Origin of the sequence: Leeuwenhoekiella nanhaiensis (genome assembly GCF_002744755.1) — a bacterium.
Taxonomy (GTDB): domain Bacteria; phylum Bacteroidota; class Bacteroidia; order Flavobacteriales; family Flavobacteriaceae; genus Leeuwenhoekiella; species Leeuwenhoekiella nanhaiensis.
In genome coordinates this window covers 173,015-230,685 of sequence record NZ_KZ319288.1, presented here as the reverse complement: position 1 = coordinate 230,685, position 57,671 = coordinate 173,015, and the positions used below count along the sequence as shown (strand labels likewise).

The following is a 57,671-nucleotide window of genomic DNA, read 5'->3' as shown; positions in this document are numbered from 1 at the left end:
CGGCAATGATATTACCCAGGGTGCTTTGAGCTGCAACACCTAAAATAACGGTTGCCAGTCCGGCAGAAGCAATCAGGGATATACCCAGCTTTTCAAGACTTCTAAACTGCGAGAGAATCACGGCAAAACCTACGATGATCACAATAAAGGTAATGACTCTGCGCGCTACCGAAATGTACGTCATCATCATACGCGCTTCGCTGTTTTCTTCAGGATCTGCATCGCCAATTTTGGTTTCGGCTACATAAACCATAAACGAGTCAATAAAACGCATAATAAACCAGGTAATGGTCCCTATCACTGCAATAAGCAATATGGCATACAACGTACTGGCAAATGAGCCGCCAAACGAAATCAGCTTATTAAGTGTTACGTAAAAAAACAAAACCCCAATTGCCCAGGCAGCCGGTGTGGCCAGTCGTTTGGCAATAGTCTTGACCCAAATTTGCTTTGATTTTCGAAACAAACGTCTTAAGATGTAAAGACTCAATCTACCCAACAAATACGACAGAAAAATGAGTAAAAGCGTACCTGCAAATTTCCATACCGGCATATTCAACCAGCGTATGCGAGCCCAGTCTGGCATCATACGGTCCAATTGCCGCGGACCGTATTGCTCATAAAGCGCATCTATATTTTCAACCGTGTTTGCAGATATGAGCCAGAAGGCACCAAATTCTTTGTATTTAACCCGTTGCAGGCGCAAAACAATATCCCGACCATCGAGACCCACTTCACCAAAAACCACACTGCGCAAAGGCTTTCCGGAGATTGATTTGTTAGTTGCCGTGCTGATGTCAATTTGCCCGTCAGGACGATCTGAAAGACTTCCCCAGTCAATACTTACACGTTGATTTAATATAAAATAGAGTTTTTCGGCAAGGGTAGCGGCCTGTTCCGGGGTCAGGCTGTCTGGTAACAGGTTTAAATTTAAAGCGTAAGCAGCATTTTCGTAGTTTCCGCTTCGAGCGCTAACCACAAAATGTTCGAGCGTTGCCTGTGGAGATTGAAAATTGAATTTATTGGGTGGCAGTCCTATTGCTTCGTTTAGACGGTTTACCACATAATAAGCTTCGTTATATTCCCGCAGCGCATTTACTCCATAATCCCCATCTTCAGGCACGGTTGCATCTCCTGAGGGTAGAAGTCTGCCATTGGTTGTTGCTGTACTGTCCTGTTCCTGGGCGCAAATTGAATTAAAAGCAATAAATAGTAAAAAAAGAATAAAAAATTGGTTGTTTTTCATAATCTGAAAGATACCAAGGATCAATGTGTTGAAGTATTAGCATTTCGTTAAAAGAAGGAGATTTCAGTACTTTAAAAAGATATATTTTAAAGAAGTCAGGTTCTTCAAAAAGCTCTGGTGTATTTTAAAGACGTACCTCAAATACTTAAAAATTAAATGTATTATTAACGTTTAATTAATGATTTTGTGTTGAATTAATTTCAAATTAGTAGGCGCTAAACCTTAGTGATTATTCTTTTAGTTTATTGATATTTATTAGGTTTACCTCTTACAAAGTATGCTCGTCATTTTTCCAATTTTCAGAGAACAGAACCCTGCATCCGTTTTCATTTGTGTTTATTAGTTAAGGCGACACATATTTTTTAAGAAAGCGAAAAAAGCAAAACAGAAGCCCGGTAGGGCAATGGTTAGTTTATGAAGAATTTTTTATTTGTTTCAGCCGAAAATGACGCTCTGGCAAACTGCAAAGCCGGCGGAATGGCTGATGTGGTGCGCGATGTGCCCAGGCAATTAGCAGCAACAGGTGATCAGGTACACGTTGTGGTACCGGCCTATAACCGACTTCACAAAACAGGACGATTCATCACCGAATTAAAAATATGCATTCAGGGAAAGGATACTGTTGCTGAGATTTATGAGGTAGCACCTAAAAAGCAGATTGATGGTATCACGCATTATGTAATACATCACCCCCAAATTGTAGAAGGGAATATTGCCCATATCTACAACGATGATCCCGAAGAGCCCTTTTTTACAGATGCTGTCAAATATTTTATCTTCAATACCGCTGTAGCCCAGGCTGTAAAACAAAATATTTTTGATCACGTAGATATCGCACATTTGCACGATTGGCATACGGCACTACTGGTTTTTCACAGGGAATACAATCCGGCGTATGAGGTTTTAAAACAGACACATTTTGTATACAGCATTCACAATCTGAGTCTTCAGGGTATACGGCCGCTTCGCGATAATTACGCTTCTGTAGAAGGATTTTTTCCTGAGATTCATTTTGATTATCACCAGATCAGCGATACCCGTTACCCCGATTGCATTAATCTTATGGCGGTGGGAATACGACTGTGCGATCAGGTGCATACCGTGAGTCCGTCGTACATGCAAGATATTATGAAACCCAGTAATAAACCCGAGTTTATAGGTGGGGAGGGGCTTGAACATGATCTGATAGCAGCACATCAGCAGGGCAGGTTACATGGTATTTTAAACGGAGTGAATTATGCCAATATGCGTGTGGCCCAAAAAGGAAAGCTGTACACAAATATTTTAAAGCAGATTTACCGGTGGATTCAGGAAGAATCTAAAAAATATAAAGCTGATATTCTGGCTAATACGGGCGAAAAGGTGGTCGAGTTGCTTGATAATCCGCCTTCCTTTATCGCTTCGAGCGTAGCCCGGATGACTGAACAAAAATTTTATTTCTTTAAACGGAATCCCTTAGCGCTGAAAGCCATTTTAGAGAAGCTGAAAGCCAATAACGGTATTTTTATTTTGTTAGGTACCGGAGAGCCGGAATATGAAGTCCTGATGCGCGAGATCAGCTATCAGCATTCCAACTTCATATTCATAAACGGGCAGTCTGAAGATATTATTGATTCCATTTACCTGGAGTCTGATTTATACTTTATGCCCAGTTTGTTTGAACCTTGCGGCATAAGCCAGATGCTTGCGATGCGCAATGGCGTACTTTGTCTGGTGCATCATACCGGTGGTCTCATTGATACCGTTCAGGACGGTATAGATGGTTTTGCTTTTAAGGGCGAAAGCATCAACGAGACGATTAACAACATGGTAACTTCATTTGATGCCTGTCTAAAGATTTTTAATGAGGATAAAACTACCTGGAAAAAGATGCGAAAGAAAGCTAAAGCAGCGCGTTTTTCTTGGGAAGACTCCGTTAAGGAGTATTACGCGAAGCTGTATACGTATTAATTTTTGTTTGAAGTAATTAATTACCCACCTATAGCAATCATACTTCGGTTGTTGTTGTGCAAGTCAGGATTGGTGAGTTGGTCAAAATCGGTCATTCCGGCGCGAACGGCTTTCTTTTTATTTAGGGCTTTATCAATAAGTGTTTCCAGGTTTTCGCCTGCGCGAAAAGGTTTCAGCAAATCGGTTTCTGCATTAGAAAACAGGCAGTTTTTGAGCTTACCATCTGCTGTGAGCCTGATGCGGTTGCAGCTGTCACAAAACGGATTGGTCACCGAACTGATGATGCCAAAGCTTCCGCGATAGCCTTTAATCCTAAAGTTTCTGGCCGTAAAATTTTGTTCATTGGGAAGTGGTTGCAGGGCTTCGACCCCAAAATGATCGTTTACGCGATTTAAAATTTCGGCCTGACTCACGAGCTTGTTTTTGTTCCAAAGGTTTCCGTCAAAAGGCATAAACTCGATGAAGCGCACATTGATGTTTCGGTCTTTGGTGAATTTTACGAAGTCGACGATTTCATCTTCATTAAAATCTTTCATCAACACGGCATTCAGTTTTACGTCAAAACTTTCATCCAGAAGCTGATTGATGTTGTCAAAAGCCTGCTTATACTCATCACGGCGCGTGATAAACTTAAACTTTTCGGGATTTAAGCTATCAAGGCTAACATTGATCGCGTTGAGTCCAAAACGTTTAAAATCGTCAATAAACCGGTGGGTGAGGAGCGCGTTTGTGGTTATCGATAATTTCACCGGAAGCTTAGCCAGCCTTTCCAGAATAGCTGTGAAATCTTTGCGTACTAAAGGTTCACCACCCGTCAACCGAATTTTGTCTACCCCGTTAGCGACAAAGATTTTTGCAATGGCTTCAATCTCATCTGCCGTCATCAAATGCGCACGCGGTGTCAGTGCAATCCCGTCGTGGGGCATGCAATAGGTACAGCGCAGGTTACACTTTTCGGTGAGTGAAATGCGCAGGTAATTGTGCGTGCGGCCGTGGGAATCGGTTAATATGGGAGTTATTTTAGTCATTGGCATTGTGCTGGGCACCTCTTAATATTTTAAAAACGTGTAGTAAATGCGGAAAAACCGCATCCATAGATTCTTTTGCTCCGTTTGTCGAACCGGGCAGGGCAAGTACCAGGCAATTGCCCAGCGTACCGGCAACGCTACGCGAAAGCATCGCATACGGCATACGATCCTGACCGTATTTCCGGATGGCTTCTTCAACACCGGGAATACGCCGTTCTAAAATAGGTTCCAGCGCTTCGGGTGTAACGTCACGTATACTCAAACCCGTACCACCGGTATAAATAAGGAGGTTTACCGTGTCTGAAAGCTCAAAAGCCTTACTGCGTATGGTTTCCAGATCATCGGGGATGATCTCATAACCCTGAATCTGCACGTCGTGTTTTTGCAGCTTTTCAATAATGGCCTTACCTGCGCGATCTTCTTTTTTACCTTCTGAAATCGAATCGGAACACACAATAATATGCGCGCTCAACCGTGCCGGATTTTGGTCTTTAAAGCTGCTTTTTCCGCCTTTTTTATGAAGCAGTTTTACGGTGCTTATTTCAATCTCCTTATCGATGGGCTTGAGCATATCGTACATGGTAAGCGCAATAATTGAAGCACCGTGCATCGCCTCAACTTCAACTCCTGTTTTATAAACCGTCTTCACCGTGATTTCAATAATAACCGAAAGATCTTCAATTTTATAATCAACAGCCGTGTACTCAATGGGCAGGGGATGACAATCGGGGATGCTGGTGTGCGTATTTTTTACTGCGAAAAGTCCGGCGGTTTTGGCCATTTCAAAGACGTTCCCTTTGGGTACCGTATTTTTCTGAAGGGCCTCAATCGTTTCAGCTTTGCTAACCTTTACAATTGCCTGAGCTGTCGCGCTGCGTAAGGTGTTTATTTTATGGGTAATGTCAACCATGTTTTATTTTTATTGCTATTATTATTTTTATTGGACACTACGGAACTGAGACTTCCTACTTGTAACTGTTAATGGTTAAACGTTAAAAGATTAATGAGTTATTTGAAATCATTTATAACTGACTTTTAACCTTTCACTTCTCACTTCTCACTTCTCACCTGCAACTTGTAATCTGCCAACTGATACTGCCAACTGAAACTCAACTAAGAATTCACTTTCCACTGATGGCTTTGGTCTTCAAAAATCTCTTTTCCGAAGATGGGTGTGCGGTCTTTAACCTGATTAACGATCCACTCTGTGGCAGAATACACTTCTTTCCTGCGCTTCGCGGAAACGAAAACGAAAAAGCATACTTCCCCGGTTTTGATCGTACCCAGGCTGTGGTATATATGCATACAGATCAGATCAAATTTTTGAAAGGCTTCTTCTCGTATTTCGTGCAATTTTTCGTTAGCCAATTCCTCGTAGCAGGTGTACTCAATTGCAGCAACGGATTTGCCTTCCATTTCATCTGCCCGTACCTGACCCAAAAAGATATTGTGCGCACCGATGCTGGTTTTGCTTTGATGCTTGGCGATAGCATCTCCTATAAATGTACTGCTGATGGGCCCTTCTATAAATACTTTCTTCATTTTGTAGTTTTTTGTTTAATCTTTAATCTACCAGGGATTTGCGGAGGGCGTTCGCCACTTCCCGCGCTCCTTCCTGTAATGCCGTTACTCTGGTAAAACCCCTATCTCTCATTTGTTCCACCGCAAGCTTCGCCCGTTTTCCGCTTTGGCAAAACACATAATAGGTTTCGTTCTGATCCAGTTGTTGTCGTGCGGTTTCGAGTTCGCCTAGCGGAATTTCAATAAGCCTGGGCATTTGCAATCGCGGTTGTTCATCGGATTGTCGTACATCAATAAAAATCCCCATTTCAAGCAGTTCCGGGTGAAAATTCAGGGTTTGAATAGCTTCTTTTAAATGTTCTTTCTTATAAAAAGTCTCTGTAATCTGTGGCGTTTCTTTTTTTGCAAACTGAAAGCGTTCCTGAGTTGCATTCAGGCAATTGTAAATCAATAATTCACCTGAAAGTACCCTTCCCGTACCTAAAATAATCTTCATCACTTCCTGCGCCTGAAGCATTCCAATCAGGCCGACAGCAGTTCCCAATACTCCGGCCTCAGCGCAACTGGGCGCTTCAACAGCATGTGGAAATAAGCAGCGATAGGTAGGCCCGTTTTCATAATTAAATACCGAAACCTGACCTTCAAAACGGTGAATGCTTCCGTAAACCACGGGCTTCTGCGTGAGAACTGCCGCATCATTGATCAGGTAACGCACGCCGATACGATCTGTAGCATCTACGATTACATCAAAATCAGCAAACAACGCTAAGGCATTTTTTCCGCTTAAAAACTCAGTTGTAACTTCAATTGCACAGTCCGGATTTTGCTCTTCTAAACGTTCTTTTGCGATTTCGGCCTTGAACCTACCCACATCTTTTGCAGCGTACAAAACCTGCCGGTGCAGATTGCTTTCTTCAATACGATCGCCATCTACAATCCCCAGTTTTCCGACACCCGAAGCGGCCAGATAGGGCAAAAGCGCACAACCCAGACCCCCGGCGCCAATAACGAGCACGCGGGATTCAGCCAGTTTGTGCTGCCCGTTTTCCCCGATCTGAGGTAGAATGATTTGACGTTGATAACGACTCATAGGTGCTTAAATTACTATAACAAGACGCTGTCTTGTGATTCTCTAGTTCACCTCCCTTTTGGGGAGGTCGAAATTACTTTGTTAATTTCGGGTGGGGTAAAATTTCCCGGCTCTATGTATTAGAGCCGGGAAATTTTATCCACCGGCGTAAGGTGGAAGCAGAGCTACCACATCGCCTTCATTTAATTTCACATTTTCTTCGGCATCCACCAGCTTTTGATTAATCGCAAGCTGAAACGGGATGTGACTTATAGCGTACTGCGCCTGTAAGTGTTCCAGTAATTCCTGAGTGTTTTGAGCTTTGATGCTGCGGATTTCCTCGTGACTGCCCATCACGTCAACCAGCTGGCCAAAGTATTTCAGTGTTACTTCCATATTAAATAATCTTTTGTATTTCAACCAAAGCTTCGGGCGTATTAACATTGGTCAGGCTACGCGTATCGGCAATGGCTATTTCTTTATAAGTTTGAGTTTTAATAAAATCAATCAGTTTTAAATTGTTTTGCTGCAAGGCGAGTTTTAAATCGGGTAAAATTGCTTTAGCATACACTCCTATTAGCGGATGCCAGTTTTCGTTTGCTGTTGCGAAATGAATGTTTGCATCGGGATTTGAAAGCGCGGCGTCTACAAGCCGGGTCAGGGTCTGTGAATTGATCAGCGGAATGTCACAACTTAAAATCAAAACACGTTCTTCCTGTGTATGGTTTAAGGCCGCATGAATGCCTCCCAGCGGACCTTTATCTTTATAAATGTCTGCAACCAAAGGCAGGCCAAATTGCTCGTAATTCCGGTTTTCGCTTACCAAACAAATAGCAGTTGTTGTTTTATTTAACGCATTGACAACGTGCTTGATAAATGGTTCTTCCTGAAGCAAAACTAAAGCCTTATCGCGCTTCATTCGGGAGCTTTTTCCTCCACAAAGAATGTATGCCGGTATGGTATAATTTGCGCTCATAAATGTTTACAGACTTTGCTTTAAGGCGTTAAATTGTTCGTTTAAGAAAGCTTCACAGGCAGTATTCAGCGTTTCAAATTTGATGATCATCTGCCTGCCGTATTGGGTCAAAAATGTGCCGCCGCCGTCTTTTCCGCCGGTATTCGTAATGACCAAAGGCGTGTCAGAACAGCTGTTCATCGCGTTGATCAGCTTCCAGGCCTTTTTATAAGACATCTGCATGGCTTTGGCTGCAGCGCTTATCGATTGGGTTTCATCTACTTTTTTAAGCAGCTCGATTCGGCCAAAACCCAAAAAGACTTCGCCTTGCTCTTCAATCCAAATTCTGCTTTTTACCTGCTGCATGCTTTAAAAATTTAAATCAAGATAGGTGACTGTATCCCCTTGTTTTACTTCGGTTTGATGCGTCTCTATAACAAGGAGCGCGTTGCTCACCGCATAGGTATTGAGCATCGAACTCGCCTGCCCGGTAAAGGGCGTAATGCGATTCTGGTCAACTCCGGCTTTGAGAAACAGTGTTTTATCGTGCGGATTGAGTAAATCCTGCTGCAAAATCGCCTCACGTTCCTCGAGAAAGGGCTTTTCGCTTCCCATGCGTAATCGCAAATGCGGCAAAACATAGACGTAAAAACAGGTGAGGCTTGATGCAGGATTGCCCGGCAAACCAAAAACCGATTGGTCTGCCTGAGTACCAAACCATAAGGGTTTTCCGGGTTTTTGATTTACTTTATAGAAGTGTTCCTGCACACAGTTTTCGCTCAGGGCTTCCTGTACAAAATCATAATCGCCCACCGAAATTCCTCCGGAAATCAGCAGCACATCGGCCTGTTCCAGAGCTTTTTTTACCGCTTTTACTGTGGCTTCCAACGTATCGGGAACCTTAATTTTTTCAATTTGGCTAATGCCAATGCGCTTTAAAGCCATTTCCAGCATAATGCCGTTGCTTTCATAAATATGATTGGGCTTAAGCGGAGCTCCACGTTCCTGAAGTTCGTTTCCGGTAGTCAATAGCGCAACACGGGGATTTTTATAAACCTTCACGCTGGTAAATCCCAACCCGGCAAGGAAACCTATAGCCGCTTCGTTTATATAATGTCCTTTAGTTAAAGCCAGATCACCGGCCTTCAATTGTTCACCCACAGGTCGCACATTTGCGTTTTTGGCGGGAATTTGATTTAAAATCAGGTTGTCTCCTTCTCGAATCGTATGTTCCTGAATGATTACGGTATCTGCTAACTCAGGGACTGGAGCACCGGTAAAAATACGTATGGCCTCCCCCGGCTTAAGGACGGGAACCTGCACATCTCCTGCCTGAACCTGTCCGGTTATTTTCAAATTTTTAGATTCCGAATGTATGATCGCATAACCATCCATCGCCGATTGGCGAAAGGAGGGTAGCGAGATCGGAGCTTTTAAATCTTCCGCTAAATAGTGTCCAAAAGCCTCTTCCAATTCCACTTCGATTACCTGAAGTGTGTTGGAATGGGCTTCAATAAGTTTTTGGGCTTCAGAAACAGCTATCATACAAAATGCGTTATGTCTTAGCGAATATAACGAAATGCGATTTAAACGGAAGCTTTAAGCACGGCAGATTAACAGCTTTTTAGTCTTTTTAGACCAAATGGAAGATATATAGCAGTTTTAGATTTTTATTAATAGATGCTGCCTTAAAGTTTCGGTAACTTGACGCTAGAAAATGGAATAACGCCAATTTTCAGTAACGATCACAGTACTAATCATCTTAAGATTTTATATACCATGTCTGATTCCTTTAAACGAAATGTTTCTATAACCGGTGCCGAAGAATTCACCAATATTAAGCTTGGCCCGCGTGTAACCGATGCCGCAGGGATGCTGGGCGTGAAAGAAGCGCTGAAGCACGGGTTTAAGGAAATGGGCGTGTTGCGCTCTATGGGTGCTTTGCTCAAAATGAATCAGAAAGACGGTTTTGACTGTCCCAGTTGTGCCTGGCCAGATCCTGAAGACCGCTCGCCGGTAGCCGAATACTGTGAAAATGGAGCCAAAGCGCTTGCTGATGAAGCGACCACGTCTCACGTAGGTTCAACGATGTTTGCTAAATGGACGGTTGAAGAGCTTTCGCATCTTTCTGATTATGAACTCAATAAATTTGGTCGTCTGGTAGAGCCTCTGGTTTTACGTCCGGGCAGTTTGCATTATGAACCTATCACCTGGCAGGAAGCTTACGGTTTAATCGCTAAGCACCTGCATAAAATGGATAATCCTAACGAAGCGATTTTTTATACTTCGGGCCGAAGCAGCAACGAGGCTGCTTTTACCTATGGGATGTTTGCCCGCGCTTTGGGAACTAACAATATGCCCGACTGCTCCAATATGTGCCACGAGTCGAGTGGAGTAGCTTTGGGCGAGACCCTGGGGATTGGAAAAGGATCAACCGTGCTGGAGGATTTATACGAAGCCGAAGTCATCATCATCGCAGGCCAAAACCCTGGGACCAATCATCCCCGGATGATGTCTGCACTTGAAAAATGTAAAAAGAACGGCGGGAAAATCATCAGTATCAATCCGCTGGAGGAGCCGGGATTGGTGAATTTTAAGAATCCGCAACATCTAAGCGGAACCCTTGGAAGCGGCGTACAGATGGCCGATTTACACCTGCCTGTCAACATCAATCAGGATATTCCTTTGATGAAACTGATTCTGAAAAAACTGGCAACGCTTGATACCATTGATCGTTCGGTTTTTGATCACGAATTTATAGAAAAATATACTACGGGTTATGACGCTTTTCTGGAAGATCTGGCGCGTTATGACGAAGGCGATTTGTTGCGCAGGGCAGGAGTTCAGGAGTCTGACGTAAATAAGGCTGTTGCGATGCTGCGCAAATCGAATCGTATCATCGTATGCTGGGCAATGGGATTGACGCAGCACAAAAATGGAGTGGAGAACATTCGCGAGTTTGTGAATTTGTTATTGCTCAAAGGCGCTTTAGGGAAACCCGGCGCCGGGACTTGCCCTGTGCGTGGGCACAGTAATGTGCAGGGAGATCGCAGCGTGGGCATTCAGCACTTTGTGGATGAAGAACTAAATGAACGCATTAAAAAACACTTGCAATTTGACCCGCCAACAAAACGAGGGGTAGATGTGGTAGAAGCCATGGAAGCAATGCATAATGGCAAAACCAAGGTTTTTATGTGCCTGGGCGGAAATTTCCTGATGGCTGCATCAGATACGCAGTACACGGCAGAAGCCCTACAAAACTGCGAACTCACCGTTCAGATAAGCACAAAACTGAATCGCACACATCTCGTGACCGGCAAAACGGCTTTGATTTTGCCTACGATAGGACGTTCAGAAAAAGATGAAATAGATGGTACCAAACGCTATTTTACGGTTGAAAACAGTATGGGTAAAGTAAGCCAGTCTAAAGGAATTCTGAAACCGGCGTCCGATCAGGTACGCAGCGAACCACAGATTATTGCAGAGATGGCAGATGCGTATTTTGGAGGAAATCATTCAGTAGACTGGAAAGCCTGGAGCCGTGATTATGATATTATCAGAGATCATATTGATAAGGTCGCCAAAGGATTTGAGGAAACTAGCAAGCGGTCAGAAGGTCACGGCTATTATCTACCCAATAATGTACGTAATCTTGACTTTAGCATGTTGCCCGGGGGTAAAGCTCAAATTACGATTAACAAATTGCCTGATCACCGGCTGGCGGAAGATGAGTTTATGCTGATGACCATACGATCACATGATCAGTTTAATACTACGATTTACGGGCTTGATGACCGGTATCGCGGAGTTTACAATGAGCGTCGGGTGTTGTTTATGAATAAAAAGGACATGCAAGAATTGAAATTGCAAAAATTGGACGTTATTGACATTACCAGTGAGTATGATGGCAAAATTCGCACTGCGCATAAGTTTTTGATGGTTCCCTATGACATTCCACGAGGTAATGTGGCCGCCTATTTCCCGGAAACCAATGTGTTGGTACCCTACAACCATTTCGCAGAACGCAGTCAAACACCCATAAGTAAGTCGGTTCGGGTGCGCATACATAAACGACAGGATGCGATTGTAGAAACCGCCTAAAACAAAAAACTCCGAAGTCTTAAAGCTTCGGAGTTTTTTTATGGATTTATTAGTATCACCAAAGTGTATTATAACACAAGGCTTAACTCAAATTTAGGTTACTTTTCCTCTAGATGGCTCGTTGATTTATTCTTAGTTATTTTACATTTTTTTTAGCTTCCAGCTATCGGACTGCCAAAAATACCAACTGCGATTTCGGCCCAAAGCACGAAAAACAGAAACAAGGCAATTCCACAAATTAAAACGCGATTCTTAAAGCTTTTTACCTTTCGCAGGATGAATTCACACAAAATTGCGGTCCCAAAAAGCAAAACCGCCATCACCGAAAAGTCAAAACCCGTCCAGTTGACCTCTCTGCTAAACTGCATCGCGACTAATGGAATAAGTAATAGCAGTACGACTACACTTAGCAGTATACACAATCTTATGTTTTTAAGAAGTAGTTGATTCATAGATAGTACGTTTAAAAGACCTTAAAAACATAGCCCAGAAGCCAGTAGAGTATTAGAAATACAACGATAGTTCCTATACAGCCACAACGGCCGCCACCTATTTTTTTTGCTCCGTATCCCGCTAGAAGCGCTCGCAATAAATTTTTCATAGTAATTTGGTTGGTTGTTTCAACTAAATTACGCCATTTCAATCAGGCGATTTTTTGATTTACTGCAGCTTAACAGAACTTTAGTACGGCTGGTTCAAATCTTAATAATCGATTTTGCTTGCGCCTCCTTAAGATATAGTCGCAACTTTCACCGGTTGATAGGGTAACACCACTGTAAAGGTTGATCCCCGACCGGGCTTGCTACGCACTTTGATGTTTCCGCCCATAGCTTCGATTTGATTTTTCGATATGAATAAACCTATCCCTTTAGCATCTTTATTGCCGTGAAAGGTTTTATACATTCCAAATAAATTAGCGCCCATTTTGTCGAGATTCATTCCTAAACCATTGTCTTCAAAGCTAATGTGCACCGAGTCATTGATTAATGACGAACTAATACGCACATAACTTTCCTTATCCTGAGCACGATATTTGATTCCATTTGAAATCAGGTTATAAATAATCGAATCGATATAGGATTGTATTCCCATAACTTCAATATTGGCATCTATTTCATTAATAAGTGTCACATTGTTATCCTGAGCCAGGAAGCTCAGGTTTTTAATAGTCTTCGCTACAGATTCGTGCAACTTTATAGGATTGAGCGAATCTTTAAGTCGGGTGCCGGGCAGGATTACTTCATTTAAATGCGTGATGGTTTCCATCAGATTTTCAGACGTGGTCTTGAGATGCTGAAAGAGTTCGTTCTCTTCAATACCCGGAATTTCCTGAGCTGCCATTTGCAAAAGCATCTCAAAATTACCTGAATGTGCCCGTAAATTATGAGAGACGATATGGGTGAAATTCTGAAGTTTTTCGTTTTGCTCACGCGTAATCTCGACTATTTTGCGCAGTTCCTCTTCCTTTTCCTTAAGATCGGTTACTTCGGTATGGGCGCCAAGCATACGTTTGGGAATACCGTTTTCATCTCTGATGGCGATACCGCGGCAGCGTATCCATACGGTATGTCCCAGCTTGTGTTTGTATCGCACGACCTGATCGTAAGGATAATCAGGATCTTGAAAATGACGTTGAGCCTTTTCAATAGCAAGCTGTAAATCTTCGGGGTCAATGATACTCTGCCAGGAAGCTACTTTGTGGGGCATTTCTGCAGGGTCATAGCCAAGGGTTGTCCAGAATTTCGCATTCATCCATTCTTCTTCGGGATTTTCAAGATCCCAGTACCACATTCCGTCAAGAGATGATTCCTGAATAAACTCAAAAATTCTAGGATCATCTGCTACCAGTTGGTAGAGTTCTTTTTTGAGGTAATTCATCAATGTTGGTTTTGAGGTAGTTTAAAGATAATTCATTTTTTAAATGGAATACAAAAAAATGAAACACTGGTTAAGGGATTTAGAACGAAAAGTATTGTTTGACTTAACAGAAATTTAGGTGTTGAGTAGTAAAAGTCCCACTTGGGCTTTTGTATTTTTAGTAAAACCCGAAAATCAAAAAATATGACAACAGATATGCAAAGCTTTAAAATGCCACCTCTGGTTTTTGGTGGAAATGTTTTTGGCTGGACAGCAGATAAAAAAACTTCATTCAGACTTCTGGATGCCCTTATGGATCGCGGCCTGAATTATATTGACTCTGCAAATGTGTATTCCTATTGGGCCGAAGGGAATAACGGGGGAGAGAGCGAGACCGTTTTGGGAGAATGGATGCAGGCCCGTAAAAACCGCGATAAAGTGATTATCGCTACTAAGGTTGGAAGCCCTATGGGCAAGGGAAGCCCCGATCTTTCTATTCCCTATATAACAGAACAGCTCGATCTGAGCCTGAAACGCCTGCAAACTGATTATATCGATGTGTATTACAGTCACAAATACGATGACAGCACGCCGCAACACGAAACATTAGCAGTCTATCGCAATGCTATAAAAGCGGGTAAGGTTCGTGAAATAGGAGCATCCAATTTCCCACTAGCGGTTATGCGGGAAGCTCTAAAACTGGCAGAAGACGAAAACCTTCCTAAATACACTTTTATACAACCGGAGTACAACCTGATGGAGCGTGATGCTTTTGAAGATGCTTATCGGGATTTTTGTATAGAAAATAATCTAAGCGTAAATAGCTATTTTACCCTCGCGAGTGGTTTTCTTACCGGTAAATATGATGATGCGGCTGATGCTTCGGGAAAAGAACGGGAGCGTTTTGTTAAAAAATACTTTGATGATCGTGGAAAGGCTGTGCTGAAAGCATTGCAACAAACAGCTAAAAAGCACGGTGTTTCACAGGCCGGGATTTCCATAGCCTGGACGATGGCTCAACCGGGTATTTCAGCTCCTATTGTAAGCGCTACCAGTGAGTCTCAGTTAAAAGCTTTTGACGAAGCATTAAAACTTCAATTGGATCAGGAGGATTTGCAACTTCTGGATGATGCAAGTCGTAGAAAATAAATCAGTATTTAGGTAATACGCTTGCTTTTCATTCATCAAAATCATCTAGCGTCGGGCAGTTGTTGCATTTTTTGAAAAATTAACAAAACCTGTTAAGAGTTTCTTAACAGGTTTTGTTTTAGCATAATTCTAAATTGGGGCGATCAAAAAAATACTTTATGAAAATAAAAATGTACCCAATTCTTGCTTTTGCTTTCTCAGTGATGACCGTGGTCTCCTGTGCAAGTACCAAGCAGGCTAAAAAAGGAGCTGCCTCAGCTTCCAGTGAAAAAGAAGAAAAATCAAAAAATGGTCTCAAACCTTATGATAAGGTAATTACCAAAGACGCAATCTCAGATGCCGGTCTATTTACCGTACACAAGGTAGATGACGATTATTTCTACGAAATTCCTGACAGTTTGTTCAACCGCGAGATGCTGATGGTAAGTCGTATTGCCAAAACCGCTACAGGACTTGGTTTTGGTGGAGGTAAGGCTAATACTGAAGTATTACGTTGGGAAAAGAAAGATAAAAAGGTATTACTCCGTGTTGTATCACATCAGATTGTTGCTGCAGACTCCTTGCCTATTCACGAGGCGGTGACCAATTCTAATTTTGAACCGGTTTTGTTTTCTTTCGATGTTAAAGCGATCAGTAAAGATTCAACAAAAACGGTTATTCAGGTTAATGATCTGTACAGTGATGATGTTCAGTCTTTAGGTTTACCGGGATATTATCGTGAAGAGTATAAAGTTTCTTCGGTAGATAAAGGCCGAAGCTATATCGAAAGCCTCAAGAGTTATCCGCTGAATATTGAAGCACGTCACGTAAAAACCTACAATTCCAAGAATCCACCCAGTAATGAAAGCGTAGGCTCAATTACGGTTGAGATGAATGCCAGTATGGTTTTATTGCCAAAAGAGCCCATGGAGCGACGTTATTTTGACGAGCGCGTAGGCTGGTTTGCCAGAGGGCAGGTAGATTACGGGCTGGATGCTCAGGAAAGTAAAACCGTGCGTTATCTGGATCGCTGGAGACTTGAAGTAAAGCCGGAAGATGTAGAAAAATTCAAAGCCGGTGAACTGGTAGAGCCTAAAAAACAGATCGTGTATTATATAGATCGCGCGACCCCTGAAAAATGGAGACCCTATATCAAACAAGGTATTGAAGACTGGCAGGTAGCTTTTGAAGCAGCCGGATTTAAAAATGCGATTATCGCAAAAGATCCTCCATCAAAAGAGGAAGATCCCGAGTGGTCTCCTGAAGATGTACGGTATTCTGTTGTACGTTATTTAGCTTCTCCAATCCCGAATGCTAACGGACCGCACGTAAGCGACCCTCGTAGTGGTGAGATTTTAGAATCTGATATCAACTGGTACCACAACGTAATGACCTTATTACGCAACTGGTATTTTGTACAAACCGCAGCAATCAATCCGGATGCTCGTGGTGTAGCTTTTAAAGATGAGATTATGGGGCGTTTAATTCGCTTTGTATCTTCTCACGAAGTAGGTCATACCCTTGGACTACCCCACAATATGGGAAGCAGTGTAGCCTATCCTGTAGATTCGTTACGTTCTAAGAGCTTTACCGAAAAATACGGTACCGCACCTTCCATAATGGATTATGCCCGTTTTAATTACATCGCTCAGCCGGGTGATGAAGGCGTTTCCATGATGCCAAATATTGGTATTTATGATAAATACGCTATCAAATGGGGTTACAGACCTATTTTGGACAAAGAAGGAAAGGAAGAAAAGCCAATTCTTGATGAGTGGATTTTAGAACACGCCGGTGATCCTATGTATCGTTTTGGTGCGCAGCAATGGGAAGTTGTTGACCCAAGTGCACAGACCGAAGACCTGGGAGATGATGCGGTTAAAGCCAGTAATTACGGTATTGAAAACCTAAAACGCATTGTTCCTAACCTGATCACCTGGACGGCAGAAGATGGTAAGAACTACGATGATTTGGAAACCTTATACGGTCAGGTTCTGGGCCAGTTTAACCGCTATATGGGGCACGTGAGCAACAACATAGGTGGTGTTTATGAGTATTATAAGACTTACGACCAGGAAGGTCCCGTATTTATTCCTGTGCCTAAAGAACGTCAAAAAGAAAGCATGGCCTTCTTAAATGAGCAACTTTTTGAGACTCCAGAGTGGATGATAGATACTGAAATTTTAAACCGAATTGAGCACGATGGTATGGTTGAGCGCATTCGCAGCACACAGTCTCGTACGTTGAATAACGTGCTTGATTTTGGAAGAATGGCGCGTATCATTGAGAATGAAACCCTCAATGGAAATGAAGCATACACGCTAACTGCAATGATGGATGACCTGAGAAACGGAATATTCAGTGAATTGCGTCGTGGTGCAAAAATCGACACCTACAGACGTAATTTACAACGTGCTTATGTTGATCGTCTGGAGTACCTGCTTACCAAAGAGCAGGAGGGACGTCGCAATGCGACTGATGTAAACGTAAGTCAGTCTGATATCAGAGCGATTGCCCGCGCAGAATTAAACACGCTTCAGCGTTTAACTGCTAGCGCTGCAAACCGCACGGGTGACAGCCTAAGCCGTTACCATTTACAGGATTTAAATAAACGTATTGATCTTATTCTTGATCCACGCTAAATCCTGAAACATGATGTAAAATGAAAAGACCGGCAATTGCCGGTCTTTTTTTTAGTCTTTTCTGGGATTTATAGTTACCCCTCCTTTCGGTTTGTCTTTTTTAGGTTTTTGATCTTTACTTCCCTCTGCCCTTTTTGAAGTTTTGCTTTCTTTTTTTGGATCTTTTGACATATCGTTGGTCTTTATTTGTTACACCTTAGTATATTACTAAATAAATTGTTAAAAATCAATAATTTGATGACTTATTTTAACAAATCTATTTCCTATTTTTAACAAATGAGGTTTAATGCGTTTTTAAAAGAATGTCAGGATAAGGAAGTTTTCAAGAAACTTTCTATTTATGCAGTATTCAGCTGGCTGGCAATTCAGGTGATTTCTACATTGCAGCAACCTATGGGATTATCGCCCCGTGTGGTAACCTATGCGCTTATTCTTTTACTAATAGGGTTTCCGGTGTATATCTTCTACATATGGAAATTTCAGATTGCTCCCATTCATAAAAAGCATATGGCTGAAACGGGGAGTTTGCCTTCTAAAAGAGGCTTTTTCGGCAGTAAAACCCCTTTTCAACGCTACTATTTTCTCTCCATATTTATTGTAAGTTGTCTAATCACACTGGTGTTATTCTTTGTAGTGCGCAACAACTTCTTTAAAAATCAGGTACCCAACGAGGCCGGTCTGGCCGGTCCTATAACTCTTAAAAACACGGATAAAATTGGAGTTCTAAAATTTGAAAATAATACGGGTAAAGATACGCTGGATATTGTTGGAAAAATGGCGGCAGATTGGATTACCCACGGAATCACCCAAAAAGATATTGCTCAGGTGGTAACTCCTCAGGTTGTAGAAGATTATTCAAACATTATTAAGTCTCAGCTCAGCGGAAGTAAAAAAAATACCGTTTTACAGGATTATTTTAAACCCGCCCAGATCATAATTGGTAATTTCTTTCTGAATGGTAACCGGCTCATCTTTCAAAGTAGCATTACAGATGGTAAACTGGATAAAACCCTTATCTCGCTTGATCCTGTTGAATGCGATAGCAATAATCCCTTAGACTGTATTGAAGAACTCAAGCAACGTTTGTTAGGTTTCCTGATAACTGCGGAAGAAAAAGATTCTGATTTTGAAGAAACTCCTCCAAAATATGCGGCCTATGAGACTTTTCTGGAGGCAAAGAACGCAGCAGTATATGATGATGGCACTCTTGAATTAATTGAAAAAGCCATTGAAATTGATCCTAAGTACTTTGAACCTCGCCTGTTTCAGCTTACCTATTATTACGATCAGCTTCATTACCGAAAAGCAGATTCCATTTTGAAGATCATTACTAAAAATTTCAGTTCAAATCCCAGACAGCAGAATATAGTACAGATGTATTCTTCGTTGTTAGAAGGAAATAACCGGGAGGTATACCGGCATTTAAAGCGGGAGTATGATCTGGCCCCTTTTGAATTGAACACCAACGCAGCGATGCTTGCAGTAGGTTTGCAGTACATCAATCGTCCTGAAATCATAGATACGGTGTTTCAGGAAATTGACACCAAAGACTCTGATGCTGAGAATTGTTTTTACTGCTCCAACCGGGTTTATATTAAAACCTATTCAGATCTTGCTTTAAAGCGGTTTGATTCGGTCATTAAGTATGCAGGCGCTTTGTACCGGTTTAATGATCAGGAATATTTTTTGAAACCTTTGGCGGTAGCCTACATGGCTAAGGGTAAAGATCCGTTGGAATTATTGACGGCTCCAGGTCTGAGACTCAGTGGGGAGCAAAAGAGCGAGTTTCTCTTATATACGGGAATACAAAGCCTGATTAATCAGGGAGAGGATTCAGCTTCGGTCTACTTTAAACAGCTTTTAAAAATGCCCGAAGGAGAGGCTGCTGATTTTGATATCGCAAGAGCTTATTACTACTCGAAGGCATACGGTAAAGCTTTGGAACAATTTGAAAAATTAAAAGAGCAGGATCCTGAAGATTTAGCAGTCATAGGCTTTTTAGCCAATATTTACGCGCTACAGGACAATCCTGAAGCCGCAAAAGAGGAGCTTGAATTACTCAAAAGTTTAAGAGGCGAGTATCAATTTGGACAAATTGATTATTTACTTTCCAGATACTATGCGGTCATTGGTGATAAAGACCAGGTATTTAATTACCTGAAACGTGCGGTAGCTGCAGGCTATCTGTATACCTCTTCAAAATATCAATACGATCCCCACTTTAAACCCTATCTCAATACCCCCGAATTTAAAGCGATTATGACCTACTGGCATTAAAACGGAATAGAAAACAAGTCAAAAAATTAAAAACCAACTTTAGTATGACTGTGACTTTTGGAGATTTGGTACAGCTGATTAGTGTGATCATCTGGCCGCTCACCCTTTTGATAATCGTCTTCAAGTTTAAGAGCTTCTTTGGCGGGGCAATCAACCGCATGCAATCGCTTGACGCGAGTGCCTCGGGAATCTCGATGACCTTTCAAAATAAGCTAGATGAGGCCAAAACACTTTTAAGCAAGATGGCGCCTCAACTGCGAGATTCAGCAAAGTCTGTGACAGTTTCAGCACAGGGCTCTCCATACGAGCGGGTGCTTAAAGTTAAAAAAGAGCTTGAGGAATTTTTAAACCAAAAGGCAAGGAATCACGGCATTGAAGCCACAAACCAAAATCCGAGTAATCTGTCTTCCCGGTTATCTGAAATAGGTTTAATCACCTTTCAACAACAAAAAGTCATCAACGCAGCCCTTGATCTGGCTAATTCTGCAAACCCTTCAATAACCGATGATCAGGCGCAAGTAGTTGAACAATTGTATGCAACGGTAAAATAAACAACTATGAGTAAACTTTCTAAAGCATACGCGTTACTCATAGGAGTTGGTAACGATTTACCTACCACCGTTCTTGACGCTACCGCTATTTATAATATTTTGGTTGATGAGCAACTTGCGGGTTACCCGGAGGAGAACATCATTCTACTTACCGAAAAAAATGCGACCCGTGAGGGCATTCTTAAAGGCTTCGATGAACTGATAGGGAAGATTGACGAAGATTCCTCTGTGATGCTGTTTTACTCCGGTCACGGCGGATTTTACGAGCCCTGGAATCAGTTTTATTTGGTTCCCAATGATTTTGACCCGGATAACTACGACACGACCTGGGTAAAGGCTGAAGAACTAAGGGAAAAAATAAACAAGATAAACTCCCGCAGGCTGATATTCTTTTTAGACAGCTGTCATGCGGCTGGTATGACCCGGGGAGAGGTAGGAAGCGGTGTGTCAAATACAGTTAGCAAGCTTCAAAATCCGGAAGGCCTGGCTCAGGAGGTTGACGACGGTAAAGGGATGTCTATCTTATCTTCATGCCGCGAAGATCAGCTTTCCTGGATTCTAGATGGCGATCATAACAGTTTGTTTACCAAATGTTTAATAGAAGTTTTAAAAGGAAGGCATAAAGAATCTTTTGATGAAGAATTTGTGCGTATCTCTGAAGTCTTTCAATACATATTTAAGAAAGTCCCTGAGCGTAAGCCTGAACAACGACCGTATGCCAATCTTCAGATTTACGACGATTTTGTATTGAGTTATATTCCTCAGGAGCTGCGCACCAAAGTGAACACCGAAGCGACGCCCCAGAAGCGCACGGTTGATAAATCGCACAAACCAGAGGTGGTTACGGCATTCAGAAAACGGGAGGATGCCCGGGCTGCGATTCTGTTTGTTCACGGTTTTGTTGGCGAAGGTGCTGCAAGTTTTGGCGAAATGCCTCAGTTTTTGATGCAGGATGCGCGTTTTGAAGAATGGGATCTCTTTCCTTTTGGTTTTTCAGAATATGTAGCCCCGCATTTAGGAAAAAGTATTTGGGCAGATGCTGATGATATTGAAAAGCTTGCCGATTATTTAGCCACCTGCCTAAAATTCCGTTTTAGACAATACGAGAAAATAGCCATTTTGGCTCACGGCACCGGCGGACTCGTCGTACAAAAAGCTCTGATTGATTTAAAGGAAAACAGACTCAAAGATCTTAGTCATGTGTTGCTCTTTGGTACACCCAGTGCCGGATTGAAATCGGGCTTTCTCGACCGAATCTTCAATAAAAAATACAGGGATCTGGATGCTTCAGGCGAATTTATAACAGGTTTACGTGCAGATTGGTCGCGGCGTTTTGAAGAATATCCTTTTGATTTTAAGGTGATTGCCGCGGTTAACGATGAGTATGTTACCTCAGAATCTGTTTTCGGTCCTTTTCGGGAAGAGCATACGCTAATGATTCAGGGCTCACACTTTTCGATGATTAAACCCAAATCAGAAGACGACGAGGTGATGAGTCTTGTGCATAGTCTTTTCTCGGCAGATGCGACTTCCGAACAAACTGACGCTATTGATAAAAATCTGGTGACGGGCGAGTTTCAGGCGGTTGTTGAGAAATTTGAACCCAAAGCACAGGAACTTGATAAACGCGGCCTGGAGCAGTTGGTTTACGCTTTGGAAGAATTGGGAAGGGCAGACGATGCTATTTCCATTTTGAGCAAACATCCCTTGTCTCAGGCAGATTCTGATGTAATGGGAGTTTTAGGCGGTCGTTTTAAACGGAAGTATTTAAAGGAATTTAAAACCGCTGACGGCGAAGCGGCAACAAAATATTATAAAAAGGCACTGGAGCTCGCGGAAGCCAATCAGGATTGCCGTCAGATCTATTATCATGCAATCAATCTGGCGTTTTTAAGTCTGATTGTAAATGACGATCATTCAAAAATGACGGGTTATGCCAAGAAGGCTTTAAATTCCTGCGATGAGGATAATTTTGACAGTCTTTGGAAACTGGCCACTTTAGGCGAAGCGCATATCTATCTGGGAAATTTTGAAGAGTCCCGAAGTTTTTATGAAAATGCAGTCGTGTTGGCAGGTCCGCGCGAAAAACATTCTATGTACACCAATGCGTATGCGGCCTATACCCAGCTGATGGAAACGAATAATCCGAAAGACCCGTTCATTCAATTCCTGGATACAAATTTTTTATTGTAATTTACTAGTGCCTAAAGTTTTATAGGTCTATAGACCAATCAGCAGTCTTAACATTTAATGGAATACCCAATGAAAACCTTCAGTAAAAAATCTGATGTTGCTGGTGACTGGCAAAAAGCGGTTAAGAAACCCATACCTGTGAACTGTGTACAGATTCACGAAGCTTTTCAGGTTAAAACTCTTGAAGGAATGATGCAGGGTAAACCCGGTGACTGGTTGATGGAAGGTATTCAGGGAGAGCTCTATGCCTGCGATGATTCGATATTTAAAAAAACCTATGATTTAAAATAAAAGAGTACCCCCAAATCTGATAATCACCATTTTAAATGCGTGTCGCCCTATAAACACGTGTTTTTCGGCTGCCTGGTAAATAAACAAAGCAGCCAACTAACAGAAACGATTATGAATACCGGTACTATTTTTTTTAGCTATTCACGGCAAGACTCTGATTTTGTCATTCATCTTGCTCAAAGCCTCAGGGAAGCAGGGGCAAAGGTCTGGCTTGATCAGTTGGATATTCAACCCGGTTCGCGCTGGGATAAAAGCATTGAGCAGGCGCTTTTTAAAAGCAATACGCTGTTGATTATACTCTCTAAAGCTTCGGTAGAATCTCCTAACGTAATGGATGAAGTTTCGTTTGCTTTAGAAGAAAATAAGCGGGTTGTACCCATTTTGCTTGAAGATTGCGATATTCCGTTTAGACTGCGCAGACTTCAATTTGCAGATTTTACCGGGAATCGCAATCGGGCTTTAAACACGCTGATTGCATCTCTTGGGCTTGAAGATCAGGTAGCTTCAAAGCTTTCTGATACTGCGGCAGACCACAATCTGATTGACAAAGCGGAAAAGGAGTCTAAAGTTGAAAATATTACACCGCCTAAACCGGTTATACCTCCGCCTACAGACACTAAAAAATATCAAATACCCGCTGCGTCAGTTCAATCTACAGCGACCTCTTCTCCTAATTCTGAAAAGAAATCATCAAAAAAACTGTTTTATATGGCTGCGGCCGTTGTGGCTGTAGGAATTGCCATTTGGTCTTTAATTCAGCTTCAAACACAGCCTGAAGAAGAACAACAAATAGCCGAAACCGCCGATGAGACCGATTGGAAATTGATTCAAAATACAGATGATGCGCAGCTTTTTGAAGCGCATATTGCAAATTTTAAACCTTGTGAGCACCTGGCTCTCGCGCAAACAAAGCTTGATAGTCTTAAACCTACTCCAGATGTAGCACTAGTTGACGAGCCTGAGCCCGAACCGGAACCCACGCCTGAGGAGCTTGCACGGGCCGAAGAACAAAAAAAGTGGGAAGCGGTTAAACTGCTGAATCAATATGCAAATTATCTCAATTTCTATAAAACCCATACCGAATCTGAATTTAGAGAAGAGGCAAGAACTAAATTGATTGAATACCTGGATCAGACCGGCTATGTGTACTACGGCAGTAAGTTTAGTAATTATTTTGATTTAGCCTTTGAACCCCAGGGAGACGGTGTGCCGGTGGTTGACAAATTTTACGTTGCAACACAGGCGAGAACCATCAGAGGCGGTAGTGAGTCAAATTCGCCGGCGGTGGGATCTACAAAGTCAAAGTCTTTAGTCTTTGTTGAAGAAGTAATTGAGAGTGGCAGCTCGTACTGGATTAAAATAAAATTTTCTGAAGACCGATTTGTCAATTAACAGACCCAATGATTACATGAAGTCTAAAACGCTTTTTATCAGCTATTCGCGTAAGAATAAAGAAATTGCTCTCGAGTTAGCGCAACGCCTTCAAGGGCATGGCGTAGCCGTCTGGCTTGATCTGCTCAATCTGGAGCCCGGTACGCATTGGGATATTGCGATTCAAAATGCTCTGGAAGAAGCAAATGCTGTACTGGTGCTTTTATCGCCGCCTGCTGTGGCTTCTACCTATGTTTTGAGCGAAATAGACTGCGCTCTGGAACAAAAGAAAAAGATAGTGCCGCTCTTGCTCGAAGAGTGCCGTGTCCCCTTATTGCTTCGCAGGGTACAGTATATTGATTGCAGCCAATCCTTAGAAGAAGGGTTTTTGGTACTGCTTGAGGATTTAAAGCAAAGCAGGGAGGTAGATACAGATCGTTTGGAAGGAACAGCGCAAGCCGTAAATCCCACTCCACAAAAGCATTTGGACCCTGATTTTTTAGAGGAACGGCTTATTTCATCGGAAGAGATCGCCAAAGCAAAAAGCCTTCACCTGTCCCGGGTAAAACGATTGTATCATCTGCTCCTTGGTCTTGGCGTACTGAGCCTTGGTGTTATTGGGATCTTTATGATTAATTTTTTCAATAAAAATCTTGATTTTCAGGATACACAGCAGCAGATCTTAATAAGCGTTCTTGCCATTTTAGCGATGCTCGGTTTATTTATCTACCGGAAAATAGGCGACCGGGACAGTCGCATTCAGCTTATTGAACTTTTTGAACTCAAAAGAAACCGTTTGGAGCGCGCCATTTCAAAGCTTACTGAAGCTGATATCGAAAATATGAACTCCGATTTTATTAGACTAGCCAGCATTTAACCTATGAAAACACTTGACCAGGCCATCGCCGAAGTAGAAAAGCGTGATAAGCGAAGTAAAATCTTCTACATCATAGCAGGCATCATCATCGCGTTGCTACTTGCACTGACTTTTAGTTTGAATCATAAACTCTCAAGATCAAATGAACGCCTGGAGCGTACTAAAGACAGTCTGCAAATCATAGATAATCAGACCATAGGCTATGTATCTATGATTGATACTATTTACGATTCAATAGGTGATATGGAGCTAAACAATACCCGATTAACCCGTAGTCTCGATAAGATTGGTTTGTATTTTGACAGCATAGCACGATTGCGCCAATTGCCCTTAGATACCCTTTTAAAACTGGATAGCTGGAAAATTAAAGCGAATGAACTGGGGTTAAACTTCGAAAAAGATCGGGATTTTAGGGTTGTTTTTTTGTTTGATAAAAAAAATGCCTCACAAGAACTGAAACTCTTAAATGCTGTAGAAGAAGATACCTTAATACGCGCTAACCCCGTGTATCTGGATAAACGGAACCGAACACTTTATTACTACGACGACGGCTTAAAATCAAAAGCAGATAGTTTAGCAAACCGAATACGGGATGTTATTGACCTAAAAGTGGAGCGAGGAAGCGATAGCAATCTGGCTAAAGAACGCAGATCAAGTACGTTTGAGATTTACATCACAGGGGATTAATTCTCGTGAATTTGTCTAATTTGAATAGCAGGTTTTTTAGAAGCCGTAATTTCAATATCTGAGTTGCTGTATTTACGTTTGCGGTAGAAATAGCGCGCAATTGGGTAAGCAGAACCACTTAGAACAAGACTTAAAGCCAATACTAACAAACTTGATAAACTTGCAAATTGAGTTCCTGTTGCTAAAATTCCCAAAATAAGCAGCACCGAAAGCGGAAAGGAAATTGCTAAAATATTGATCGCATAATTTTGATTGAAGGTTTTTCGCAAATTATTCAGTTCCTTTTCCTGAGAAGCAACCGCCGCGATATGCGCAAAAGGCCAGAAACTACAGGCGCTTAGCCCGAAAGCTAAAAGTAACAGCCGGTCCTGTGCAATTGAAATGTTACCCAAATAACAGACAGCCAAAGCAAAAAGAATTACAATTCCGGCGCGTATTAAGAGAAGCGAAAGAATTTGCAAAAACTGATTGCGTTTCACACTTACCGAAAGCCCTATAAACAGCAATACCAGTGGCGTCATCAATAAACTGAGCTTTAACAATCCTTCCGAAAAGACAAAAGGCAACGTGTCCAATCTAAATCCTGCAAATAACAGGATTAAGGCCCCGGCAATAAAGAGATTTACCGGCTCGGTGACCATAGCGAGCATTAAGTTCTTCAGTTTACTGGAGTTTGAGGTTCCTTTTACTTCCTGAGTTTTATAATGCCAGCGCATCGCGATCAGATATAAAACCAAAAGGACAAAAACCTTATTTCCTAAATCTGCCATTGCCGCTTTGGCCAGATAGCTTTCGCCCAGATACTCGAGAATAAAAGGAAAACAGCTCAGTCCCGGCGCAAGAGAGGGTATGAGCAAATGGGCAGTCCGAAAATTTGCCGTGCCGCGTTTCAGTCCTGTAAAGCTTAGAATGGCAGGAGCAAGAGCAAAAAGTACAACATTAAGCGCCAAAGCCATGAATGGTAAAATCAGCAATGATAATTCTACATCTATACTTAGGAGCGCAATAAATATGGTAGCAGGAAGCGCAAGATTGAGAATGATCATCTTGATACCGGCCAACTCCTGTTTATTTTTAAGCTTTACTTTAAGCAGTAATCCCAACAGAATAAAAGCCAGAAATAAAATGGTTTTTTGCAGATTGTGATCCATACTTAAACCAGAATTTCATCTATTGCATCTGTAAAATGCTTCATTTCTTCCATGGTGCCCAGACTTACGCGACACCAGTTCTGATCCCAGAATTTAAAGGCTCTAACGACCACTTTACGCTCATAAATTTGCTCCAGGAAATCGTCACCTTCCATATCAATGGGGAAAATGATAAAGTTTGTCGTAGAGGGCATAGGAGTAATCCCCTTCTTGTCTAAAAACGCCATGGTGTAGCTTCGGGCTTCATCAAACCTGGTTTTACACATCTCCAGATATTCGGTATCATCCATACTCGCAGAGGCTGCGGCAATCGTGGGGCCGCTAATGCCCATTCCACCCCGGGTGATTTCATTTATGGCAGCAAGAGCGTCTCTATGCCCCAGCATATAGCCCATACGCAGGCCGGCCATCCCGTGAATTTTAGAAAAAGTACGCGTAACAAAAACGTTTTTACCTTCGGCAACCAGTGGAGCCATACTGCCTTCGAGTCCGCCCGGAGCCAACTCCAGATAGGCCTCGTCAACAAAAACAGGTACCCGCTCAGAAACGCGGGAGCAAAAGTCCTTGAGTTTTTCGGTATTGGTGATTGTGGCTGTAGGGTTATTAGGATTTGTGATATAAACGAGTTTGGTATCGACATTAATCGCAGTTTCCATAGCATCAAGGTCATGCTGATAATCTTCGGTAAGTTTTACCGCTTTCCAGCTACCGCCAGCGGCTTTAGCTACACTTACTAAAGACATATAACTGGGGTCTGCACTGATGACATTTCCTCCATCCTGAAATAGCACCAAAGCTGTCTTTTCAAGAAGGTCTGAAGAGCCGGGTCCCATCATAATCTGATCCGGACTCACCCCTTCAAAAACTGCAATTTTTTCGACCAAATCATTCAGGGTAGACCAGGAGTAATGATTACCATCCCAAACCGCTTTTTGGAATGCCTCAGCCGCCATTTTTGATGGGCCGTGGGGATTTTCATTCCAAACTAAACGTGCTTTTACCGTACTTAGGTCGGGAATTTTAGGAGGTGTAAATTCGTCAAAAACCGGATTCTGATACAAGAATTTTTGATTGTTGCGTCTTGCGGTTTCAACGGTATCTGCCCAAAGTGCAGTGGGTGCTACGGCAACTGCCCCGATTGAAAGGGCTAATTTCTTGATCCAGTCTCTTCTGGGAAGTTCTGAAGTGGTCATAAAAAAACGATTTGATTTCTTTAAATATATGAAAATCAAATCGTTATAATCATATGGACTTGCTAAAAAAGCGTCCGTTAAATTCTTAATCTGCTAATTATTTAGCTTTAATTTTGCGTATTTCAAAATCATTCTACCCTGATTATTGCAGTTTTGTAATGTCTTCCAGTTGCTGAAGATCTTCAATAGTTCTGTAAATCTTTGAAAGCTGATTGTTGATTACCGTACGTAAATGCTGCGGAAATTGAATGTCTTCAAGCACCTGTTCATATTCTTTGGCACTGGTTTCTTCACCACGCAGGCATTCTTCAAGAATGGCAGATTTGTCATTGAGGTTGAGTGCATCGCGTAAATCCATCCAGGTTCGGTGCAAACTACCCGCCAGGCTTCCATCAGACTCCGGTCTTTCGTTGATTAAATGCAACTCGTGATCCAGTTCGGTTGCAAAACCATTCCGCTTTGCGGCCTGTCTTTGCATAAAGCCGCGCAATGCCGCGTGATCAATATCCTGCATTGCCGTTATATAGCCTTTTTCAGCATCGTAATTCTTAATCAACAGGCGCTGCAGTCCTTCAGTGATTTTCTCGTGACTAGAAGTCGTTTCCATTTCGTAAATAAATGAATTTAATTAATGTAGTTCCGTAAAGTTAGGGCTCTTAAAGCTTATGCGCCTGTTGTTAAAAGGCTTTTAGCAAGAGGTTAACAATCTCAGCTAAAATTATTTGGTACAAATCAAATTAATCGTAATATTGCGATAAATATTATGGGAGCAACTAAAGAACAATTATTTACAGATCATCAGACCAGGCTTGCGGCTTATGCAAAAGCCCTTGCACACCCCGCGCGTATTGCCATTTTACAGCAACTTTCAAAATTAGACAGTTGTGTTTGCGGAGATTTGGTAACTGACATTGGTCTGGCTCAGGCCACCGTTTCTCAACATTTAAAGGAACTGAAGAAAGCCGGTTTAATTCAGGGCACTATTGAAGGTGTCCGCGTCTGTTACTGTATTAATCCCGAAGCCCTAACCCTTTTAAAAAAGGAATTGAATCTGTTATTTGATTCGCTGCAAAGTTGCGCATCGGACGAATGCTGCTAAAACGAAATACTATGAAACTATCTGAACTTAAAAAAATCACCTCCAAAGCCCATAAAATAGGTTTTGAATTGCCTGACGGAAAACTAGTGCCTGCGCACTTTCACGTAACCGAAGTAGGGCAGAGCACCAAGCGTTTTATTGATTGCGGCGGAACCTTACGCACTAAGGAAACTATCGTTATGCAATTGTGGAATGCTCAGGATTATAACCACCGTCTACATCCTGACAAATTGCTGAATATTTTAGAAATTTCTGAAAAAGCGCTCAACCTGGAAGATTTAGAAATTGAGGTTGAATACCAGGCAGAGACTATTGCTATTTATGGTCTTGACTATAATGGTAAGTATTTTAAGTTAACTGCTCTGGCCACCGATTGTTTAGCGAAAGATGCCTGCGGAGTGCCTCAGCGTCAGACTACACCGCTCATTAATGCGGCATCAGATCCCTGCATTCCCGGTAACGGTTGTTGTTAATCCACTTTTTGAAATACGAAGTATGTATACGGAACTAAAAGCCTTTATCGATTCCCTGAAAATAGAAACTATTACAGAATCGCGTAAAGAAGAACTTCAGGCTCTTATTAAGTATCTGAAATCTAAGAACGATTCAGCTTTACCTGCACAACTCAATTTTATTTGTACCCACAACTCCAGGCGCAGTCAGCTTTCTCAGATTTGGGCTCAGGCGATTGCTTTTTATTTTGGAGTGGAGGCGAAAACCTATTCCGGTGGAGTAGAGGTTACTGCTTTTAACAAAACCGCGGTAAATACCTTAATCAGGCAGGGTTTTAAGGCTGAAGATGATGGAAATGACAATCCCGTGTACCGTTTTAAATATGCTGAAAAGCAACCGGAGGTAAAAGCCTTCTCAAAATTATATGACCATCCAAATAATCCACAAGATAATTTTGCAGCGGTAATGACCTGTTCGCACGCTGATGAGAACTGTCCTTTTATTCCGGGGGCCGAAGCGCGCATTGCGGTGCGTTATGACGATCCCAAAATAGCAGATGGCACGCCGCAGGAGGAGGACGTTTATGCCTCACGTAGTAAAGAAATCGCCACCGAAATGAAATACATCTTTCAATCGGTAAAGAGTTGATACATTCCTTTCCGGAATAAATCTATATTCTGCTAATCTAATACCGTTTGAGCCTTTGAAAATCCTACATTTGTAGCGCATTAAACCTACTAGTTTCGGATTTTCATTATGGCAAAAAACGATCCCTATGCAGCCCTGAGATACAGGGAATTTAATATTTTTCTTTTGGTACGCTTTGCAATGGTTTTTGCCTGGTCTATGCAATTTGTAGTCATCGAGTGGGAAGTGTACAGCATAACCAAGAATCCCTTATCGCTAGGCATTATTGGCCTCATGGAGGTAATTCCGGCGGTTTCTCTGGCGCTTTTTGCAGGCCATATCGTTGATCAGCGGGAAAAGCGCAGTTTGCTTTTTAAATGCATTTTTGGATTTTCGGTGGTAAGTGTTGGTCTGTTTTTATTGACCTGGCCCATCGTCACCCAACACATAAGTACCTCACTAACCTTATATTGTATTTATGCCCTGGTATTTATAGGTGGTATCGTGAGGGCGTTTTTGGGGCCTACTATCTTTTCCCTGTTTGCTTTGATTGTTCCCAAAAAAATATACCCTAACGCAGCTACCTGGAGCAGCAGCGTATGGCAAATGGGTGCCGTTGTAGGTCCTGCTGTAGGTGGGTTCCTTATTCATTTAATAGGTGTTCACTGGTCTATGTGCGTGATTTTTGGGTTTTCCCTTTTTGCACTCATCGCCCTTACTCAAATTAAAAAGAAGCCCATTTTAAATCCCAAAATAGGGGAGCGTGTATGGGAGAGTTTAAAAGAAGGGATTGCGTTTGTGCGTAATAGTAAGGCGGTATTGGGCGCTTTAAGTCTCGATATGATTGCCGTGCTATTTGGCGGAGCAGTGGCTTTATTACCTATTTACGCGCAGGATATTTTAAAAGTTGGTCCACAGGGCTTTGGAATTTTACGCGCTGCACCGGCAGTAGGAGCCTTGATTACAATGTTTACTTCGGCATACTTTCCGCTTTATAAGGCTGCAGGGATGAAATTGCTGGCGGCGGTTTTCGGTTTTGGGGTTTGTATTATAGTTTTCGGACTTTCTACGATTTTCTGGCTTTCGGTTTTTGCCTTATTTATGAGTGGCGTTACCGATGGTGTTTCTATGATCATAAGACAAACCATTCTTCAGTTAAAAACGCCGGATTCTATGCGGGGCCGGGTAGCTTCGGTAAACTCTATGTTTGTGGGGAGTTCTAATGAACTTGGAGCTTTTGAAAGTGGCTTAACTGCCAAATTAATGGGTACTGTGACTGCCGTAGTTTTTGGTGGAAGTATGACGCTGATTACCGTAGTTGCAACGGGAATCCTTTCGCCCAAATTCCGAAAACTGGACCTGAGAAAGGATTTGGAAGAGCACGAGAATATTGAAAGTTAGAATCCGGGCGGCTTGCTTAATGTGCCTGATTCTATCTGATACATATTTATACCATAACTAGCAACTTCTTTAGCAATAAAGCGCTTTCGATAAATAATGAGATTCATATAAATATCGAGATTTGCGCTTGTATTAGCCCCTTCAAAATAGCCATCATTAACCACACATCTAATGAACCAGGTATTTGTTCCCGTATTCTTATAGGCATAAACCTGATAGCCTTCAACAACGGTATTCCCTTTATTACTTACAATGTGCGTACTCGTATTGTTAGATCCATTTTCCCGGAAGTAATAACCCTGCACGGAAACCGTATAATTCGCCGTACTCATTTTTGTGTCATAATCAGTAATACCGGCTTTTGGAGTGTTTCTAAAGACAAATTCTGCGTAGTTAATCGGCCCGTATTTACTCGCATTAATGTCATATTGCACGATAGACTGATCAGCTTTTTCAATAATGAGTTTTGAACCACGTATTACATCTGAATTACCGGGATTTTCCAGAAATAATTTTCCATCAATTTTTCCGGAGCCTACGACATCTAAAGTTGCCTGAGGCGTATCCGTATTGATTCCCACCTGGGCAGATACTGATATATTCAGTCCCAGAAACAACAACAGCAAGTATGTTTTTGTCTTTAACATCAGTATACGTCAGGGATTGATGAGGCTGTACCGGTATTACTACCGTTAAGATTTGTCGTAATGGTGGGCAGTTGTCTGTAAAAACTGGTATCATAAATGATAAATGTTACCTCATAGTTCACAGCGTTTGTTTGATTTGTTGTATTCAAGAAACGATTGCGTATTTCCAGGTGCCAGGTTCCCCCACTTTGAAAGGTACGAACCACAAATGCACCTATCGAGTCATCACTGTTATTAAGCATTACTTTATTAACAGGGTTACCTATGTATCTGAAGTCTGCGATGCCTACGATGTATTTTGAGGTCTCAAAGCTTAAATTCAAGTCAATGATATTGTCATACCTTAAATTATAGAAGTAGTATTTAAAAACATTGATAGGAGCGACGGTAAGCTCATCTACATCAAGTCTTGTTATTTCACCATTTATGGGTGTGGAATTGGTTTGTCTGGTAAGTAATTTAAAATCCTCATCCGTATTTGTAACTGAAGGAAGGACACCCAACTCGAGTTCTTCCTGTATAATCACATCACCGGCAACATGGAGATCAGCTTCCGGATTTACAGTACCTACACCAACCTGAGCAAAGCAGGGTGTAGTAAGCAGTATTAAAAGTAATAGTATTTTCATGTCAATCAACTATTGGGTTTGTAGCAGCACCAGTAGAAGAGTTGTTCATAGGGATTTCAATTCGTCCAAACTGTTTAGAAAGATCTTTAGAGTAAATTAAGCAGGTAATCGTCCAGGTACCCAGTTCAGATGGGTATCTGTTATTTGCTTCGGGGAAATCGGCTGTTATATGCCAGGTTCCATTTTTTATAAATGCAGAATAATAGGGTATTGAAGCATTTGAACCTATGTCTAATTCGCGGTCGTAAGAAGCTGAAATAGCATTAAGTACAAAATCGGTTGCGTTCACTTGCGTGTCAAAATCTAAAACCCAGTCTTCGTTCGGATTGTAAATTTCATAAACCTGTATATAGCCCAAGGCCGCACCCGTAGGATTGCTCACGTCAAGGGCTTTAATTTTATTGGTTTGTTCCTGTATTAAGAAAGTAGACGTCTCGTCATCTTCAAGATGTTCAATAACTGCTATCTCAAGTCCCGTAGTAATTCGGGTATCACCGGCCACTTCTAATTTAGCTCTGGGTTGAGTAGTTCCAATACCCACTCCCTCGGTCTGACAAAAAGCAGAACCGCCAAAAAGCATAAGAATTGCAAGTAATTTTGTGGTCAACCTGATTTGGGTGTTGGTTTTAAGTGCCAAATATACAAATTATCCAGTTAAAATGCATATAATCAGGATAAAATGCGCTTGTGTAAGAATAATTTTACATTAATTTAATATTTAGAGTAATCTCAAATCATCTCTGGTCTGAAACGCTCAATATCCATTGCAAATGCGTATCTTTACAATCGTCTCAGTCTAAGCTATCTGCTTAAGCCGTACTTGAAACGCCCGATATAAGAAAGCTTCTCCAATATTCTTCGTATCCCTCGTACAGTATACTTCTGATCTTGACCTGGGGCAAAGTATCTATTCACTTAAATTATTAAATGGGAAAATCACAACAAACCTATAGTAAAACAGAACGCGAGAAAAAACGCATTAAAAAAAGAGAAGAAAAACAAAAACGTAAAGAGGCCAGAAAGGCAAATTCTACCGGTGGAAATTTTGAAGATATGATCGCTTATGTTGATCATAATGGAAACCTTACCGATACTCCTCCAGATCCTTCTATGAAAGTAGAAGTAGATATTGAAGATATTCAAATCAGTGTTCCTAAAACTACTGAAGAAGACAAGATCGCTGCAGAAGAAGCCAAATTTAGAAAAGGTAAAGTATCGTTTTTTGATCACTCTAAGGGCTTTGGGTTTATTATTGATTCTGAAAATCAGGAGAAGTATTTTGTTCATGTAAGCGGAATTCTTGAAGGTGAGCTTAACGAAAATGATAACGTTTCATTTGAATTGGAACGCGGTCAGAAAGGAATGAACGCTGTACGCGTAAGCAAAATTTAGATTGTTTACCACCAGCTGGCAAAATGACGCTTAAACTGCTGCGTTTCTGCTGAATACATCCAAAACAAAACAGAGCGTTGTTCGTTAAGAGTAGCGCTTATTTTTTTGTAAAAAGTTTTAAAAGGCTCAAACATATCTGCGCTTTCAGGCTGTGCAACCCAGTCATTTTTAAATGGAATGTAGAAACAAAATTCCTGCCTGTTTAAATTATCAAGTTCCTGAAAAGAGAAGTAATTTCCTGAGATTGCATCAGTAAAAGGCTTATGCCCTAAAGAATCGTTGTAATTAACGGGTACAAAGATTTGTGCTTTAAAAAAAAGATTTTGCTCCAGTTCATCGGGGTTTAGGCCTAATTCTTTTAGATAGGGGTGTGCTTCCGGCTCGTGTAAAAGTGGAAATTGATGCCCCTGCATTTTCTCAAGTTTAAGCTTTAAATGATCTCTGCCATTTGGCCCCTGCAATTGATCAATCCAGTTTCCACCGAGTTCCGGTCTTAGGAAATAAAATTTATAGACCATTTCCAGATGAATAGGTTTGCCGCCGTCTTTAGACCGGATTATAAAATCAAATTCACCCAAAGTTCTCTTTTCGTGAATGATCTGCAGGTTTTTGGCCAGAACTTCGTATTCCAGCGCAAGAGCTACTTCCATAAATACTTCCATTCGTTGCCCTAAACGAATGGGATGCGGCATTTTGAAATCTTTTGGTAAAGCCTCTGGAAACCGGTTTAACCTGAATAGCCCATAAGGCAATTCAGTTTCTGCGAAGCTTAATTGCGCAGTTTCTATAAAGCCTTTGTATTGTCTTTGCAGACTGTTATGCGAATTGAGCTCAATCAAATAGGTCTGATGATAAATAGCGATCTCCGCGATCACAGATTATAGAAACCACAAGGCCCTCTTCGAGCTTTTGGCAAAGGCGCAGGGCTGCAACGGTAGCTCCGCCGCTACTCATTCCGCTAAAAATGCCTTCCTCTTCCGCTAATCTTTTTGCCATAACCCGTGCGTCAGCTTCACTTACTTCAAGAATCTGATCAACCTTTTTGGCGTCAAATATTTTTGGCAGATATTCCTGGGGCCATTTGCGTATTCCGGGAATGCTGGATTCATCTGTAGGTTGTACGCCCACAATCTGCACCTCTTTGCTTTGTTCCTTTAAGTAGGTAGAAGTTCCCATTATAGTCCCTGTAGTTCCCATAGAGGAAACAAAATGCGTGACCTTTCCTTCCGTATCTTTCCAGATTTCAGGTCCCGTAGTCTTGTAATGTGCTTTCCAGTTATCGGGATTGGCAAACTGATTAAACATAAAGTACCCCTCATTTTTAACTTTAGCTTCCGCAAAATCTCGAGCTCCTTCTATACCTACGTCTGCCGGAGTAAGAATAACGGTTGCACCGTAGGCCCGCATAGTTTGTACACGTTCTTTAGTAGCATTTTCGGGCATAACAATTTCAAGATCGAGGCCGTACATAGCCGCAATCATAGCCAGTGCGATCCCTGTGTTACCGCTGGTCGCTTCAATGAGTTTGGTTTCTTTGGAAATTTCGCCACGTTCTAGTGCGGCAGTGATCATATTATAGGCTGCGCGGTCTTTTACACTACCACCGGGATTTTGCCCTTCAAGCTTAAAGAGCAGTTTTACCTTAGGATTGGTATTTAAAACTTTCGATTCAACCAGTGGAGTATTACCGATTAAGCGTTCTATAGAAAAATTCATGAATGATTTTTTGAGGTAAATTTATTTTTCGAGCTCTCTGATGAGAATCTCGGGCTTATGTGAAACCAGGGAATAGGAGGGAACCGACTTGGTAAGCCATACGTTACCGCCTATAATGCTGTTTGAGCCAATGACGGTCTCACCGCCCAGAATGGTCGCATTAGCGTAGATGGTCACGTGATCTTCAATGGTAGGATGTCGTTTAACAGATTCCAGCTCTTTGGCAACACTTAAAGCACCAAGGGTTACACCCTGATAAAGTTTTACGTGGTTTTTAATCACAGCTGTTTCGCCAATTACAATACCCGTGGCGTGATCCATAAAAAAATGTTCTCCTATGGTCGCACCGGGATTGATGTCAACACCGGTCACGTGATGGGCATATTCGGTCATCAGACGCGGCACGATGGGAAATCCTTTTTTATAAAGCGCATTACTCAACCTGTAAATGGCAATGGCATAAAATCCCGGATAGGCGAGGTAAACCTCTTCAATACTTTCCGCAGCGGGATCGTTTTTATAGATAGCTTCAGCATCCAGATTGAGCATTCTTAAAATCTCAGGGAGTTCGGCTACATAATCGTCCCATACCTTACTGCATTTTTTATCAATCTCCCAGCACGCCAGTTCTACTAGTTCTTCGAAAAGCCTTTCAAGCCTATCAAGACCGGCATCCAGATCGGTAGGATAATTAAATAAGGTATTGAAAAGCTCTTTGGTGAAAAGTTGCGCGTCTTCCTTGAGTTTATAATTGAGTTTGGCGTTTTTTTTATGCGCCTTTATTTGCTGAATGATACTGAGTTTATTTACCATAAATGGTTCAAGCTTTATCGGGTGGTTGTGACCCGTCTTTACAGACTAAACGAATTTTATTGGCATCGCCTAAGAAAACGTTCAGGGTTCACCTCAAAATCGAAAATTTACGTTACCATACTACCTCTTGGGATTACCCCGAAGTAGTTTATTTGTCGGCTTTACTAACAGACATTTCAAATTTAGATAAATGTTGTTGTATAATTCCCCCTTTTAAAAAGGGAAATTACCCGAATTCAATAAAGCTTAGATTCTAAATCCTCTCTGATTTATGATTTAAACCAAGTGGCTTGGTAGAAGATTATTATTTTTGAAGCATGTTTAAAACGGAACACTACTACCTTTTAAAAATACAATACCTGGGCTTCCGGTATCACGGCTGGCAAAAGCAGCCCGATTTATTGACGGTAGAGCGCATGATGCAGCGTACCTTAAAATATGTACTCAACCACAACAACTTTAAATTTATCGCGGCAGGGCGCACCGATGCAAAAGTTTCGGTAAATGAAACCTATGTCGAATTGGTGCTGCGGGATGAAGCTTTGGATTTAGATACGTTTCTTCAGGTATTTAACGCGAACCTTCCGCAGGACGTGCGTTTGCTTGAAATCAAACAGGTTCAGGAGCAGACCAACATCATTCAGGCACCCAAGCTTAAAGAATACATCTATTTGTTTTCTTTTGGAACCAAAAATCACCCGTTCTGTGCACCTTTTATGATCAATTTCAGGGATGATTTAGATATCAAACTGATGCAGGAAGGTGCAGGTTTGATGGAAGGAGAACACGATTTCCGCAATTATGCCTATAAGGCGAATCCCGAGACTCAAACTACTATGACTGTTGAGAAAGCCGTAGTCGAAAACAATACCCTGTACTCGGCCAGTTTTTTTCCTGAAACGTCTTATGTCTTTAGAGTCGTAGGCGAGGGTTTTAAACGCCATCAGGTACGTTTAATGATGGGAGCTTTATTCGATCTGGGCTCTGGGGTACTTAGTATGGCTGATTTTAAGCGCAGTCTTGATGGATCTCAGGAATTTAAACTTACCCACATAGCGCAGGCTTCAGGACTTATTTTGCAAAGCGTGACACTTCAGGATTAAAGCTTGTGCTAAATTAACTTAAACCAGTCCTGATTTAACAAAGATTAACCCTATAGACACAGGGTTTAACCCGCTCTTAACCCTTATAAACAGGGCTTTACGCTATCTTTACATTAGTAATTAAGTATAACCAAAAAATACAACGAGATATGAAAAAGATAGCAATATTAGCCACTAACGGATTTGAAGAAAGCGAACTTAAATCCCCATTAGAGGCGATGAAAAAAGAAGGTTTTGAAGTACATATTATTAGTGAAGAAGCCGGAAAAATAAAAGGATGGGCAGATGGAAATTGGTCTAACTCCTATAATGTAGATAAAACCTTAGACAAAGTGTCTGCTAAAGATTATAATGCTTTGGTATTACCGGGCGGAGTAATCAATCCGGATAAATTAAGACGCAATGAAACCGCGCTGGTATTTGTACGTGATTTCTTTAAACAACATAAGCCCGTAGCAGCAATTTGCCACGGACCACAAACACTAATCAGTGCAGATGTTGTTAAAGGTAGAACAATGACTTCATTTCCTTCAATACGTAAAGACTTAGAAAATGCAGGAGCATTATGGGTTGATCAGGAAGTAGTTACTGATGAGGCATTAGTAACCAGCCGTAATCCAAACGACTTACCCGCATTTAACGCTAAATTAATCGAAGAGATTAAAGAAGGCAAGCACGAGTTGCAACACGCATAAGAAAATCATAATTAGATTTTGTAAAGTCCGTCTTTTGACGGACTTTTTCTATTTTTAAATCTGATAGATTCTAATAATGAACAAACATATAAAGATCAAGAAGCCTAAGCTTCCACGAATGCCGCGTATTCCCAAGATTAAGAGCGCACATAAAATGCTCAAGAATGATGTTCCGGGCACGCTTACCTACACCGGTAGTAAAGAGCAAAAGCACGTTTCGGTTGAACTCATTGAATATACACCACATGATTATAAAATTGAGCAGGGTAATGATATTTCGATAGCCTTTGACAAACAGAAACCCGGTGAAATTTCGTGGATAAATATTAACGGACTTGCACATACTGATCAGATTGAAAAATTAGGACAGCACTATGATCTTCATCCCCTTATTCTCGAGGATATTGTAGATACCAATCAGCGTCCTAAAATTGATGAATACCCTAACTACCTTTTCGTGGTTTTTAAGATGCTTTATTTCAACGAGGATGGAGCTTTTATGAATGAGCACATCAGTTTAGTTTTAGGAGAAAATTATCTGATAACCTTTCAGGAAGCAGACGGTGATGTTTTTGATTCCCTGCGTATGCGTATAGCAAATGCCAAAGGTCGCGTGCGCAATGCAGGTGCTGATTATTTGATGTTTGCTATTATGGATGCGGTGGTGGACCATTATTTTACGCTGATCGAGACGATGAGCGACCGTATTGAGACGCTTGAAGACATTCTGTTTTCAAACCAGGCAGAGCAGGATATCACGCAGGACATTCAGGATTTAAAACGCGAAGTATTGCGACTTAGAAAGGCGGTGTTTCCTTTTAGGGAAGTGGTAAACCGGCTTGAGAAAATTGACAGTCAGCTTATTGATGAGCGTACGGTTACGTATATCCGCGATTTATACGATCACGTAGTGCAGGTTTCTGATAGTATTGATATTTACCGCGAGATGACCTGGGGTCTGATGGATATGTATATGACAACCATCAGCAATCGTATGAACGAAGTCATGAAAGTATTGACCATCATTTCAAGTATATTCATACCGCTTACGTTTATGGCGGGGATCTACGGGATGAATTTTGAATACATTCCTGAACTGAACCTGCGTTACGGTTATTTCTATCTTTGGGGACTGATGTTTATCATTTTCTTTTTGCTGCTTTATTATTTCAAGCGGAAAAAATGGCTATGACGAACGCCTCAAATACCCTTTTGCGGCACACCTTCTACTGAAAATATACAGATAGACTGCTATTATAACTACAAACAAGGGTAGCAGCAATCCCTGAAGAATTCCATATACCTGTAGCGCGTTTGTTGCAAACAGCGAATACCCCATCTGTATTAACACGCCTACCAAAGAAATGAGAAATAGGGTAGTTGCAGCGCTGCGAAGTAAAACCAATAGAAAACTGCCTAAAAGACCGGTGATGGTAGCCACGGCAAAAACGCCTTTTAACCATTGCGGCGTTTGACGAATGAGTTCAGCCTGATCAGGAGGTAATTCTGCCAGCATAGCGCTACTCATAAATGACTGGCTTGTAAAGGCTATAAAACCCATTAAATTCCAGAAAATAGCTAGAGATGTGATAATCCAAAAACTGCGGGGCGGTCGTGTAGCACTCATAATTAGGTTATCTTTGGTTGGCATCTAAAATACTAATTTCAATTTTAAATGATCAATTGTGTACTTCGCATTGGTTAATAAAACATCTTAAACGCATCGATTTCTATGTCTCAACACGAGTTTCAGGCTTATTTTGAATTTTTAAAAGAATTAAGGGAGAACAATAATCGCGATTGGTTTGACGCCCACAAAGGCGAATTTAAAAAGCACGAACAGGGGTTTAAAAAGTTCTGTAAGAATACGCGCGACCAGATGCAGCAATTTGATGTAATTGAGCGCGAAAAAGTATTTCGCATTTATCGTGATGTGCGTTTCAGCAAAAACAAGCAGCCCTACAAAACCAATCGCAGTGTTATATTCTACCGGGAAGGAGTGATGCGCAGAGGAAGTTATTATTTTCAAATAGCGCCGGGTAAAAGTTTTGTTGGAGGTGGATTTTTTGCTCCCGAATCTGGCGATTTATTGCGAATTCGTAAAGAATTTGAAGTTGACGCTCAGCCCATACGCGACATCCTTTCTCAAAAGGAATTTAAAAAAGCATTTGGAGGCTTTATGCAGGATGATGTGGTTAAAACCGCACCAAAGGGTTTTAGCAAGGAAGATCCTAATATTGATCTGATACGCAACAAGAAATTTGCAGTGAAGCACGATTTTACAGATGCTGAAGTGCTTCAGCCCGATTTTCAGGAGAACTTACTGAGCCATTTCAAGTTAATGCTTCCGTTTTTTAATTATATGACCGAAGTTTTAACCACTGATCTCAACGGCGAACCTATAATCTGATTTTCAATTTATAAGAAATCATTTTTCAATTCTTGAAAACTTTGTTAATTACTTTGATTTTTTCGGCTTTAAAAACCGTCGTTGAAGTCCTATATTAGCAATCATCCCGCTCCTCGATAATCGAGACTAAACCGGTTGAGGTTTACCTCACCACGTTTAACTTAATGCATTTTTAACGCCTTACAACCGGCTTTTAAGGCAATACACGTATGTCAGAAGAAACTAAATACACCGAAGATAATATCAGATCCCTTGACTGGAAGGAACATATTCGTATGCGTCCCGGTATGTACATCGGTAAACTGGGTGACGGTTCCAGTGCAGATGACGGGATTTACATTCTACTCAAAGAAGTGCTTGACAACTCGATTGACGAGTTTGTTATGGGCGCGGGTAAGACCATCGAAGTCAGTATTCAGGGCACCCGGGTAATTATTCGCGATTACGGTCGTGGGATTCCATTGGGTAAAGTGGTTGATGTGGTTTCTAAGATGAATACCGGTGGTAAATACGATTCAAGGGCCTTCAAAAAATCGGTAGGTCTTAATGGGGTTGGTACCAAAGCGGTAAACGCGCTTTCGGAGTATTTTAGGGTTGAATCTACACGGGATGGCAAATCGGCAGCTGCTGAGTTTGAACGTGGAAACCTCAAAGACGAGGAATTTTTAGAGGAAACCTCGCGCAGAAAAGGGACCAAGGTAACCTTTGTACCCGATGAGACGATTTTTAAGAATTACAAGTTCCGGAATGAGTATGTAGCACGTATGCTTAAAAACTACGTGTATCTCAATCCCGGACTTACCATCGTTTTTAACGGTGAAAAGTTTTATTCGGAAAACGGCCTTAAAGACTTGTTGGGTGACCGTATTGCGGAAAATGACGTACTGTACCCCATAATTCACTTACGCGGTGACGATATTGAGGTGGCGATGACCCACAGCCGCACGCAATATTCCGAAGAATACCACTCGTTTGTAAATGGACAAAACACGACGCAGGGTGGAACGCACTTGGCTGCTTTTCGCGAAGCGGTAGTAAAAACCATACGCGAATTCTTCAATAAAAACTACGATGCTTCAGATATTCGAAAATCTATTGTTTCGGCTATAAGCATCAAGGTGATGGAGCCTGTTTTTGAATCGCAAACCAAAACCAAACTGGGCTCAACCGATATGGGCGGTGACCTTCCGACGGTACGTACCTATATCAACGATTTTCTAAAGACTAAGCTTGATAATTACCTGCATAAAAACCCCGAAACGGCTGATAAAATTCAGCGTAAGATATTACAGGCAGAGCGGGAGCGTACTGAACTGAGCGGAATACGCAAACTGGCCAAAGAGCGCGCTAAAAAAGCGAGTCTGCACAATAAAAAGCTACGCGATTGCCGAATTCATTTGACCGACAGTAAGAAAGAGCGCAATCTGGAGAGCACGCTTTTTATTACCGAGGGAGATTCGGCTTCAGGGTCAATCACCAAGTCGCGTGATGTGAACACGCAGGCGGTATTTAGCTTACGCGGAAAGCCGCTCAACTCATACAACATGACCAAGAAAATCGTGTATGAGAATGAAGAATTTAATCTGTTACAATCGGCTCTCAACATTGAAGAATCGATGGAGGACCTGCGGTACAACAATATTGTGATTGCTACCGATGCCGATGTTGACGGGATGCACATTCGTTTACTGTTGATCACCTTTTTCCTGCAGTTTTTCCCCGAATTGATTAAAGAAGGACACCTGTATATTTTGGAAACACCTTTATTCCGGGTTCGTAATAAGAAAAAAACCATTTACTGCTATAGCGAGCAGGAGCGCAGGGATGCTATTGAAGAACTCAGCGGCAAACCGGAAATCACCCGATTTAAAGGGCTTGGTGAGATTTCGCCAGATGAATTTAAACACTTTATTGGCGACAGCATACGCCTGGCGCCTATTATGCTTGATGAAGCGATGTCTATTGAAGAGATTTTAGCTTTTTATATGGGCAAAAACACCCCGGACCGTCAAAAGTTTATCATCAATAACCTGAAAGTAGAACTCGATCCGGTTTTAGAGAATTAAATGTGAACCCCCAATAATCTGCCAGTCAGATCACTATGAGCGAAGAAAATTACGAAGATCCTAATTTAGACCCATCTGAAGAGCTTAATTCAGGAGAGACCATCACCCGTGTGACCGGGATGTTTAAAGACTGGTTTCTCGATTATGCCTCGTATGTAATTCTGGAGCGCGCTGTTCCCGCCATTGAAGACGGTTTTAAACCGGTTCAGCGGCGTATTATGCATTCCATGAAAGATCTGGATGACGGGCGTTACAACAAGGTTGCCAATATTGTAGGGCATACCATGCAGTACCACCCGCACGGAGACGCCAGTATCGCTGACGCGATGGTACAAATGGGGCAGAAAGATCTGCTCATTGACACGCAGGGCAACTGGGGGAATACCCTTACCGGCGATAGCGCAGCGGCTTCGAGATATATTGAAGCACGCCTTTCGAAATTTGCACTCGAAGTACTTTTTAGTCCGAAAATTACCGACTGGCAGGCTTCGTATGATGGTCGTCGCAAAGAACCTATAAATCTTCCGGTAAAATTCCCCTTGCTGTTGGCTCAGGGAGCCGAAGGTATTGCGGTAGGTTTAAGTACCAAGGTTTTACCCCACAATTTCATCGAACTCATCGATGGTTCCATAAAGCATTTACAGGGCAAGAAATTCAAACTATTACCCGATTTTCCATCTGCCGGGGAAGCTGATTTCAGCGATTACAAAGATGGAAAACGCGGTGGTCGCGTTCGTGTTCGGGCTAAAATCAATCAGTTAGACAAGAATACTTTAGTCATTACCGAAATACCGTTTAGTACCACAACCACTTCGTTGATAGACAGTATTTTAAAAGCAAATGATAAAGGAAAGATTAAAATAAAAAAGATTGAGGATAATACCTCTTCAGAGGTTGAAATCCTGATTCATCTGCCACCCGGTCTTTCTCCCGACAAGACTATAGGTGCCTTATTTGCATTTACCAATTGTGAAGTTTCCATATCGCCACTGGGTTGTGTTATTGAAGATAACAAACCCTTATTTGTTGGCGTAAGCGAGATGCTTCGAATTTCAACAGAACGTACCAAAGATCTGTTGCGTCAGGAATTGGAGATTCAGCTTGAAGAACTGGAGAATCAATGGCATTATGCTTCTTTGGAGCGTATTTTTATTGAGAACCGAATTTACCGGGATATTGAAGAAGAAGAAACCTGGGAAGGAGTGCTTAAAGCCATTGATGAAGGTTTAAAACCACACATCGCGCATTTAAAGCGACCGGTTATTGAAGAAGATCTCGTGCGTCTTACCGAAATACGTATCAAGCGTATTTCAAAATTCGATATTGATAAAGCGCAGCAAAAGATTGAAGCTTTAGAAGATCAGATTGCTCAGGTGAAGCATCATTTAGCCAACCTTACCGAGTTTGCTATTGACTACTTTAAGCGTCTTAAAAAGGAATACGGAGCAGGGCGTGAGCGTAAAACCGAGATCAAACTCTTTGACGATATTGAAGCTTCTAAAGTGGTTATACGCAACACAAAACTTTACGTAAATCGTAAGGAAGGCTTTGTGGGGACTGCGCTTAAAAAAGATGAATACGTCACCGATTGTGCAGACATTGACGACATTATTGTTTTTACCAAAGAAGGTAAAATGATGGTGACAAAGGTAGATAGCAAAACCTTTATAGGTAAGGATATCATTCACGTTGCGGTTTATAAGAAAAAAGACAAGCGCACCATCTATAATATGATTTATAGAGACGGCAAAGGCGGTGCGACCTATGTAAAACGCTTTAACGTGACGAGTACAACCCGGGACCGGGAGTACGATATGACCAAAGGAAAAAAAGGTTCACACGTCTGGTATTTTTCAGCAAACCCAAATGGGGAAGCTGAAGTCGTATCGGTTTATTTACGATCTATAGGTAATGTCAAGAAGCTCAAATTTGATCTGGACTTTTCAGAAGTGCTTATCAAAGGACGTAATGCAAATGGTAATATTGTAACCAAACATGCTGTGCGTACTATTGAGCTTAAAGAAAAAGGCGTATCAACCTTAAAGCCACGTAAAATTTGGTTTGATGATGCTGTGCAACGCCTTAACGTTGATGGCAGAGGAGAGTTGCTGGGCGAGTTTAAAGGGGAAGATCGCCTGTTAATCATTACTCAGGATGGCGTCGCAAAAACCATTATACCGGAGCTTACTACCCGTTTTGATGACAAGATCATTGTTTTGGAAAAGTGGATTCCGGAAAAACCAATCTCTGCAATTTACTGGGACGGAAACCGGGAGCGTTATTACGTTAAGCGCTTTTTAATTGAAAACCCGGAAAAAGAGGAGACTTTTGTTTCTGAGCATAAAGACACCCAGCTTGAGATCGTTTCTACAGATTACAGACCTGTTGTTGAAATGGTTTTTTATAAAGAGCGTGGAAAAGATCAGAAACCGAATGAAACCGTTGATGTTGAAGATTTTATAGCCGTTAAGGGAATTACCGCTTTAGGTAATCAATTCTACACCGAAAAATTGAAACAAATCAATCTTCTTGAACCTTTGCCTTACGAGGAAGAGCAGGAGGAAGACGATGAAGAGGTTGAGACATCAGATGCTGCAGACGATCATGCTGATGAAACTACAGATGCGCCAAATTCTGATTCTCCTAAAGGTGATGGCACACAGGGATCACTATTTTAAACTATGGGATTAATTCAGGAATTTAAAAAGTTTGCCGTAAAAGGCAATATGGTCGACATCGCCATTGGGGTGATTATTGGTGCGGCATTTCAAAAGGTGATTGACGTACTGGTTAAGCAGGTTATGATGCCTCCGTTAACCATGCTCACTGACGGCGTTAATTTTGAGAATAAGCAAATTCTTTTACGAGAGGCCTACACCAAGGCAGACGGCAGTTCCGTTGAGGCAGTAGCAATAGGTTATGGTGAGCTTATAAGTGTTTTTATTGATTTCTTTATTATTTCAATCGTCGTGTTTATTGTAGTGAAATTGATGAATTCCCTGAAAGATAAGAGTGAAGATGAAAAGAATCCCGAGGTTGAAACGCCAAAAGACATTCAACTAATGGCACGTATGAATGAATTGCTCGAAGAGCAAAATCAATTACTCAGAGAAAAAAGGCAGAACTAAAGCTCTTTTTCATTCAAATCACGTTCTGAAACGTGTAAAAGAGTTCATTTTTACTTGGATTTTTCTTGGAATTGCGCATTTAATCGATAAATGGCGCAACAGCTTGCTAAAATGCGTTAAAATTCAATATTTTAGCAGTACCAACCTCTGGAGTAACTTTTATGACTACACCCAAACTATCAATGAAATCGTACTGGATTGCGGGTGTTTTCTTCCTTGTACCTCTCTTAATCTGTCTTACGCTTTACAGTTATTTCCAAAAGCAGCTACCCCAAAGACTTTCTGATCAGATTCAACTTAGCGGCAGTCTGGCTGCGCAGGATTTTAAGCGAACGGTAGAGAAAAACGTTGCAGCACTAAGGGATATTACCGAGCGCATAGAGGAAACTGAAGGTTTGTATTTCGAATATTGGAAGGAAGATGCTGGCCGTTTGCTTGAACAAAACGCTTCATTAGAGTTTGTCGAGTTTATAAATCGCGATGGTATAATTGAAGAAGTGGTACCATTCGAGGAAAATAGAACCGTACAGGGTCTTGATATTAAGAAATTAGATTGGCGTTACGGGGACTGGCAGCGAACCGCTGAAGCTGATGATGTCAATATAACGCATTGGACGAGTCTCACTCAGGGAGGCTTTTCGTTTCTCATAGATGTACCGGTTTATTACAACGGGAGCTTTCAGGGTACCATCACCGGTGGAATGAATTTTAAGGAAGAATTCAACAGGCTGAGTTCATATCTTAATGATTATGCCATTAAAATAGAGGATGAAGAGGGAACCCGCTTTTACGATTACAACAATTACGATCTTGCTCAAAAAGAAGAGCAGTATATCTTTGAAAGCAATCTGGTACTCGATGCTGATCTTGATGAATCCTGGAATTTTGAACTTACCTTCGCAGATCCTGACATCGTGGTGCAATCTTCACGAATTGCCGATTATGCCTTAATTTGCGGAATCTTTTTAGCTTTAGCAATAGGACTGCTTCAGTTTTTTAATAGTAAAGCACGTCACGCTACTAAAATAGCGCTTCAGGCCAATAAGAATCTGCTTATTCTCAATCAGGAGCTGCAGCAGCAAACCGAAATCGCCCAAACTGCCGCTCAGGCAAAAGCTACTTTCCTTTCTAATATGAGTCACGAGATACGCACACCGCTTAACGCCATTGTGGGTATTGCAGATCTTATGGAAAGTGATCCTGAAAAAACGGAAGATCCCAGATACAAAGCTCTTTTACGGGATAATTCTAAAAAACTTTTGGGGCTTATCAACGATCTCCTGCGGATGGATAAGCTGGAATCCGGAGCTGCAGAAGTATATAGTGTAGAGTTTTCCCCGGTATCTGTCATTGCAAATATCACTTCCTTTCATCGAAAACGAATTGAAGAAAAAGGCCTTGAATTTCACGTGGATATTCAAACCAAATCCAAGAATTTTATAAATGGAGACCGCAGCAAGTTTGAGCAGATCGTGGGTAACATTCTCTTGAACGCCATAAAATTCACGCAAAGCGGAAGTATTAGTCTTTGTTATAAAGAGCAGGAAGAGGACAAAAAGCTATTTACCACGATCAGTATAAAAGACACCGGGATAGGTATCCCCAAAGATAAGTTGAGTACTATTTTTGATCGTTTTACCCAGCTTGATGCCGGTATACGTAAGAAACATGCGGGTGGCGGGCTAGGTCTGGCTATAGCGGCAAGGCTGGTAAACCTTATGGGAGGAAATATTGAAGTTGAAAGCGATGAAGGTAAAGGTTCAGAATTTATAATTCATCTGGATTTTAATGATTTACACAAGAAAGAAGAAATTAAACTCAATAGCAAGCTTGTAGAAGATTTACCTCCTTTAGAGGTGTTAATCGTAGATGATAATAAACTTAATGTCATCATTCTTACCGAATTACTAAAAAGGCTTGGCCTGAGTTCTGAAAGCGCTAAAAATGGTCTAGAAGCTGTAAATAAATGCAATTCCAAAACCTTCGATCTTATTTTTATGGACGTGCATATGCCCGAAATGGACGGTTTTGAAGCTACGCGTAAAATTAAGGAAGAACAATCTGATGTAGTTGTTCTGGGACTTTCGGCTGATACAACTTCTCTTTCCATCGCTGAAGGATTGGAAAGCGGTATGGATAATTACCTGACTAAGCCTATTGATAAAGGTAGATTGATCGCCATTTTAAAAGAAAAGTTTAAAAAGCCACCTACACGCACAGCCATTTAACTTAAAGGTAAATCTAAACGAACCTGAGTCCCGGTGGCTTGCTGATTCGCGTCATACAAATCAATGATCTCCAACCTGTAATTATGGTCTAAATTCTTTGAAAAGGCCTGTAAGCGCTCCAAAGTAAGATCAATTCCTATAGATTTTTTTTGAGTGTTACGTTTATCTTTCGGCAAGTTCATAGTTCTTGCTCGACCTATACCATTATCGGTAATGGTAATGTTTACAAATTTTTCATTCGTTTTATGGACCTCGATCTTAAGTTTTTTAAGACCTTCTTTAGCCTGCAATCCATGCCAAAGCGCATTTTCTACAAAGGGTTGTAAGATAAGAGCAGGGATTTTAACCTGATCGAGATTTAGTGAATCATCAATATCGAGCTGGGTTTCAATTTCATTACAAAACCTGATGTTTTCAATATTGATATACAGCTGCATCGTTTCAAGCTCTTCCTGAAGCGTATTTTCTTTGGCCAGCGAACTGGACAAAATAGACCGTATGAGTTGCGCAAACTGCCCCAGATAATTTATGGCTTCCTCCACATTATGGTTCTGCAAATAGATGCGTATAGAGAGAAGGGCATTAAAAATAAAATGCGGATTCATCTGAGATCGCATCAATTTTTGTTCAGCCTTGAGCTGTTCTCTCTGGTTTTTGAGGCGGTACTGGCGGTATCCAAAAAATAAAAGCAGAAGAATCAGAGAAAATAAAACGATTATAAAAATATTGTTTTTTTTTGCCTGATTAAGTTTTACCTCGGCCAGTTTGTTTTTTTGTTCCAGGAGACTGATCGTATTTCGCTTTTGCTCGCTGTCGTATTTGAGATTGAGGTCAGACACATATTTATGATTGGCTTCATTCAAATATTCAGCCTGTACATCCTGTGACAATCGCTGGTATTCAAGTGCCTTTTTATAGCTGGACTGTGCTTCATTCAGCTGCGACAAATGCATATAGGCCATACTTAGAAACTGCTTAAAGTTTTTCTCCTTTGACAGTTGCATACCTTCCTGCAAATAGTTTTCGGCTTCCATATAATTTTGAAGCTTACTGTGAGCCCACCCCAGGTTGATGTTAGCCAGAGCTATATAAAACTGATCTCCTATCTGATTTACCTTATCCATCGATTTCTCAATAAGTTCAAGAGCTTCCCGGGGTTTGTTTTGCTTTAAATAAACCTGAGCAATACTGTTGTTACAAATAACACGTCCCAGATCACTGTTTATTTTATTGTTGTAATCCAGAGACCTGCGGTAGTTTACTAGGGCTTCTTCGTATTGCTCGCGCTCCTCGTATGCAATACCCAAATTGGCAAAATTGATCGCCAACCCCAGGTCACTTCCTAATTCCTGTTCTCTAATGATGGCACGTTTGAAATAGCTTTCGGCCATACCATAATCGCGGAGAAGGAGGTAAATATTCCCTATGCTGTTTAAAGAAATAGCAATCCCCTTGAGCAGGTTGTTTGAAGGATTCAGCTGACTTTCGGCAAGCTCTAAAGCGGCATTGTGTTTATCAAGCGCAGATCGTACGGCATCAATACGGCGATAGACGACACCGGTCATATTAAGTGCGGAAACTTCAAGCTCTATATCATCAAGCTGGCGGGCTATTTCTAAAGCATTATCGTGATGAAAAAGTGCCTCCCTGTATTTTGAAATATCCCGGTATAAAATACCCAGGGTATTTTCTGCTGAAGCCTCACCATAACGATAGTCAGCCTCTTGAGCGTTTTTGATAAATGCCTGGAGCGCTAACGAATCTCTCGAAAATGCCCGAAGGTATTTTTGAACAGAATCGTACTGCGTGAATTTGTTCTGAATGAGATAAGCCGCGGGCTCTGCAGCCGGCACTTTTTGCTGTGCCCACAGATTTATCCCTGAAAAAAATTGAATTAGAATTATGTATAAACAGAAGTAAAAGCGTATCGGTTTGCTCCGGAACATAAAAGCCTCTTTAAAGTACTAAATATACTGATATTGAATAAAGTACAACAAAAGGGCTGCTTTTTATTGAAGACGCCCTTTATTCAGATACTTTTTTTACCGAGCCTTTTTGCTTTTTGGTCTCGCCTACAATCCCATATTCAAAAGTATAGGAATCCTCAGAAGTGCTCAGGATTTTAAAATGCAGCGCTTTACGCTCCATCATACTGTTTGGGTTGAGCTTGTTTGCAATATACTCGCAATCATTGATCCAGCGTATACTCGAGCTGTCAGCTTTCCCTTCAAAAAAATCAATTTCCAGAGTATCGTTACGTACAAACGTGGTTTTTACGAGTTCGCCATTTAAATAGGTTTCAAATTCAAACTTACCCGTTTGAAAAGACTTACAATCGCGCTCTGTATTATAGCACGAAATGAACAGGAAACTTAGAAGAACAAAATAGAGGTATTGACGCATAGTGCTGCAAAATTACTACTATTTACAGTTTTGATAGGCTTAAGGCAAAAAGCTTTTAAAGGTTCCATCTTTATAAAAGATGACAATGCGTTCTATTACCGAACCTTCAGTAGTTGAAGTTTTCGGCTGCTCTGGGTTAGTGTTGGTCACTTTAGGCGTTTCTGCAGCAGCGCTTTCAAAATCCAGTTCGTAATTCTGTTTAACAGGGGCAGGCCCGGTTTGGGCTGCAGTCTTTTTAGGGAAGCTGCCTTTTCCGTTGAGAAGCCAGTATAACTCAACTTCCGGAAAAGCCTCAATAATTTTCATCACAAATTCTAAGCTGGGCTTATTTCTTCCCGAGATTATATGCGAGATAGAAGAGCGTCCCACATCAATAGCATCAGCAAAAGAAGTAGCATTTAAATCGTACTCATCCATGATTTTTTGGAGTCGGTCTGCAAATTTCTCACTGTTTACCATTGTAACACCTACTTAAGTTTTAAGTGTTACAAATGTAACTATTTCAATTGAAAATATGTTTTTACATTTGTAAACAAGTGTGAAAAGTAATAAACCTTTTATTTATATGAATGCATATAAAACATTGTATTTTAATGTACTAATTATGTGTAATTAGTTTAAAGGAATATTTCCGAAAGCCTGTTTTACAATAGAAAACACGTGTTTACAATAAGAAACAGAAAATTACTTGCTCCCTGTTTACATTTGTAAAAACTGCATTGTTTACATTTGTAACTCAATACAAAGTATGGATTATTCGGCATTAAAAGACTGGCATCAGTCACATAAAGAACCTGCACTTTTTGGCAGATACATCAATCATTCAGCAATAACTCCTCTAATCAAAAATTTACCAGATGACTTCAGGGTTGAGCACCTGGGTAAATCTGTAAAGAAAAGATCTATAGAAGCGGTTTCCTGGGGGAATGGTCTGACCAAAGTTTTGGCCTGGTCTCAAATGCACGGAAATGAAAGTACCACCACAAAAGCCCTATTCGATCTTTTTAACTGGCTAGATCAAAACAAGGAAGATGAAGTGGTAAAGCAATTGCAGAACGGACTTACGCTTAAAGTTGTTCCTATGCTTAATCCTGATGGTGCAGAGGTCTATACGCGTAGTAATGCCAACCAAATTGATCTGAATAGAGACGCTCAGGACCGGTCTCAGCCCGAAAGCCGAATATTACACACGCTATACAGCAAATTTAAACCTGACCTCTGTCTCAATTTACACGGGCAGCGCACTATTTTTGGTGTTGGAGATCCTGCGAAGAGTGCCACGGTTTCATTTTTATCGCCATCACAGGACGAACTGCGCACTGTGACTCAGTCCCGCAAAAAAGGAATGGCTGTGATTGCCAGACTCGCACAAATGCTTGAGGAGTTTATTCCTGGACAAATAGGCCGTTATGATGATGGTTTTAACCTGAACTGCGTGGGCGACACGTTACAACAACTTAATATCCCCACAATACTTTTTGAAGCAGGGCATTTTCACGAAGATTACGATCGGGAAAAAACCAGAGCTTTTATGTTTTTATCACTTTTAGGCGTTTTGGAATCGGTTGCATTGCAGGATTGGGAAGAAAATATCAATTACAAGCCTTATTTTTCGATTCCTGAGAATAAAAAGTGCTTTTATGATGTTATTTTTCGCAATCTAAATCATCCCAATAAAGGACATTTTGATTTGGCAATTCAATATGAAGAGCAGCTCAGGAATTCGAGGATTCAATTTGTTCCAAAAATTGCACAAGTATCTGATTTAAAGGACTTTTTTGGGCATAAAGAATACGATTGTAAAGGTGCGCAGGTTGCATTTTCGTCTGATTTTGAGTTAAAAGAAGGCGTAATTCTTGAAGAATTACAAGTGAAAGGGGCTTTGTCTACAACGTTTTCGCTAAAATCCTAAGATTTATTGTGAATTATTCAGTGATTTTGTGTTATTTTTGATTTATATATAATTAAATTAACTAATAATGGCAAAATTCAAATTAGACGAGGTTGATCACCAAATCTTGGATATGTTGATCGAAAACACACGCACACCATTTACCGATATCGCAAAAAAATTGCTTATTTCTGCAGGTACAGTTCACGTACGCGTTAAGAAAATGGAAGAAGCCGGCATTATCGTAGGGTCCTCGTTGACACTTGACTATGCTAAACTGGGCTATTCCTTTATAGCCTATGTAGGTATCTATATCAACAAAACAAGTCAGACTACATTTGTTTTGGAGCGTATTAACCAAATTCCTTATGTTACAGTAGCTCACGTTACCACAGGTAAATTCAATATTTTCTGTAAAGTGCGTGCTAAGAATACTGAACATGCTAAGAACATTATCTTTATGCTTGATGATATAGAAGGTGTGTATCGTACAGAGACTATGATTTCCCTTGATGAGAGCATAAACGATAAAAAGCGTTTAATGCACAGTATTTTTCAAGATTTATAAAGAAGACCAAAGAACTTATTGTTAAATAATAGGAACCCTTTGGCAGCTTTGTTAAAGGGTTTTTTATTCTAAATACCAACTAATTTTATGTCAAGACAACCCAAACTGGAACGTTTTAACAACCTTGTAAAGTCAAAATTTCAGGTGTATAACAGCCTTTTTATGACTTTGCCTTTTAATGGGATTACCGATACCGGGGTGCTTTTACCTCTTTTTGACCGTATTTGCATTCGTGGTTACGATAAGAAGTACAATCCTGAGAAAATTGTAAGCTACTTTTTTGAAAAGTATCAGCGTGATGTGAGTGAATCTGAGCGCTATGATTTGCTGTTTAGATTTATACAGTACATAGAGCGTCAGGTTGTGCTTTTTGATGCCATTGAAGACTCTGCCTATCGTATTGTGAACAATATGGACGGTAGAGGTACTCTTCGTAACATTAAAGAGGAGGCAGAAGCGCAATCCAAAACAGGGGAGCTGAAAGCTTATCTGGAGGATTTTAGAATACGTCCGGTTCTTACTGCGCACCCAACTCAGTTTTATCCGGGTGCAGTTTTGGGGATTATTAATGACCTGAGTAAAGCGATCAACGATAATGATCTCGAAATGATCAAAAAACTACTTTCTCAGCTGGGTAAAACGCCATTTTACAAGAAAGAGAAGCCTACACCTTATGATGAAGCCGTAAGTTTGATCTGGTATTTGGAAAATGTATTTTACAAATCTGCCAGTTATATCTACAATTATCTGCAGCAAAATATTTACAAAGGAGATAGTCTTGATAATCACGTAATCGACCTTGGTTTCTGGCCGGGTGGTGACCGCGACGGGAATCCTTTCGTAACTACCGAAATTACCCTGAAAGTTGCTTCGCGTTTGCGCAATACCATAATCAAAAATTATTACCGCGACATACGTAACCTGCGTCGTCGTATCACTTTTGTGGGTACCGAAGCGCCACTTGCAGATCTGGAGCGTCGTTTATATGACAGCATTTTTCTGGAAGGCGATCAGCTTAAAATTTCACTTGAAGAGCTACAGTCTACCTTGCTGCGAATCCGCAACTTGGTAATGGAGCGTCACGAAGGTTTATTCGTTGAAGATATAGATGATCTTCTAAACAAGATACGCATGTTCGGGTATCACTTTGCTGTTTTAGACATACGCCAGGATAGTCGCGTTCACATGCACGTGATGGAAGAAATTGTCAAGCAAAGCCAAAAAGACAATCTGGGTATTTTCCCTGAATATTACCTCGAGCTCGACGAAGCTGAGCAGATTGAAATTTTAGCAAAAGTGCACGGAAAAGTAGATCCTGCAACTTTGGAAGATGACATCGCTCGCAAAACGCTGGAGAGTATCTACGCGATGCGTGATATTCAGAAATACAACGGGGAGCGTGGTTGCAACCGCTACATCATCAGTAATAACCAGACCGGGCTTAACGTGATGCAGGCATTTTCGATGTTCCATCTCACCGGTTGGGATAATCCTACAGTTGATATTGTACCGCTTTTTGAAACCGTACCCGATTTGAAAATTGCAGGGGAGGTGATGCGTAAGCTGTACACAAATCCGGTTTATGCCGCGCATCTTAAAGAACGCGGAATGAAACAAACCATTATGCTTGGCTTTAGTGATGGTACTAAAGACGGTGGATACTTAATGGCTAACTGGAGTATTTTTAAGGCGAAAGAAGAACTGACTAAAGTTTCAAGAGAATTTGGTATTAAAGTGATCTTTTTTGACGGTCGTGGAGGACCACCGGCTCGTGGAGGAGGTAAAACCCACCAGTTTTACGCTTCTTTAGGCGAAACAATTGAAGATGAAGAAATCCAGTTAACCGTTCAGGGGCAAACCATAAGTTCCAATTTTGGTACAACCGATTCCTGCCAGTACAACCTGGAGCAATTGTTGAGTTCGGGTATCGTAAACGGGGTGTTCCATCCTAAGAAAAAAGCCTTCCCAGATGCTGATCGCAAGACCATGGAAGAATTAGCCGAAATCAGCTATAAAACCTATTCCGACTTTAAGGCGCACCCTAAATTTTTAGGTTATTTAGAGCGTATGAGTACGTTGAAGTTTTATGCTAAAACCAATATTGGTAGCCGCCCAAGTAAGCGTGGTGGTGGTGATAAACTCAATTTTTCAGACCTCAGAGCGATTCCTTTTGTAGGCTCGTGGTCTCAACTTAAGCAGAACGTACCCGGTTTTTATGGGGTAGGCACTGCGATTGAAGCCTTTGAACAAAGAGGTGAATTCGATAAGGTTAAATCCTTATACGACAATAGTTTATTCTTTAGAACTCTCTTAGAGAACAGTATGATGAGTTTGACTAAATCCTTCTTTGGTCTGACAGCTTATATGCAGGATGATCCTGAGTTTGGAGCTTTCTGGGACTTGATTCACGAAGAGTTTGAGCGTACCAAACGCATTTTGCTGAAGCTTACCGGTTACGACGAATTGATGCAGGAAGAACCGGCAGGTAAAGCATCTATTCAGGAGCGTGAACGTATCGTGCTTCCTCTGCTAACCATTCAGCAATTTGCCTTGAAAAAGATTCAGGAAATGCAACGCGAGGAAAATCCCGATCAGAAAAAACTGGAAATGTTTGAGAAAATGGTGACCCGTTCGTTATTTGGTAATATCAACGCCAGTAGAAACTCAGCATAAGCTATGACGCGAGAAGATCTGGATCACAATGAGTATAATGCCTACTATAAGAATTACATCGAACTTTTACAGAAAGATGTAAGTCTTATAGAGGCTTTAGAAAACGGTCTCAAGAAAAGTCTGTCTTTTTACAAGGCAATTCCGCAGGAAAAATGGCAGTACGCCTATGCTTCCGGTAAATGGACTATTCTCGAGATTCTGCAGCACGTGATGGATACCGAACGTATTTTCGCCTACCGGGCATTGTGCATCGGTCGTGGGGATCAGACGCCGTTTCCCGGTTTTGAGCAGGATGACTACGTTTTGCCATCAAAGGCAAATTCCAGAGATTTGACCGATATGCTTGAGGAATATACAGCCATTCGCAAATCAAGCATCAGCCTCTTTAAAAGTTTGAGCGAAGAAGCTTTAACTACTAAAGGAATGGCAAGCGGTAGTGGTCTTTCGGCACGAGCAGCGGGCTTTATCATTTGTGGTCACGATTTGCATCACGCCAATATCATTCAGGAGCGTTATTTATAGCCTGAAAATTTAAATTTATTATAAAGAGCTGCAACTTGGGTTGCGGCTCTTTTATTTTTAGGGAATACTGTCCTTTAAAAATGTGGTATTGCCATAGAAATTGGTATTTTAGAACTGTAAAATCATTTGTATGCACGCCAATTCGTATCTGATTCCTCCGCCGTTTCCTGAAGTATTTAGAAATGGAATTGTTCATCCGCAGTTGTATCTGTGGGACTCCTGGTCTTATTTTGAAGATGGAACTTTTCATTTGTATTGCTTGGCTTTATCCCGGGCTAAAGCCGATGGGATGCCCCTCGAAAGCAGCGGTCGTAATGAGTATCCTTTTCACATTCGCCATTTTTCGTCAACAGATACAGGCAAAACCTGGAAAGATGAAGGTTGCTTTTTAAGTCCGAAAGATTGGCGAAATGTATCCGATTCTTATACGGTTTGGAGTGGAGGTGTTGAATTACTACCTGACGGAAGAAAGCTGGCTGCATTTACGGCTCTCGATAAAACCGATGCTAAACATCCGTTTATTCAAAATATTGGATTGGTCGTTTCTTCTGACGGTTTTCAATTAGATTCGGAGGTAAAGACCAAAATTTCTTCACCTGTAACAGACCGTAAAAGAATTCTTGATAAAGGCTACTATTTAGGTCGGGAAGAAGAGCTGGGTAATGACGAAGGCGAGGAGGGAGGCCCTATTCTGGCCTGGAGAGATCCTTTTGTGTTTGTGCACGAAGATGAAACGGTAAGTTTGTTGTGGGCTGCAAAAGTAAGCGCTTTGCGAGGCGCAGTAGCCCGCGCCCGACTCAAAAAAACCGGAGATTCGTATGAACTTGACGAGTTAATGCCTGCTGTTGCTATGCCAGATCAGGAAACCTTTACACAACTCGAATGTCCTAAAGTGGTTTTTGATACGAATTCACAAACCTATTACCTGCTTATTTCGGTGTGTAATCGGGTAGATGAAAGTCAGCCCGAGTCTGAGGTTGGCAAGGGAATCAATGTCTATAAATCAAAATCTATTGACGGACCCTGGGAATCTTGCGGGCCTAAAATTCTGGGAGATCGCAATCTTTTTGGTCCCACAGTCTTAAAAACCGATTTTGAAAACGACAGGCTTTTGTGTAT

The 57,671-nt window shown here is 41.3% G+C and carries 53 protein-coding genes (2 of these 53 running past the window's edge); 29 read left to right on the top strand and 24 right to left on the bottom strand.

The genetic code is table 11. The features are described from left to right. Positions 1 to 1,246, bottom strand: partial view of a mechanosensitive ion channel family protein gene (locus CJ305_RS04720; protein WP_099645100.1) — the 5' portion only. Its footprint begins 617 nt before the window's first position; 1,246 of the gene's 1,863 nt are visible here — the first part of the coding sequence; the start codon lies at positions 1,244 to 1,246; its stop codon lies beyond the left edge, outside the window. Positions 1,247 to 1,660: 414 nt separating this feature from the next. Here CJ305_RS04720 and CJ305_RS04715 point away from each other — a divergent pair, with 414 nt between their 5' ends. Continuing rightward, positions 1,661 to 3,196 (top strand): glycogen synthase, encoded by a 1,536-nt coding sequence (locus tag CJ305_RS04715; RefSeq protein WP_099645099.1) that lies wholly within the window; start codon positions 1,661 to 1,663, stop codon positions 3,194 to 3,196. A 20-nt stretch (positions 3,197 to 3,216) separates the two neighbouring features. Here CJ305_RS04715 and moaA read toward each other — a convergent pair whose 3' ends face one another. The 8 genes from moaA to CJ305_RS04675 form a co-directional block, all read right to left on the bottom strand. Beyond that, entirely contained in the window at positions 3,217 to 4,224 is a 1,008-nt protein-coding gene (moaA, locus tag CJ305_RS04710) for a GTP 3',8-cyclase MoaA (RefSeq protein WP_099645098.1), read from the bottom strand. Further along, on the bottom strand, positions 4,217 to 5,134 hold the full coding sequence (gene moaCB / locus CJ305_RS04705) for a bifunctional molybdenum cofactor biosynthesis protein MoaC/MoaB (protein WP_099645097.1): 918 nt from the start codon (positions 5,132 to 5,134) through the stop codon (positions 4,217 to 4,219). Before moaCB ends, moaA begins: the two co-directional genes overlap by 8 nt. Before the next feature lie 203 nt (positions 5,135 to 5,337). Beyond that, positions 5,338 to 5,766 (bottom strand): molybdenum cofactor biosynthesis protein MoaE, encoded by a 429-nt coding sequence (locus CJ305_RS04700; protein ID WP_099645096.1) that lies wholly within the window; start codon positions 5,764 to 5,766, stop codon positions 5,338 to 5,340. A 22-nt stretch (positions 5,767 to 5,788) separates the two neighbouring features. Next, positions 5,789 to 6,835 carry a HesA/MoeB/ThiF family protein gene (locus tag CJ305_RS04695; protein WP_099645095.1) on the bottom strand — a complete coding sequence of 349 codons (1,047 nt, stop codon included), beginning with the start codon at positions 6,833 to 6,835 and terminating at the stop codon, positions 5,789 to 5,791. Positions 6,836 to 6,970: 135 nt separating this feature from the next. Beyond that, entirely contained in the window at positions 6,971 to 7,210 is a 240-nt protein-coding gene (locus tag CJ305_RS04690; RefSeq protein ID WP_189319386.1) for a MoaD/ThiS family protein, read from the bottom strand. Position 7,211: 1 nt separating this feature from the next. Further along, positions 7,212 to 7,790 carry a molybdenum cofactor guanylyltransferase gene (gene mobA / locus CJ305_RS04685; RefSeq protein WP_099645093.1) on the bottom strand — a complete coding sequence of 193 codons (579 nt, stop codon included), beginning with the start codon at positions 7,788 to 7,790 and terminating at the stop codon, positions 7,212 to 7,214. Between the two features lie 6 nt (positions 7,791 to 7,796). Further along, positions 7,797 to 8,135 carry a winged helix-turn-helix domain-containing protein gene (locus tag CJ305_RS04680; RefSeq protein WP_099645092.1) on the bottom strand — a complete coding sequence of 113 codons (339 nt, stop codon included), beginning with the start codon at positions 8,133 to 8,135 and terminating at the stop codon, positions 7,797 to 7,799. Between the two features lie 3 nt (positions 8,136 to 8,138). Further along, a complete protein-coding gene (locus CJ305_RS04675) occupies positions 8,139 to 9,314 on the bottom strand; it encodes a molybdopterin molybdotransferase MoeA (RefSeq protein WP_099645091.1) in 1,176 nt (391 codons plus the stop codon). Positions 9,315 to 9,548: 234 nt separating this feature from the next. On the opposite strand from CJ305_RS04675, the gene CJ305_RS04670 reads away from it, so the two are divergent. Continuing rightward, positions 9,549 to 11,870: an FdhF/YdeP family oxidoreductase gene (locus tag CJ305_RS04670; RefSeq protein WP_099645090.1), complete on the top strand. Its 2,322-nt coding sequence runs from the start codon at positions 9,549 to 9,551 to the stop codon at positions 11,868 to 11,870. Between the two features lie 152 nt (positions 11,871 to 12,022). On the opposite strand, the gene CJ305_RS04665 is transcribed toward CJ305_RS04670, so the two are convergent. Further along, positions 12,023 to 12,322: a hypothetical protein gene (locus tag CJ305_RS04665; RefSeq protein WP_099645089.1), complete on the bottom strand. Its 300-nt coding sequence runs from the start codon at positions 12,320 to 12,322 to the stop codon at positions 12,023 to 12,025. Between the two features lie 277 nt (positions 12,323 to 12,599). Next, complete coding sequence (locus CJ305_RS04655; protein WP_099645087.1) at positions 12,600 to 13,748, bottom strand: sensor histidine kinase; 1,149 nt, start codon at positions 13,746 to 13,748, stop codon at positions 12,600 to 12,602. Between the two features lie 183 nt (positions 13,749 to 13,931). Here CJ305_RS04655 and CJ305_RS04650 point away from each other — a divergent pair, with 183 nt between their 5' ends. The 9 genes from CJ305_RS04650 to CJ305_RS04610 all read left to right on the top strand — a co-directional run bounded on the left by CJ305_RS04650 (position 13,932) and on the right by CJ305_RS04610 (position 25,744). After that, the gene (locus tag CJ305_RS04650) at positions 13,932 to 14,876 is read left to right on the top strand and encodes an aldo/keto reductase (RefSeq protein ID WP_099645086.1); all 945 of its coding nucleotides are present in this window, start codon (positions 13,932 to 13,934) and stop codon (positions 14,874 to 14,876) included. A 158-nt stretch (positions 14,877 to 15,034) separates the two neighbouring features. Beyond that, positions 15,035 to 17,497 carry a zinc-dependent metalloprotease gene (locus CJ305_RS04645; protein ID WP_099645085.1) on the top strand — a complete coding sequence of 821 codons (2,463 nt, stop codon included), beginning with the start codon at positions 15,035 to 15,037 and terminating at the stop codon, positions 17,495 to 17,497. Positions 17,498 to 17,773: 276 nt separating this feature from the next. Continuing rightward, positions 17,774 to 19,774, top strand: coding sequence for a tetratricopeptide repeat protein (locus tag CJ305_RS04640; RefSeq protein WP_099645084.1), 2,001 nt, complete (start codon positions 17,774 to 17,776; stop codon positions 19,772 to 19,774). Positions 19,775 to 19,818: 44 nt separating this feature from the next. Further along, the gene (locus tag CJ305_RS04635) at positions 19,819 to 20,325 is read left to right on the top strand and encodes a hypothetical protein (RefSeq protein ID WP_099645083.1); all 507 of its coding nucleotides are present in this window, start codon (positions 19,819 to 19,821) and stop codon (positions 20,323 to 20,325) included. Between the two features lie 6 nt (positions 20,326 to 20,331). Continuing rightward, positions 20,332 to 22,518 (top strand): caspase family protein, encoded by a 2,187-nt coding sequence (locus CJ305_RS04630; RefSeq protein WP_099645082.1) that lies wholly within the window; start codon positions 20,332 to 20,334, stop codon positions 22,516 to 22,518. Between the two features lie 69 nt (positions 22,519 to 22,587). After that, positions 22,588 to 22,809: a PGDYG domain-containing protein gene (locus tag CJ305_RS04625; protein ID WP_099645081.1), complete on the top strand. Its 222-nt coding sequence runs from the start codon at positions 22,588 to 22,590 to the stop codon at positions 22,807 to 22,809. A gap of 111 nt (positions 22,810 to 22,920) precedes the next feature. Next, a complete protein-coding gene (locus CJ305_RS04620) occupies positions 22,921 to 24,201 on the top strand; it encodes a toll/interleukin-1 receptor domain-containing protein (RefSeq protein ID WP_143469349.1) in 1,281 nt (426 codons plus the stop codon). A 16-nt stretch (positions 24,202 to 24,217) separates the two neighbouring features. After that, on the top strand, positions 24,218 to 25,057 hold the full coding sequence (locus CJ305_RS04615; RefSeq protein WP_143469348.1) for a toll/interleukin-1 receptor domain-containing protein: 840 nt from the start codon (positions 24,218 to 24,220) through the stop codon (positions 25,055 to 25,057). Between the two features lie 3 nt (positions 25,058 to 25,060). Further along, positions 25,061 to 25,744 (top strand): hypothetical protein, encoded by a 684-nt coding sequence (locus tag CJ305_RS04610; protein ID WP_099645078.1) that lies wholly within the window; start codon positions 25,061 to 25,063, stop codon positions 25,742 to 25,744. On the opposite strand, the gene CJ305_RS04605 is transcribed toward CJ305_RS04610, so the two are convergent. The 3 genes from CJ305_RS04605 to CJ305_RS04595 all read right to left on the bottom strand — a co-directional run bounded on the left by CJ305_RS04605 (position 25,741) and on the right by CJ305_RS04595 (position 28,695). Further along, on the bottom strand, positions 25,741 to 26,895 hold the full coding sequence (locus tag CJ305_RS04605; protein ID WP_189319385.1) for an AEC family transporter: 1,155 nt from the start codon (positions 26,893 to 26,895) through the stop codon (positions 25,741 to 25,743). The genes CJ305_RS04610 and CJ305_RS04605 overlap by 4 nt on opposite strands. Positions 26,896 to 26,897: 2 nt before the next feature. Continuing rightward, positions 26,898 to 28,088, bottom strand: a complete 1,191-nt coding sequence (locus CJ305_RS04600) for a pyridoxal phosphate-dependent aminotransferase (protein ID WP_099645077.1) — start codon at positions 28,086 to 28,088, stop codon at positions 26,898 to 26,900. Positions 28,089 to 28,230: 142 nt separating this feature from the next. Beyond that, positions 28,231 to 28,695 carry a ferritin-like domain-containing protein gene (locus tag CJ305_RS04595; protein ID WP_099645076.1) on the bottom strand — a complete coding sequence of 155 codons (465 nt, stop codon included), beginning with the start codon at positions 28,693 to 28,695 and terminating at the stop codon, positions 28,231 to 28,233. Positions 28,696 to 28,851: 156 nt separating this feature from the next. Here CJ305_RS04595 and CJ305_RS04590 point away from each other — a divergent pair, with 156 nt between their 5' ends. From CJ305_RS04590 to CJ305_RS04575, 4 genes are all read left to right on the top strand, one after another. Continuing rightward, positions 28,852 to 29,187 carry an ArsR/SmtB family transcription factor gene (locus tag CJ305_RS04590; RefSeq protein ID WP_099645075.1) on the top strand — a complete coding sequence of 112 codons (336 nt, stop codon included), beginning with the start codon at positions 28,852 to 28,854 and terminating at the stop codon, positions 29,185 to 29,187. Positions 29,188 to 29,198: 11 nt separating this feature from the next. After that, a complete protein-coding gene (locus CJ305_RS04585; protein WP_099645074.1) occupies positions 29,199 to 29,660 on the top strand; it encodes a DUF6428 family protein in 462 nt (153 codons plus the stop codon). A 22-nt stretch (positions 29,661 to 29,682) separates the two neighbouring features. Next, positions 29,683 to 30,288 carry a low molecular weight phosphatase family protein gene (locus CJ305_RS04580; protein WP_099645073.1) on the top strand — a complete coding sequence of 202 codons (606 nt, stop codon included), beginning with the start codon at positions 29,683 to 29,685 and terminating at the stop codon, positions 30,286 to 30,288. A gap of 108 nt (positions 30,289 to 30,396) precedes the next feature. After that, a complete protein-coding gene (locus CJ305_RS04575) occupies positions 30,397 to 31,668 on the top strand; it encodes an MFS transporter (RefSeq protein WP_099645072.1) in 1,272 nt (423 codons plus the stop codon). On the opposite strand, the gene CJ305_RS04570 is transcribed toward CJ305_RS04575, so the two are convergent. From CJ305_RS04570 to CJ305_RS04560, 3 genes are read right to left on the bottom strand one after another with little or no spacing between them, the layout of a single operon-like run. Further along, the gene (locus CJ305_RS04570) at positions 31,665 to 32,315 is read right to left on the bottom strand and encodes a hypothetical protein (protein WP_099645071.1); all 651 of its coding nucleotides are present in this window, start codon (positions 32,313 to 32,315) and stop codon (positions 31,665 to 31,667) included. The two genes, CJ305_RS04575 and CJ305_RS04570, sit on opposite strands and share 4 nt — an antisense overlap. Then, positions 32,315 to 32,944 carry a hypothetical protein gene (locus tag CJ305_RS04565; protein WP_099645070.1) on the bottom strand — a complete coding sequence of 210 codons (630 nt, stop codon included), beginning with the start codon at positions 32,942 to 32,944 and terminating at the stop codon, positions 32,315 to 32,317. Before CJ305_RS04565 ends, CJ305_RS04570 begins: the two co-directional genes overlap by 1 nt. A 1-nt stretch (position 32,945) precedes the next feature. After that, positions 32,946 to 33,581 carry a hypothetical protein gene (locus CJ305_RS04560; RefSeq protein WP_143469347.1) on the bottom strand — a complete coding sequence of 212 codons (636 nt, stop codon included), beginning with the start codon at positions 33,579 to 33,581 and terminating at the stop codon, positions 32,946 to 32,948. Positions 33,582 to 33,871: 290 nt separating this feature from the next. On the opposite strand from CJ305_RS04560, the gene CJ305_RS04555 reads away from it, so the two are divergent. After that, positions 33,872 to 34,336 (top strand): cold-shock protein, encoded by a 465-nt coding sequence (locus CJ305_RS04555; RefSeq protein WP_099645068.1) that lies wholly within the window; start codon positions 33,872 to 33,874, stop codon positions 34,334 to 34,336. A 5-nt stretch (positions 34,337 to 34,341) separates the two neighbouring features. Here CJ305_RS04555 and CJ305_RS04550 read toward each other — a convergent pair whose 3' ends face one another. Genes CJ305_RS04550 through epsC form a run of 3 tightly spaced genes read right to left on the bottom strand, consistent with a single transcriptional unit; the run spans position 34,342 to position 36,865 of the window. Then, a complete protein-coding gene (locus tag CJ305_RS04550; RefSeq protein ID WP_099645067.1) occupies positions 34,342 to 35,211 on the bottom strand; it encodes a DUF1853 family protein in 870 nt (289 codons plus the stop codon). After that, positions 35,168 to 36,052, bottom strand: coding sequence for a cysteine synthase CysM (gene cysM / locus CJ305_RS04545; protein ID WP_099645066.1), 885 nt, complete (start codon positions 36,050 to 36,052; stop codon positions 35,168 to 35,170). The genes CJ305_RS04550 and cysM overlap by 44 nt, the downstream gene beginning before the upstream one ends. Positions 36,053 to 36,073: 21 nt before the next feature. After that, the gene (gene epsC, locus CJ305_RS04540) at positions 36,074 to 36,865 is read right to left on the bottom strand and encodes a serine O-acetyltransferase EpsC (RefSeq protein ID WP_099645065.1); all 792 of its coding nucleotides are present in this window, start codon (positions 36,863 to 36,865) and stop codon (positions 36,074 to 36,076) included. Positions 36,866 to 37,182: 317 nt separating this feature from the next. Here epsC and CJ305_RS04535 point away from each other — a divergent pair, with 317 nt between their 5' ends. From CJ305_RS04535 to corA, 3 genes are all read left to right on the top strand, one after another. Then, positions 37,183 to 37,968, top strand: a complete 786-nt coding sequence (locus CJ305_RS04535; RefSeq protein WP_099645064.1) for a tRNA pseudouridine synthase A — start codon at positions 37,183 to 37,185, stop codon at positions 37,966 to 37,968. A 149-nt stretch (positions 37,969 to 38,117) separates the two neighbouring features. Beyond that, positions 38,118 to 38,663: a type 1 glutamine amidotransferase domain-containing protein gene (locus CJ305_RS04530; protein WP_099645063.1), complete on the top strand. Its 546-nt coding sequence runs from the start codon at positions 38,118 to 38,120 to the stop codon at positions 38,661 to 38,663. Between the two features lie 76 nt (positions 38,664 to 38,739). Beyond that, positions 38,740 to 39,855, top strand: coding sequence for a magnesium/cobalt transporter CorA (corA, locus tag CJ305_RS04525; protein ID WP_099645062.1), 1,116 nt, complete (start codon positions 38,740 to 38,742; stop codon positions 39,853 to 39,855). Here the strand turns inward: corA and CJ305_RS04520 are convergent. Next, positions 39,850 to 40,290 carry a hypothetical protein gene (locus tag CJ305_RS04520; RefSeq protein WP_099645456.1) on the bottom strand — a complete coding sequence of 147 codons (441 nt, stop codon included), beginning with the start codon at positions 40,288 to 40,290 and terminating at the stop codon, positions 39,850 to 39,852. The two genes, corA and CJ305_RS04520, sit on opposite strands and share 6 nt — an antisense overlap. Positions 40,291 to 40,395: 105 nt before the next feature. Here CJ305_RS04520 and CJ305_RS04515 point away from each other — a divergent pair, with 105 nt between their 5' ends. The 5 genes from CJ305_RS04515 to CJ305_RS04495 all read left to right on the top strand — a co-directional run bounded on the left by CJ305_RS04515 (position 40,396) and on the right by CJ305_RS04495 (position 48,495). Continuing rightward, entirely contained in the window at positions 40,396 to 41,073 is a 678-nt protein-coding gene (locus tag CJ305_RS04515) for a DUF2461 domain-containing protein (protein WP_099645061.1), read from the top strand. Positions 41,074 to 41,282: 209 nt separating this feature from the next. Next, positions 41,283 to 43,139, top strand: coding sequence for a DNA topoisomerase IV subunit B (locus tag CJ305_RS04510; protein ID WP_099645060.1), 1,857 nt, complete (start codon positions 41,283 to 41,285; stop codon positions 43,137 to 43,139). Between the two features lie 35 nt (positions 43,140 to 43,174). Continuing rightward, positions 43,175 to 45,817, top strand: coding sequence for a DNA gyrase/topoisomerase IV subunit A (locus CJ305_RS04505; protein ID WP_099645059.1), 2,643 nt, complete (start codon positions 43,175 to 43,177; stop codon positions 45,815 to 45,817). Between the two features lie 3 nt (positions 45,818 to 45,820). Then, positions 45,821 to 46,267 (top strand): large conductance mechanosensitive channel protein MscL, encoded by a 447-nt coding sequence (mscL, locus tag CJ305_RS04500; RefSeq protein ID WP_099645058.1) that lies wholly within the window; start codon positions 45,821 to 45,823, stop codon positions 46,265 to 46,267. A 161-nt stretch (positions 46,268 to 46,428) separates the two neighbouring features. After that, the gene (locus CJ305_RS04495) at positions 46,429 to 48,495 is read left to right on the top strand and encodes a hybrid sensor histidine kinase/response regulator (RefSeq protein WP_099645057.1); all 2,067 of its coding nucleotides are present in this window, start codon (positions 46,429 to 46,431) and stop codon (positions 48,493 to 48,495) included. On the opposite strand, the gene CJ305_RS04490 is transcribed toward CJ305_RS04495, so the two are convergent. The 3 genes from CJ305_RS04490 to CJ305_RS04480 form a co-directional block, all read right to left on the bottom strand. Next, positions 48,492 to 50,348: a tetratricopeptide repeat protein gene (locus CJ305_RS04490; RefSeq protein ID WP_189319384.1), complete on the bottom strand. Its 1,857-nt coding sequence runs from the start codon at positions 50,346 to 50,348 to the stop codon at positions 48,492 to 48,494. The genes CJ305_RS04495 and CJ305_RS04490 overlap by 4 nt on opposite strands. A 172-nt stretch (positions 50,349 to 50,520) precedes the next feature. Further along, on the bottom strand, positions 50,521 to 50,898 hold the full coding sequence (locus CJ305_RS04485; RefSeq protein ID WP_099645055.1) for a DNA topoisomerase IV: 378 nt from the start codon (positions 50,896 to 50,898) through the stop codon (positions 50,521 to 50,523). 39 nt (positions 50,899 to 50,937) lie between these two features. Beyond that, on the bottom strand, positions 50,938 to 51,357 hold the full coding sequence (locus tag CJ305_RS04480) for a helix-turn-helix domain-containing protein (RefSeq protein ID WP_099645054.1): 420 nt from the start codon (positions 51,355 to 51,357) through the stop codon (positions 50,938 to 50,940). 289 nt (positions 51,358 to 51,646) lie between these two features. On the opposite strand from CJ305_RS04480, the gene CJ305_RS04475 reads away from it, so the two are divergent. The 5 genes from CJ305_RS04475 to CJ305_RS04455 form a co-directional block, all read left to right on the top strand. Continuing rightward, the gene (locus CJ305_RS04475; protein ID WP_099645053.1) at positions 51,647 to 52,810 is read left to right on the top strand and encodes a M14 family zinc carboxypeptidase; all 1,164 of its coding nucleotides are present in this window, start codon (positions 51,647 to 51,649) and stop codon (positions 52,808 to 52,810) included. A 67-nt stretch (positions 52,811 to 52,877) separates the two neighbouring features. Next, positions 52,878 to 53,357 (top strand): Lrp/AsnC family transcriptional regulator, encoded by a 480-nt coding sequence (locus tag CJ305_RS04470; RefSeq protein WP_009780242.1) that lies wholly within the window; start codon positions 52,878 to 52,880, stop codon positions 53,355 to 53,357. Positions 53,358 to 53,444: 87 nt separating this feature from the next. Next, positions 53,445 to 56,030 (top strand): phosphoenolpyruvate carboxylase, encoded by a 2,586-nt coding sequence (locus CJ305_RS04465; protein WP_099645052.1) that lies wholly within the window; start codon positions 53,445 to 53,447, stop codon positions 56,028 to 56,030. Positions 56,031 to 56,033: 3 nt separating this feature from the next. Continuing rightward, positions 56,034 to 56,552: a DinB family protein gene (locus CJ305_RS04460; protein ID WP_099645051.1), complete on the top strand. Its 519-nt coding sequence runs from the start codon at positions 56,034 to 56,036 to the stop codon at positions 56,550 to 56,552. A gap of 130 nt (positions 56,553 to 56,682) precedes the next feature. Then, positions 56,683 to 57,671 carry the 5' portion of a glycoside hydrolase family protein gene (locus CJ305_RS04455; protein WP_099645050.1) on the top strand. 100 nt of this gene lie beyond the right edge of the window, so the window shows 989 of its 1,089 coding nt (coding positions 1-989); it begins with the start codon at positions 56,683 to 56,685; the stop codon falls past the right edge of the window.

What these genes read in the sequence shown, in the direction of transcription:
- CJ305_RS04475 (WP_099645053.1), top strand. Translation starts at nt 51,647, where the DNA reads ATGGATTATTCGGCATTAAAAGACTGGCATCAGTCACATAAAGAACCT.
- CJ305_RS04655 (WP_099645087.1), bottom strand. Translation starts at nt 13,748, where the DNA reads ATGAATTACCTCAAAAAAGAACTCTACCAACTGGTAGCAGATGATCCT.
- CJ305_RS04555 (WP_099645068.1), top strand. Translation starts at nt 33,872, where the DNA reads ATGGGAAAATCACAACAAACCTATAGTAAAACAGAACGCGAGAAAAAA.
- CJ305_RS04485 (WP_099645055.1), bottom strand. Translation starts at nt 50,898, where the DNA reads ATGCGTCAATACCTCTATTTTGTTCTTCTAAGTTTCCTGTTCATTTCG.
- CJ305_RS04600 (WP_099645077.1), bottom strand. Translation starts at nt 28,088, where the DNA reads ATGACCACTTCAGAACTTCCCAGAAGAGACTGGATCAAGAAATTAGCC.
- CJ305_RS04580 (WP_099645073.1), top strand. Translation starts at nt 29,683, where the DNA reads ATGTATACGGAACTAAAAGCCTTTATCGATTCCCTGAAAATAGAAACT.
- epsC (WP_099645065.1), bottom strand. Translation starts at nt 36,865, where the DNA reads ATGGTAAATAAACTCAGTATCATTCAGCAAATAAAGGCGCATAAAAAA.
- CJ305_RS04480 (WP_099645054.1), bottom strand. Translation starts at nt 51,357, where the DNA reads ATGGTAAACAGTGAGAAATTTGCAGACCGACTCCAAAAAATCATGGAT.
- CJ305_RS04495 (WP_099645057.1), top strand. Translation starts at nt 46,429, where the DNA reads ATGACTACACCCAAACTATCAATGAAATCGTACTGGATTGCGGGTGTT.
- CJ305_RS04715 (WP_099645099.1), top strand. Translation starts at nt 1,661, where the DNA reads ATGAAGAATTTTTTATTTGTTTCAGCCGAAAATGACGCTCTGGCAAAC.
- CJ305_RS04640 (WP_099645084.1), top strand. Translation starts at nt 17,774, where the DNA reads ATGAGGTTTAATGCGTTTTTAAAAGAATGTCAGGATAAGGAAGTTTTC.
- CJ305_RS04695 (WP_099645095.1), bottom strand. Translation starts at nt 6,835, where the DNA reads ATGAGTCGTTATCAACGTCAAATCATTCTACCTCAGATCGGGGAAAAC.
- CJ305_RS04630 (WP_099645082.1), top strand. Translation starts at nt 20,332, where the DNA reads ATGAGTAAACTTTCTAAAGCATACGCGTTACTCATAGGAGTTGGTAAC.
- CJ305_RS04460 (WP_099645051.1), top strand. Translation starts at nt 56,034, where the DNA reads ATGACGCGAGAAGATCTGGATCACAATGAGTATAATGCCTACTATAAG.
- CJ305_RS04535 (WP_099645064.1), top strand. Translation starts at nt 37,183, where the DNA reads ATGTTTAAAACGGAACACTACTACCTTTTAAAAATACAATACCTGGGC.
- mscL (WP_099645058.1), top strand. Translation starts at nt 45,821, where the DNA reads ATGGGATTAATTCAGGAATTTAAAAAGTTTGCCGTAAAAGGCAATATG.
- moaCB (WP_099645097.1), bottom strand. Translation starts at nt 5,134, where the DNA reads ATGGTTGACATTACCCATAAAATAAACACCTTACGCAGCGCGACAGCT.
- CJ305_RS04665 (WP_099645089.1), bottom strand. Translation starts at nt 12,322, where the DNA reads ATGAATCAACTACTTCTTAAAAACATAAGATTGTGTATACTGCTAAGT.
- CJ305_RS04510 (WP_099645060.1), top strand. Translation starts at nt 41,283, where the DNA reads ATGTCAGAAGAAACTAAATACACCGAAGATAATATCAGATCCCTTGAC.
- CJ305_RS04680 (WP_099645092.1), bottom strand. Translation starts at nt 8,135, where the DNA reads ATGCAGCAGGTAAAAAGCAGAATTTGGATTGAAGAGCAAGGCGAAGTC.
- CJ305_RS04615 (WP_143469348.1), top strand. Translation starts at nt 24,218, where the DNA reads ATGAAGTCTAAAACGCTTTTTATCAGCTATTCGCGTAAGAATAAAGAA.
- CJ305_RS04700 (WP_099645096.1), bottom strand. Translation starts at nt 5,766, where the DNA reads ATGAAGAAAGTATTTATAGAAGGGCCCATCAGCAGTACATTTATAGGA.
- moaA (WP_099645098.1), bottom strand. Translation starts at nt 4,224, where the DNA reads ATGACTAAAATAACTCCCATATTAACCGATTCCCACGGCCGCACGCAC.
- CJ305_RS04605 (WP_189319385.1), bottom strand. Translation starts at nt 26,895, where the DNA reads ATGGATCACAATCTGCAAAAAACCATTTTATTTCTGGCTTTTATTCTG.
- CJ305_RS04575 (WP_099645072.1), top strand. Translation starts at nt 30,397, where the DNA reads ATGGCAAAAAACGATCCCTATGCAGCCCTGAGATACAGGGAATTTAAT.
- CJ305_RS04565 (WP_099645070.1), bottom strand. Translation starts at nt 32,944, where the DNA reads ATGAAAATACTATTACTTTTAATACTGCTTACTACACCCTGCTTTGCT.
- CJ305_RS04675 (WP_099645091.1), bottom strand. Translation starts at nt 9,314, where the DNA reads ATGATAGCTGTTTCTGAAGCCCAAAAACTTATTGAAGCCCATTCCAAC.
- CJ305_RS04690 (WP_189319386.1), bottom strand. Translation starts at nt 7,210, where the DNA reads ATGGAAGTAACACTGAAATACTTTGGCCAGCTGGTTGACGTGATGGGC.
- CJ305_RS04530 (WP_099645063.1), top strand. Translation starts at nt 38,118, where the DNA reads ATGAAAAAGATAGCAATATTAGCCACTAACGGATTTGAAGAAAGCGAA.
- CJ305_RS04670 (WP_099645090.1), top strand. Translation starts at nt 9,549, where the DNA reads ATGTCTGATTCCTTTAAACGAAATGTTTCTATAACCGGTGCCGAAGAA.
- CJ305_RS04470 (WP_009780242.1), top strand. Translation starts at nt 52,878, where the DNA reads ATGGCAAAATTCAAATTAGACGAGGTTGATCACCAAATCTTGGATATG.
- mobA (WP_099645093.1), bottom strand. Translation starts at nt 7,790, where the DNA reads ATGAGCGCAAATTATACCATACCGGCATACATTCTTTGTGGAGGAAAA.
- CJ305_RS04610 (WP_099645078.1), top strand. Translation starts at nt 25,061, where the DNA reads ATGAAAACACTTGACCAGGCCATCGCCGAAGTAGAAAAGCGTGATAAG.
- CJ305_RS04590 (WP_099645075.1), top strand. Translation starts at nt 28,852, where the DNA reads ATGGGAGCAACTAAAGAACAATTATTTACAGATCATCAGACCAGGCTT.
- CJ305_RS04515 (WP_099645061.1), top strand. Translation starts at nt 40,396, where the DNA reads ATGTCTCAACACGAGTTTCAGGCTTATTTTGAATTTTTAAAAGAATTA.
- CJ305_RS04595 (WP_099645076.1), bottom strand. Translation starts at nt 28,695, where the DNA reads ATGGAAACGACTTCTAGTCACGAGAAAATCACTGAAGGACTGCAGCGC.
- CJ305_RS04570 (WP_099645071.1), bottom strand. Translation starts at nt 32,315, where the DNA reads ATGTTAAAGACAAAAACATACTTGCTGTTGTTGTTTCTGGGACTGAAT.
- CJ305_RS04520 (WP_099645456.1), bottom strand. Translation starts at nt 40,290, where the DNA reads ATGAGTGCTACACGACCGCCCCGCAGTTTTTGGATTATCACATCTCTA.
- CJ305_RS04625 (WP_099645081.1), top strand. Translation starts at nt 22,588, where the DNA reads ATGAAAACCTTCAGTAAAAAATCTGATGTTGCTGGTGACTGGCAAAAA.
- CJ305_RS04585 (WP_099645074.1), top strand. Translation starts at nt 29,199, where the DNA reads ATGAAACTATCTGAACTTAAAAAAATCACCTCCAAAGCCCATAAAATA.
- corA (WP_099645062.1), top strand. Translation starts at nt 38,740, where the DNA reads ATGAACAAACATATAAAGATCAAGAAGCCTAAGCTTCCACGAATGCCG.
- CJ305_RS04620 (WP_143469349.1), top strand. Translation starts at nt 22,921, where the DNA reads ATGAATACCGGTACTATTTTTTTTAGCTATTCACGGCAAGACTCTGAT.
- CJ305_RS04505 (WP_099645059.1), top strand. Translation starts at nt 43,175, where the DNA reads ATGAGCGAAGAAAATTACGAAGATCCTAATTTAGACCCATCTGAAGAG.
- CJ305_RS04635 (WP_099645083.1), top strand. Translation starts at nt 19,819, where the DNA reads ATGACTGTGACTTTTGGAGATTTGGTACAGCTGATTAGTGTGATCATC.
- cysM (WP_099645066.1), bottom strand. Translation starts at nt 36,052, where the DNA reads ATGAATTTTTCTATAGAACGCTTAATCGGTAATACTCCACTGGTTGAA.
- CJ305_RS04465 (WP_099645052.1), top strand. Translation starts at nt 53,445, where the DNA reads ATGTCAAGACAACCCAAACTGGAACGTTTTAACAACCTTGTAAAGTCA.
- CJ305_RS04650 (WP_099645086.1), top strand. Translation starts at nt 13,932, where the DNA reads ATGACAACAGATATGCAAAGCTTTAAAATGCCACCTCTGGTTTTTGGT.
- CJ305_RS04645 (WP_099645085.1), top strand. Translation starts at nt 15,035, where the DNA reads ATGAAAATAAAAATGTACCCAATTCTTGCTTTTGCTTTCTCAGTGATG.